Here is a 57671-nt window from a genome sequence, read left to right as displayed (position 1 = left end):
TGCTTTGTTTTATAGAAAAGGAATATAGTACATATATAGATAATAAACTTTCAATCCCTAGGCAATTATTAATATGGTTCGCAGAGGATAATAAAAATTTGATTACAGAATTAACAAAAAAAGTTGATACGTTAAAACTCCCATATCATCTTGATATTATTCTAACCAAAACATTAGAAGAACCTCTTTATCTATATCAAAAAGAAACTACATATGAAGAGAAAGAGTATTTTATAAAATTTTTAAATATGGTGTCCGAGCTTATAGAGAATATAAAGATCACTACTCATCAATACTGTATTTTCTTAATTAGTATGGAAATTTACCCTTCACTGTCATTTTCATTTATAACCAATTTTATTAATGATACTATTAATACTTCACAAAATAATCAGGATAAAATTGATATACTATCTAATTACCAAAAGGAATTAGAAACAATCCCCAGAATTACAAGTTTCAGCTCTTATGCAAATGGCGAACCTATGTTAAAAGAGCAATTAAAAGAATGGATCCAAAATAAAGTGGAATCAATACCGGAAAAATAAAGCAAATGTATATTAACTTATAGAAATATATAGTACTTTAGTTATTATAAACATTTTAGGCAAGACGGCCACTACAAGCCGTGCAAAATATAAACCGCTGTGCTGACCGACGCTACAATTGGATGTATGGTTACTTAATGAATAATGCTTAATTTCAAAAAAGATGAGAAACTCATCGAATTAAAAGAAGTATGTAAAAAACTAAAATTTAAAGATCTACGCACGGTCATCAAATGGTGCAAAAAAATGAATATCCCGATTATTCTTCGAGGAAAACAAAAATTAACATATAGATTTCTTGTTGACGTAGAATTAGATAAAGGGATTGTAAAGTTTTTAAAATCTGAATATCCAGAATCTTGGACAAAAATGTATCAGCTTTATCTTGACAATGACACCCTTGGGTTTGCTTTAGCATCTATGGAAAATAGTGCTTAAAAAATTATTTCGATACTAAATAAATAATTAGATCTTAATTAAATCTTGGATAACTAAAAACAGATGATGTTTATTAAAAGTTTAAAATCTTTTCTAAAGCATCATCTGTATCTTTATGTATAAAATTACCTTGATACCCAATAGTTGTGCTTAAATGTGTATGCCGATACAATTTTTGTAACATTTGTGGTGACACTTTATCCCCTGCTATATTACCAAAACTATGACGAGCAATATGATTGGTTAATTTTTTATCAATTTCGGCTAATTCTGCTATATCTGTAAGGTTATTATTAAACTTTTTTGTGGCAGTTTTTACTTTAGCATAAACATCTCTTGCGTTTTTAGGGTCTGCTTTTTTAAGTTCAGGAAAAATATAATCGATTGATTTATCTCTATCCTTTTTATAGTAGCTTAAAATATCAATTACTTTTTCTGGTAATTTAATCGAAACAACTTTATTATTCTTTCCCATTTTATAATACAATCTATCTTGTTTTATATCAGTCCATTTCATTTTCAAAATATCAGCAATGCGTATCCCTGCAAGGTAAAATGAAAAAAGAAATATATTTCTTGTATGAGCAATTGTTGTTCCTTCCTTTAACTCTAAGTCTTCTATTCTTCTCAACTCTAATTCATCTAACCCTATTTTCATAGTTTCTGGAAGTTTTATTCTAATTTTATCAGTCCCGAACGGATAAAATTTCCTATCAACTATTCCCATTTTTATCGCTCGATTATAAAGTAATCGAATCAATATTAAAATATTCATTATCGACCTTTCGCTTACTTTTCCTTTGGCTTGAAGGTAGTATTTAAATTTATTCAATAAGGTTTCATCGATATCACTAAAAGCCAAGTTTTTGTTACCTACAAACTCAAGGAAATTATTAATTTTACTATTGTCAGAAATAGCTCTGTTATGCTTTTTAACTATTCTTAAATTCGTAACATGCTCTTCTGCCAACTGAAAAAAAGTTTCGCCTACTTTAGCCCCTTTTATTTCATCAATAACCTGTCTTGCAGTATATGTTTTTTTAGAAGATTCATATTCCAATATAAGATCTTCTATAGCATCATACTTCTTCCTAATAAGCCTGTTCAACTGACTATATTTTGGATTTTTAGTAGTTACCTTTCTTGCCTGATTGTCCCATTCATTTAAACTACTAAGAGTAGCCAGATATAAATAATTCTGTTTACGATCTTTCGTAACTCTAATTGCTATTCTATATAGCTTACCTCCAGAGCCATCACTTTTAGGATGTAACAGTACTTTAATTGTTGCCATAATGTGATTATTGAGTTCAAATATAATGAATAAACCCATTCAAAAGGTCATACATAGGTCATACATTTCATGTTTTTTGTTAATTTTAAACATTACCAATGAACACATAATTTCTTTATTTACAGCATGTATAGAGGTATTAAGAATTATTATAAGTCATTAGAGATCACAAAATAATAGACTTAGGATCTAGTGCCGCGAGGTGTGAGAGTTCGAGTCTCTCCGCCCGCACAGTAAAACAAAAGCTTCTCTTAACCGAGAAGCTTTTTTTGTTTGGGCATATTTCCAAAAAAAGGCCAAATTGAACATTGATGCTCAACATGACCTTACAATAATTAATCTATTACTAATCTATTTTTGGTCTGATGTGGCTTCTGCTTCTTTCTCCTGATCTTCTTTCATCATTTTTTGATCTTCCTCGGTAATATGTTTATGCTCGGTAGATATTTGTTGATGTTCCTTCTCCATATTTTCATGCTCAGCTTTCATTGATTCATGTTCTGAAGTCATTTGTTCTAATGTAATCTCTCCAGAGGCATGTTTTGTTTCTAATTCGGCATGTTTTTCTATCAATGATTTATGAGCTTCAATAAGTTCACCATGTTTAGCTAATAAAGCTGTGTGATTCTTTTCAGTTATCATGTGAAGAGAATCATTTTCTATGGTTTTATGACCATCTACCATTTGTTGATGATCATCTTTCATGGCATTGTGCTCTTTGGCCATAGTTTCATGAGAAGTTTCCATTTCTTTATGGTTTTCTATCATGGCTTTATGTTCTGGGGCTTCAGCTGGATTTTGTTTACAAGAAACAAAGAAAAATGCTACTGCAATTACTGTTAACTTACAAAGTGTTTTCATGATTTTGTGGTTAATGTGTTTATTATTCAAATTTATCTATTAAAACTGTTTTTTTGATAAAATATTCTCTTTAATATTCATGGATGTTGAGTAATTTATACAAATACTCTGATCTAATATAATTATTGAGGACAAACATTTAAGGATTTCTAAAAAAATGCCAATCCTTTCAATTTTTCTGAAAAGTACCTCTAATGCTTAAAAAATTACTATTTTCGATAAAAGTATAGGGGTTTGAATAACTATCTTATGGAATCCAAAAAAACAAGAAATACCGAAAAGCAAAATCTCGTAAGGAATATTTTATCCAAAACAGAACACACTATGTCTGCCGAGGATATTATTCATGCTATGCCTATCAAAGTAAATAAAACTACTATTTACAGGATTTTAGATCGATTTGCAGAAAAAGGTGAAGTTCACTTTATTACGGGTAAAAATGGCAAGGCGTATTATGCGCTTTGCGATAATTGCGGTGTTTCTCATAAAATTCATAATCATATTCATTTTGAATGTCAGGAATGTAAAGAAGTGACTTGTCAACCAAACACCCTACACATTCCAAATCTAGAAGGGTTTACTATACAGGAAACTCAATTTTTAGTCATCGGTATTTGCAATAAATGTAAAAAATAGGAGAAACCACCTGTTCTCCAACAAGTGGTTTCGTAACTACACGTTCCCAACGTAAGTAAAATGATTATGTCTTTTATCTTACTGCTATGGGATAATTTTCTCCTCTATTACTTACAGAACCCGATGTTCTAGGTCCGCTTCCTCTGGCATGCATAATTCCTGCTACATGAGGAGAGGCCATCGAAGTACCACTTAATGTCGCATATCCTCCATTCAAATATGTACTTGTTACACTACTACCCGTTGCAATAACATCAATTGGATTCATATTATAGTTAGAAAAAGATGAAAACCCACGATTACATGTCATTGAAGCCACAGTGTATATATTACTTCCATTAACACAAGCAGGCTGATAACTAGCCGCATTAGCACTACTATTACCGGCAGCGATAGCGACCAAAGTACCTGCATTTCCTAGCGCTAATAGTGCATTTCTATATGATGAATTACTTGAACAACCAGAACCAAAGAATCCTCCAAGACTTAGGTTAGCCACATCTCCTGGTAAATCATACTGTCCTACATGATTTATTCCTGATAATATGGTAGACGTACTACTACCACCACTACATCCAAAAACTCTTACTGGTACAACGCTTGCACCTGCAGAAACACCTACAACACCAACACTGTTGTTAATAGCAGCAGCTGTTCCGGCAACATGAGTTCCATGTCCATTACAATCATTAGGCGACCCTCCTACAAAAGATCTTGCATATGTAGAGTTAGTAACCACATTAAGATCTGGATGGTCCAAATCAATACCACTATCGATTACCCAAATCCATTGATCTTTACCAGCACCGTTAGCTACCCCTCCTGCTCGTGAGATACCACATGGCGTTTGTTGGGCCATTTTTTGTGATGCATCACCTGGAATAATTTCTTCAATTTTGAATTTTGGCAGCTCTACTACTCTATCATACTCAATACCAGCTACATTAGGATCTTTTGATAATTTTTGAAATTCATCATCCCCCAATTTAATGGTCATCCCAGAAATCTTTGTGGTGTAATAGTCCAGAACTTTAGATTGATCTAAATCATTATCCAATAAAATAGAATTCATCTTCTTGATAGAAACTTCAGAAACATCCCTAACCGATTTGGCTTTTGTCTCCCTACTAGAAAATGATGTCTTTTCAAGGACTTTTGAAGCTGGTTGAATTTTTGAATTTTTGAAAACAACAATGTATTGGCCTGGAATAATTTTTCCTTCAGTACTTGTTGGTTCTACGACTGATTCTACCACACCATCAGAAACATTTTCGTCCTGACATGAAGTAATTACTAATGCAGTGAGTAAAGCACTCAACGCAAGTTTGCTAAAATTTTTCATTTGAGTTAAATTTGTGTTAGTTCCCAAAAGTATAAATTCAAAAAAAAAATACACTGTGGTAAAACCGTAGGCTAAACTGCTGATTGACAAAAATTAAGAGGGAATTTTGAGTTAAAAAATAATCTATTGCAACAATGTTGCTTTAGAAAAACCAATGCTTAGAAAAGTATTTAATAAGAAAAATCTTTCAGGTCAGATTTGTAGGAAAATGGCACTTTACATGTTTTAAATATTTAACATATATTAACTTTAATTAACTTTTTATTAACTTTTTATTAACTAAATAGCACAGATTAACACCTTGTTCTTGTTTGACAAACCCTGAATTTATGTTAAACAAATAAATCATTTTACTTAAAGTTTTACAAAAAAAACATTCTTATAAATATCTTAAGATTAAAGTTTGGAACTAATTCCTATATTTATCAAATGAGGATTAATGTTCTAAAAAATATAATTTCTCTCTTTTTTGTTTCAGCCTTTCTGTTTCTTAGAATTGTTGATTTCCATACGTATTCTCATTTTTCTGACGACGAAGATCAATTACATTGTGAGTTATGTGAAATTATTACCACATCTCATAAACTTACGCCTTTTACAGGTAATACATTTGTTGAAGTAGAACAAAAATTTACAATATACTTTCCAGAACATAAAACTACTTTTGTTTACGAAACATCACAATATAGTGTTACACTACCTGAAAGTATTTACAATAAACCTCCTCCTATAGTAAAATCATAGTATTGTTATACTTTATTAGGGACATCAATTAATAATTGTACACTTCATTTTATTCTAATTTTTAAGTTTGAAACGTATTCAAATCATTAGATTCTGATTTAAGTCAGAGTGATAGGTCTATATTTAATTAGCATTCTTCCTAGTAGTTTTTGAGTTATAAAAATACTTCCTATTTCACCGGATCATATTTTGCAAGACTTCTTAATGATCAATAATTTAACAGATTAGCATTCTATAACTAGTGCTTTTCTTCTTATACAAATATAAATTCAGTCAAAATGATTACCACAAATAACCTTACAAAAAAATACAACGATCAAACAGCTCTTGATCAGTTAAACCTTCAGGTAGGCAAAGGAGAAATTTATTGTTTACTTGGAGCCAATGGTGCTGGTAAAACTACAACTATCAATCTTCTATTGGGGTTTATTGAACCTACTTCTGGGGATGCTTTGATTAATGACCTTAATGTGTCTGAAAATTCCAAAGAAACTAAAAAATTCCTTGCATACATCCCAGAAAATCTAATGTTGTATCCAAGTCTCTCCGCAATAGAAAACTTAGATTACTTTTCGGGAATTGCGGGTAAAAAGCTTTCTAAAGAAAGCTTAATCTCCTTTTTGATAGAAGCAGGGTTACAAGAAGATGCCTTTGAAAAACGAGTATCAGCTTTTTCAAAAGGAATGCGACAAAAGGTAGGTATTGCCATTGCTCTTGCTAAAGATGCTAAGGTTTTATTATTAGACGAACCCACTTCTGGTCTTGATCCAAAAGCCAGTAACGAATTTGGACAGCTCCTTCGAAAGCTTTCACAAAAAGGAGTAGCAACATTAATGGCAACACATGACCTATTTAGAGCAAAAGAAGTAGCCACACATATTGGCATTATGAAAGATGGTCAATTAAAAGACGAATTCATTGCGAATGATATTTCTTTACTTGATTTAGAACAAACCTATTTGAGTACCATGAACTATAAAGAAGTAGTGCTATGATCAGAAAAACATTTATTAAAGAAAGTAAAGAGCTTTTTCGTGATGGACGTGTACGTATAGCAATGATTATCGTGGTATTATTAATGGGTGTATCCATATGGATTAGTGCACGACAATATCAAAACACAAATGACCAATATGAAGCAGCCAAAACAGCAGAACGTACTATTTGGGATAATCAGGGTAAAAAAAACCCTCATTCTGCTGCACATTATGGCACCTATGCTTTTAAGCCCAAATACCCCTTATCTCTGGTGGATCAGGGAGTAGACAAATATGCTGGTACTTCTATTTTTTTAGAAGCACACAAACGCAACGAAGCACAGTTTAGCGCAGCAGCCGACCAAACAGGCTTAGCAAGATTTGGAGATTTAACTCCAGATTTTATGTTGTTATTTATGATACCACTGCTTATTATTCTTTTGGGGTACAACAGCTTTACAAAAGAAAACGAAATGGGAACACTTACCTTATTGAAAAGCCAGGGAATTTCTTCTTGGAAATGGATTTTAGGTAAATGGACAGCACTTTTTCTTCCCATTTTGATCTTGATTACTGCACTATTTATAGTAGCAGGTTTAATCCTATCGAATCTAAAGGATTTTGGTGTTTTTGATTGGAATTCTTTGCTATGGATGTACCTGATTTATTCTTCGTATTACATTATTTTTATTAACCTCGTATTATTCATTTCAGCCAAAACAAAAAAATCTGGAATTTCTCTAGTAATATCTCTATCCCTATGGATTTTATCATGTTTGGCTATTCCTAAAGTCGCCAGTAATATTGCAGAAGATACATACCCATATCCTACCCGACAAGAATTTGTTGCTAACGTTCTTAAAGATAAAAAGCAAGGTCTAGATGGTCATAATCCCTGGAGTAAAGAAGCCAAACTATTAAAAGAAGCCGTATTAGCAGAACATGGAGTTGATAGCCTGCATCAACTCCCTTTTAATTTTGATGCGTATCGAATGCAAAAAGGTGAGGAACATGAAGCTGAAATATATTTTAAACATTATAATCATCTTAAAGATCAGTTTGCAAAACAATCTAATGTTTATAAAGGATTAGCTGCATTTTCTCCTTATTTACCTACCCGATTTATGAGTATGGCTATTGCTCATACAGATTATGCTACTCATTGGAATTTTGCCGATGCTGCAGAAAACTATAGTATAGCGACCCAAAAATTTCTGAATGATGACTTTGCCAAGAATTCAACTTACGGTAACTGGGGATATCGAGCTGATGCTAATTTTTGGAAACGGTTACCTGCTTTTGAATATTCACCACCTAAATTAGGCACAGTACTCTCTGGAAACATCACCAATCTAGGTGTTTTAGGGTGCTGGCTTATAGGTTCTTTTCTCTTACTATTATTCATCAAAAAAATTTAAACAATGTTCTCATACAATTTTAGATACGAACTAAAACTACTTTTACGAAGTAAATGGATACAATTATTAAGCATTATTTTATTGCTATTGTTTGGATTTTCGATTTATAACGGAAAAGGAAAAGTAACAAAACGAAAAACAGATATTGTTGCTGCCAAAGATGAAGTGAAAGAAAATGATGAAATGATGCTTAAATTATTGGATTCTGTAGAAAAAGGAATGCAAGTAAGTGCTTCAAGATGGACTATCCCTACTAGTCCCATGGTAGTTGGTAATTACCACCCTCGTGTTGTTGCTATGGAGCCCCAATCTATGGCATTTATAGCAACAGGACAGGCAGATCTTTTTACACATTATGTAAAACCAAAAGTTACTGGGGATGATTTTGCATTAAACTTTACTGAGATGACCAGCCCAGTTCAATTGTTGTTTGGTAGTTTTGATTTAGCCTTTGTCATCGTATACTTATTACCCTTACTCATTATTGCCTTTTCATACAATGTGCTTTCATCAGAAAAAGAAAGTGGTTCGATACGATTACTTGCATCTCAACCTATTCGAATTCAAAATTGGGTATTACAAAAGCTGTCACTACGCTTTTTTTGGTTATCCGTACTTGTGATATTGTCTCTATTAGTTACATTTTTAATTTTCAATATAGAATGGTTTTCAATGTTTCAATCATTCTCCATGTTAATCGGGCTTATATTAACGTATATGCTTTTCTGGTTTGCCCTGGCCTTTCTGGTTAACCTTTGGGTAGGAAGCTCTGCTAAGAACGCCATTTCACTGTTGGGATTATGGGTACTCTTTGTTTTACTGGTCCCGTCTATGCTAAATCAATTAAGTACTACCTTATATCCGATGCCTTCGCGTACCTTAATGATAAATGAAATGAGGGGATTAAAAGCCGAGGTTGCTAAAAAACAAGATAAAATTCTGGATAATTTCCTAAGAGATCATCCCGAATATGCAATAAATGACACAACACAAACCCGTGGGTTTTATCATCGTTATATGGCTTCTCAACGGCTGGTCAAAGAAGAACTAAAACCAGTACTTACGGCTTATGAAAACCAACTAAAAAAACAACAGGCATGGGTAGAAAGATTAAAATGGGTATCACCAGCAATTACAATTCAAGAATCATTAAACAAAATGGCAGGAACCTCTACTGGGGATTATGAACATTTTCGAAAACAAGTAGTTACTTTTTCTGAATCCTGGAGGAGTTTTTTAATTCCTTTTCTGTACAATAATCAAAATTTTACACCAGCAGATTATCCTAAGCTTCCTCAATTTACTTTTCAACCGAAACCAAAAACAAAACAAGCTATGGTTCCAGTTCTTCTTTTAATTATAACAACATTACTTTTCGGCATTGGATTTATTACTTCCAAAAAAGCAAAAGAAAAAAGTATGTTAACTACATCTTGATATGCGGTATTATTTAATGACTCTCGTACTCATGTTGCAATCAGTACTCATAGCCCAACAACGAGGAACAGATAATTTTCCTCCTCCCGAAATACCTGTAGAAATTAAAGCCTCCAGAACTTCGGGAAAAATAATTATTGATGGTAAATTAAATGAAACGGAATGGCAAAATACTGAAGCAGTCACAGATTTTTTTAGAGTAGAACCAGCACAAGGAGGAGTAATCAAAAACCCTACAACAGTTCGCGTACTTTATGACAACAAATACCTTTACTTTGGAGTGTTTGCTAAAGATTCTCTTGGAAAGAAAAATATACGAATGCAGGATTTGCGACGTGACTTTAATAGTGGAGAAAATGATGTATTTGGTATCCAAATTGATGCTCAAAATACTAAACAATATGCCGCGTCATTTCAAACCACTCCTTACGGAAATCAGTTAGACCTTCAGAGTTTTAATGATAATAATACCGATCGGGATTGGAATGCCCTTTGGAGTGTACGAACACAACGAACAGATGAAGGATACTATGCTGAGTTTGCCATCCCATTCAAATCTATACGCTATGATAAACCAGTTGAGGGCGTTCCTATTGAATGGGGAATTACTTTTTATAGACTAGCTCGGAAAGATTTTGAAAAGACAGTATTTCCTGCTATTCCTCAATCCTTCTCGCAAAACAGGATGGTTTATGCAGCCAAACTTACAGGATTAGAAGTTCCTCCTCCTTCAGCTAATATTCGCATTGAACCTTATGCTTTGTACCAATATGACGAAAGTAAAACTGGTAATACAATTACAAATAAATTGAATGAACCCAAAATTGGAGGCGATGTAAAATGGGCGATCAATCCAAATGCTGTATTAGATCTTACCATTAATACTGATTTTGCACAGGCAGATGTTGATAGAGCCGTAAATAATTTGGAGCGTTTCAACATATTCTTCCCCGAAAGGCGGCAATTCTTTCTAGAAAATTCTGGTATCTGGGCCGGAGGAGGTAATTCTGAGTTACGTCCTTTCTTTAGTAGAACCATTGGGCTGGAAAACACGTTTAATGCTGCTCCTGCTCCTCTAGATGCCGGAGCACGTTATACAGACAGAAATGAGAACCGAACCATCGCAGCTCTTGCAGTTCGTCAACGGGATACTGACAATAGTCCCGCTAGTACATTTGGAGTAGCGAGATACACCCAAAATTATGGTAAAGAAAATAATGTGGGAGCTATGGTCACATACCGATTAGATGATTCTTCTGAAGATTTAGGTGTTTCTTCGCAAAATAACACAACCATTTCTGTTGATGGGTTTATTCGTCCTAAAAGCGAGATTACACTTTCCTATTTGCTGTCGACCTCATTGGATAGCGAAACCGGAGACACGGGTTATGCTGGAAGAATATTTGCCGGATCCAGGACAAATAAATACTATCTTGGATATGTTAACACCTTTGTAAGCGACACATATACTCCCAGTATGGGGTTTGTCTTTCAGAAAGACGTAATGTACCATAGTCCGGGAGGATATGCAATTTTACGTCCTAAAGGGTTACCTTTTGTGAGAAGATGGGATCCTGGAGCCTTTTTCAATTATTATCACGATTTTGAAGATTTTGGTAACTTTCAACAAGCAAGCATTTACATATTCCCTATTTATACATGGTTTAAGGATAATAGTTTTGTTGAAGCTTCTTTTACTCCTACCTGGCAAAATATCAATTTCAATTTTGCTCCCTTAGGCCTTGAAATCGAAGAAGGAGAATACCATTATACTCGATTTTTAGTTCGATACAATACTGATCAATCTAAAAAGTTATCAGGGTCTATTCGATATGATTTCGGAAATTTCTATAACGGCACACGTACTACTGTCCTCGCTGGATTGCGTTACGCGCCGTCGCCACATATCTCTTTGTCTGCAGATTATGAGCACAACAATATTAATGGAGTAGGGATTTTACAGGGGGATTTAGACACAGATTTATATACCGCAAGCCTCAGACTTGCATTAAATCCCAGAGTCCAACTATCTACCTTTTACCAATACAATAGTTTTGATGAACAAGGTAGATGGAATATACGTTTTAGCTGGGAATATATGCCTTTATCATTTATCTATCTCGTATTTAATGATACTCAAACTGATGTCTTTGACCCCATACAACGAAATACACAATTTATAAGTAAAATCACTTTTTTAAAACAATTTTAATATGTTAAATCGTATCACTTTATTTGTTTTATGTTATGTACTGCTCATTTCTTGTCAGAAACCAATACAGCAACCTAAAGAACCTTCTGTTATTGACAGAAAAAAGATTGATGCTGTTTTTCGTAAAGATGTGTCTAAAGTGCTATTAGATCATTTATATGTTGTTGTAGATAGTATTACCTATGCTAAATTAACAAAGGATAATGAATGGAAAGATACATATGCAACCATGGATTTAGGACTTCCTGATTTTGCTCCGGTAACCAATTACTCCTCTACTTGCTATTTGCGTGGACACCAACATTACATTGAAATCTTAGGTCCAAAAAATAAATACAATGAACCAATAGGAAAAAGTGGTATTGGTTTCTCTCTAAAAAATGATGATGAACATTTTCATCTGGGTGTAGAGCCTAAATTTAAAGTAACAAAAGACTCATTTCTTTATGCTGCCGAAACTGTAGAAATGCCTTTGGGCGAACACAAACATACTTGGTTCAAGGCTTTCTACACACCAAGCCCAGGAACCGCCTTGCATACTTGGTATGGTTTTTATAATCCAGCTTTTTTAGAAAGTCTTTATGGAAAGCAATATACGTCATATTCACGCGAAGCCTTTCTTAAATCTACCTATGCAGATCAAAAACTTTTTAATGGAATTAAAGAAATTTATCTCAACTGTATTCCAAATGATTATCGCCGTATCGTTCAAGAGTTAAGATATTTGGGGTGTAAATTTTTAGAACAAAACGATAACGTACTCACTATTGCTGGTGGTGATGTAAAAATTAATATTGGATATTCGAACAATATCGAATATAGCAGAATTACTAAAATAGTTTGTCGACTAAACAACATGAACGACGGCATCACGCAATTAGGTAACCTTACTATTAGTAATAAAGGTACCAAATCCATCTGGAACTTCGATGAATTATATAAAAACAACCCATAGAAGAATTTAACATTATTTAAAAAACTAAAACAAAATGAACAAACACACACACCATCTGGTTATTACAACACTCTTAATGTTTTTTACAATTACAGCGTGCAAACAGGAAAAAAAAGCTCCAAACGAAGAAGATAGCTTAAATAACAACACAAAAAAAGAAGTAGAAACTGTTAGACCTAAAATTACACTAGAAAAATTAGAAGACTCTCCCACCTATGTTAATGCATCACTTGTTTTGGATACCCCAGAGAATATAGAAGTAGTTAAATCAGGAGAAATGGAATTTTCTTTTAAAGTAGAAAACTACGAATTAGGGGCTCAGACTAAAGGTCCAAATGCTCAAAAGCTGGCAAATTCAGGAAAAGGACAACATATACATTTCATTTTGGATAACCAGCCCTATTCTGCTCACTATGAACCAAGTTTCAAGAAAGAAGTTCCTGAAGGGGTACATCACTTGGTTGCTTTTTTGAGCCGTTCATTTCATGAATCGGTAAAAAATGATAATTCGGTTATTGTGCGTAAACTCATAGTAGGAGATGATCCCAAAGATACTTTTGGATTAGACATGAAAGCACCTACACTTATTTACAGTAGGCCAAAAGGAGAATATGTTGGAAAAGACACAGAGCAAATTTTATTAGACTTTTTTGTACTTAATACAACGCTTTCAGAAAACGGTCATAAAGTTCGTGCCACTATTAATGGCGAAGAATTTATGATTACAGAATGGGCTCCACAGGTTATCAAAGGACTTCCAATGGGGGAAATTACAATTCAATTGGAATTACTGGATAAAACCGGTGCATTAATCCCTGGCCCTTTCAATAAAGTTACTCGCACTGTTATATTAAAAGAATAAATATATAAAATTAACAGAAAAAACCTGTTATCAAATGCTGAGATAGCAGGTTTTACTTAGGTAGGTATTTAATGTATCAATTTACCTATTGCTTCTTTCAAGATATAATTGCAGTGATCCACATCATCAGCATTAAGTTCTAGGATTCCGGTAACCTCTACTATTTGATCTGTTTTAAAAGCTGATTTTTGTTTAAAAATAACTTCTACAATGGTTTCGGGGCCAGCACCTCCACAGAAAAAACAAGAAGACATAGGATTTCTAGAGACTATGTAAAATTCTTCTTCATGAGAAAAATCCAAGAAATAACCTTTGATGGTAATTTTGGAACCTTCATAAGATTTTATAATAGGTCCAAATGTAGGTTTCAAAAAATAATCATCATAGTGCACGTTATAAACATCATGAAAACTAACATCTGTTAAATTATTCCAAGATAATTTGTGCTGAGCAAAGAGATGAAATGGAATACTTATAAAAAAAAGTAATAAAAGGATTTTACGCATCAGTAAGAATTTTAGAAACGTTTAATTTATATAATGATGATGAGGCCATAATTGAGGCCAAAAAAGTGGTTAAAATCACTAGAGCCAGCAATAGTAACTCTTCTTGATTAGGAAAGTCAAACACCAAAAGATGTCCATATGTGTCTTCTATAAAAACTGAAAATACCCAAATACTTATTCTTCCTAAAAACCATCCTAAAACAAATCCTACAAAGGATAAAAAAAATGCCTCTATGAAAACTAATTTTATCAACTGAAAAGTATTGACACCATAGGTTCGTAACAAAGCCAACTCCTGTTTTCTTTCACTTACCGTTTTTATTAAATTAATAAATATACTAAGCCCTGCTACGAATAAGATAGCAATAGAGATGTTATTAACTACCTTGAAGCCAATCCCTAAAAACCTCATTAATCGCTCTACTTCTAATTTGGGGAGCGCTGCCTGCATTGCTGTTTTTTCATTAATAAATCTAGACATTTGTAAAGCTCCTATGGGATTTCTAAATTTCACTAACAAAGAGGTTATTTCTCTTTGTTCTTCATGCTCCTCTTCAGGATGATTGTGATCTTCGGTATGTTCATGTACTTCCCAAATACTTTCCAGATTTGTAACGATAAGGTGATCAATAATTGTACCTGTTGGCTTTAATATTCCGGTAACAATAAAAGGTTTCTTTGTATGAGTTTCTAATGTGTTTTCGGCCAAACCATGTGCACTTGTAAAAGTATTACCAATTTGTAGATTGATTTTTTTTGCTACATTATCTCCAATAACTACCTCTAATGGTTTTTCATACAGTTTCCCTTCTCGAAGTTCTGCATTATATCTAATCAAATACTGTTTTGAAGTACCTAAAATTCTATAACCCCTATAATTATCCCCATAAGACACCGGTATCATTTCTTTAACCATGCGATTTTTACTCATCTTTAAAGCTTCTTCTAATGGTATATTACCAGTAGGTGTATCAATATGTAAAACAGAAGATAAAACAAGTTGTAGCGGGCTTCCTTTAGCACCTATAACCATATCAAATGGTTTAATATTATTTTCTAAGTGTTGGTTAAGTTGATTTCTTACTTGTAATACAAAAGTAGCTAACGAAATACTTAGTATTAAAAGCAGAACACTTAAAGTTGTATTCAAAGGTTTAGAAATCAAATTTTTATAGGCCAGATGTAACAATGTTATAAAATTATATGATTATCAAAATGTGTTTTAACTCTTTGATCATGAGTTATAATTACTAAACTACTTTTACAGGTTTGGGCCTCTTTTTTAAGTAGAGAAATGACGTTTTCACAATTCGCATCATCCAGATTAGATGTAGGCTCATCGGCCAATATAACTTTAGGTTTGTGTATAACTCCCAAAGCAATTGAAAGTCGTTGTTGTTGTCCTTCACTTAACTGATAAACTCTTTTGTTTTCGAGATTAGACAGCCCCAATTGCATAATTAATTCTTCTCTTCGATATCGATTACTTTTGTTCTTAGGAAATCGTTGGCGTAGAATCAAATTCTCTGATAAAGTTAAAGACCTAATAAAATAAGCTCGTTGAAAAATCAATCCAATTTTTTGCCCTCTAAAATAATCTAATTGCTTTCTTGTAAGTTTATTTAAATATGTATCGCCAATAAAAATATCTCCTTCTTTTGGAGGCAAAAGGCCTGCCAGAAGATGTAACAATGTTGTTTTACCAACACCTGAAGGCCCCAAAATCAATATATCTTCTGTAGGAGGCAAATCGATATCTGGAAAACAAAAGGTGTTATTTTGTGTATCCTGATAGGTAAACTGAAGAGAATCGGTTCGTATCATAATATTATTTCGCCAAAAATAAATAAATATTACTAACGCAACAAAGTTGCATTTATAAAATAATGTTATATTTGCCTCACTTAAACAAATTCATTTTTTTGTGAAAATATTACATATACATAGTAACTCGGATACTTTAGGAATCTTAGCCAGTGGCTTATGTTTATTACATTGCTTATTTACTCCTTTTTTATTCCTTGCGCATACAGGATCTGTTCTATTTCAAGAAGGATATTCTTTTTGGTGGAAATCACTGGATATTATCTTTTTGGGACTTTCCTTTATAGCAATTCGTCAATCCACCAAAACCACTACAAACCTAAAAATAAAATATGCTTTTTGGTCAACTTGGCTGTTGTTGTTTATTATTATACTAAATGAAAAGCTATCCATATTTCCTTTACCGGAAGAAGTCATTTATGTAGTATCTCTATCATTGGTGGGGTTACATTTTTATAATAAAAAATACTGCAGCTGTGAAGGTGAAAAATGCTGTACAAATTAATTTATAATGAGCACAAAAAGTCAAAATGAAATAGAATTAATTGGAGATGCTCATATTTCCAATTCGACAGAAACACCTTTACGGGCTGATGCTTTTGAAAAATCTGATCATGACAAAATCAAAAGTATTCAACATCATTTTTCAGAGATCATGAAAGAATTGGGGCTTGACTTAACAGATGACAGCCTTTCTGGAACACCCTATAGAGTTGCTAAAATGTATGTAAAAGAACTCTTTTATGGTTTAAACCCAAAAAATCGTCCCAAAATTTCCACTTTTGAAAACAAATATAAATATCAAAAAATAGTAGTTGAACAAAACATAACGATCGATTCATCCTGCGAACATCATTTTCTTCCCATAATTGGTAATGCCCATGTAGGGTACATCCCTAAGAAAAAAGTGATCGGACTGTCAAAAATTAATAGACTAGTAGATTATTATTCACATCGTCCTCAGGTACAAGAAAGACTTTGTTTACAGATTCTAGAGGATTTACAGCAAACTTTGGATACCAAAGACGTTATTGTTATAGTGAATGCCAAACATTTATGCGTTTCTTCCAGAGGAATTAAGGACAAAAGTAGTTATACTACTACAATGGAGTTCGGAGGTGAATTTATAGAAACTGAACTCAGAAATGAGTTTTTGAGGATCATTAAAGAGAGAAGAAACTCCTTTGAATAATACAAGTTTTACTTCTTACCATGTATTTAACTTTTTGTACAAACTAGAATTTCCTAAAATTCAACGATATGTCTAAATAACAACTTAAAATTTTGTTAAATCAAAAAATCTTTTTTTTATATTTCTGAAATTGCGGTCATGCGCCGACAGGTAATTACAAATATTATTACTTTGCTGTTCACAGCAACTTTCCTTGTTCCAAGGGTTGCCAACTTGCACGCATTAAGCCATCTATCAGATGATGACGAACCTATTTCTTGTGAGCTTTGTGATATTATATCCAATTCTCATCAATTTGACTTGATTACTAATGATACTTATTGCTTCGAAGATACCCAAATAAATATTCCAAGCTCATTTGTGATCTTTACTCAATATAATACTCCAAAGGAGAAAATTGCCTCTCCTATTTCTATTTACAATAAACCCCCTCCTGTTTTCTCAGGAATATTCTTACTATCCTAAAAAGCATTGTGCTATGTGAATTTATACTCACTATAGTCATTTTATTTAATATCAATTTGTCATCAGAGCTTGCATCATTGTTAGGTCATCGGGAAAAAATTGTATACAAAGGTATTTGTAGTTCAAAATAGTGTACTACTTTGTATTTAAGGTATTTCTTCAAAAACAGTCAGTTATCGGTTCTAACCGAATTTAAACACATTAGTCGTCAATCTTATTTTACATTATAAAAATGCTTAAAGCAATAAATCTTACCAAAACATACGGTAAGCACCAAGCGCTAAGTCAACTAAATTTATCTGTTGACAAAGGTGAAATATTTTGTTTACTCGGTCAAAATGGTGCGGGTAAAACAACAACAATCAATCTGTTTTTAGGTCTTATTGAACCTACAAGTGGTGAAGCATTGGTCAATGGTGTTACCGTAAAATCAAATAATAACGAAACCACCAAAATGATTGCATATATCCCAGAGGTCGTGCAACTTTATGGAAATCTTTCTGGAATAGAAAACCTTAATTTCTTCAGCAGATTAGCGGGATTTAAATATACGAATACTGACTTGTCTAATTTTCTATCAAAAGCTGGACTTCAAGAGGTGGCACATCAAAATAAATTGTCTTCCTACTCAAAAGGAATGCGACAAAAAGTTGGCATTGCCATAGCACTTTCAAAAAATGCAGATTATATTTTTATGGATGAACCTATCTCAGGTCTAGATCCCATTGCTACACTCGAATTCACCAAAATTTGTAAAGAATTAAGCAATGAAGGTAAAGCTATTTTTATGGCTACTCATGACATCTTTAATGCAGTAAATGTGGGAACCAAAATTGGTATTATGAAAGAAGGACAATTAGTTCATACTTCAAACACCGATACTATCAATGCAACTCAATTACAAGATTTATACTTAAAAACTATCTAAACGTAAAACAAATCAATTCACATAATGAAACTTTTTAAATCACTATCCATCCTTTTACTTGTATTATGTAGTTGTGCCACATTTGCACAAGTACAAGTAACAGGAACTATCATCGATACTGGAAATACACCAATAATTGGAGCTACAATTTTATTAAAAAACGCAGAAAATACTTTTGGAAAATTAACTGATAAATCAGGGAAATTTGAAATAGATGCTCCTTCGGGAAATTATGATATCGAAGTACGTTATTTAGGATTACAGTCCTATAAAAATACAATTGAAATTAGTGATGGTTCAACATTTGATGTAGGGACTATTCAATTAGAAGAAGGTACAGAACAACTACAAAGTGTAGAAGTCGTTGGTCGTGCACGAACAGATTACAACAGTGATTATTCGTTTTCTTCGACAAAGGTTGCTATAAAAAACAGAGAATTACCTCAGGCAGTATCAACCATTACTAAAGAATTAATTAACGATCGACAAGCCTTTCAGATAGCAGATGCTATAAAAAATTCTAGTAGTGTAACGCATACAGGGTTCTATAATCATTTTAATATTAGAGGTATCATTCAGGCAGAAGACGGCCAGCTTATTAATGGTATGAGAACTCGTCAATATTATTTTTTACAACCTATTACATCACATATAGAAAGAGCAGAAGTTATTAAAGGACCTTCTTCTGTAACTTTTTCTAGTGTTGATCCTGGTGGATCAGTTAATTTGGTAACTAAAAAACCTTTAAAGGAAAAAAGAAATGAAGTAAGTGCCACAGTAGGAAGTTTTGGAACACTAAGAGCAACCGCAGATTTTACAGGCCCCTTAAATGATTCTGGAACTTTATTATATCGTTTTAACACTGCAGTTCAAGAAGCAAGGTCTTTTAGAGATTTAGTACAGAACAATCAATTTCTGATAACACCGTCTATCACGTTTTTACCAAATAGTACCACAGCACTAAACGTAGAAATGATATATAGCAGTGGTGTTGGAAACTTGGATCGGGGTCAACCGCTTTTTGGCCCTATTAATGGTCAATTTGATCTAAAAAGTACAGATATCTCAACAAATGTTGGAGCCGCTAACGACTTTTATTCTTCAAAAGAGTTTATGGTGATCAGTAATTTTAGTAAAGAAATTACTGATCATATTGGATTTAATGCTTCCTATATGAAGCAAACCTGGGAAGAAGACCTTGCAGAGCATCGTGTTGCCGGTTCTGCCGCTGTAGATATTGATGGAAATGCGATTCCTACACTTGCCGAATTACGTTACGTAGAACGACAACAGTTTTGGATTACAGATAATTACACCGCATATATTAATTTTGATATTGAAAATGATTCGTTTACCAATAAACTATTAGTAGGATATGATGGTAGCAGATGGGAACGAACTATAGGTGGAGCATCGAATGGTGCTCGTAGATATAGAAGATTGAATGGTACTGCAACTTCTTTTGACCCTGCTGAAGCAGCTCAATTTGAAACTATTGACATCAATGGTGTAACTGCACCTAGACCCAATGTTGACCATTTTAATCTCGCGGATCCTAATAATACAGCCAGAGAAACTTCAGGCTATATCACTTCAGAATTTGCTATCCCAGCAAATCTTACCACTTCAAGCGGTATTTATATCCAGAACCAATTTAAGATCGGTAAGTTTTCTGCATTACTAAATCTTCGATATGATTGGTATGAAGATATTTTTGATTACAAATCAAATAATGAAGAGTCTAATAAGAACGAGGCTTTTATACCTAGAATAGGGCTAACATATGAAGCTACTGAAAATATTAGTGTTTATGGTTCCTATGTAGAAGGATTTCAGCCACAGTCTAACACCGTTACGCTTTCACCTGCTACCGAAGATTTTTTCTGGGCGGGTTCTCCTGCTAGTTTTGATCCTTTAGAAAGTGACAACATAGAATTTGGTGCTAAGGGAGAATTTTTAGGCGGAAAAGTAATAGTTAATGCTGCTGTATATCAAATAACTCAAAAAAATCTATTACAACAAGATCCTAATGATGAATCCGTATTGACAGAACGAGGAGAACAACGTAGTCGAGGTTTTGAGTGGGATCTTACTGGATATGTATTACCTAACTTTCAAGTAAGTGCTTCCTATGCCTTTATTGATGCAGAAATCATAGAAGATGATGATCCAGCTTTAATTGGTGAACGCATTGGAGGAGCACCTGAACATAGCGCTAATTTTTGGGGACGATATGATTTTACGCATGGAGCTTTAAAAAATATCGGAGTAGGTTTTGGTACAGAATATCGTGGAGATCGTTTGTCATGGTATGGAGATCGTATAGAATTACCATCATACACGATATTTGATGCAGCAGTATACTATCGCCCTTCTGGAATCGATATGCAAATTGCTTTAAAGCTTAATAATCTATTGGATGAAACCTATTGGAATGGTGCATTAAACGCCACCAGGCTTTTCCCTGGCGCTCCGAGAAACGTATTGTTAACCACAACGTATAAATTCTAAAAGATGAAGTGGGCAAACGTTCGGTTATTCGCATCAAACTTTTGGCACAATGCGACTACGCCAAAAACTTTTTATCTCTTATATTCAATTTTTATACTGCTAACAGCTTTTGCAGCTGTTAGCGGTATTCAAAATCATATCACTCAAAATGATATTCGACAAGATCACCAAATTAAAGCCCGACAAAGCTGGGAAGCCAACCCTGATAAACATCCTCACCGAATGGCTCATTTTGGTACTTTTGCATTTCGAGTAAACCCATCTTTGGGTATTTTTGATTACGGATTAGAAAGTTTTACAGGAAGTACTGTGTTTCTGGAAGCTCACAGGCAAAACAGTGTTAACTTTTCTGAAGCAACATTTTCTACGGGTACGTTGCGATTTGGGGAATTGAGTTTAGCTCTACTATTACAATTAGTGCTGCCATTAATCCTATTTTTCATAGGATTTTCAAGTATTGCTGCCGACAAACAAAATGGAACCTTAAAAATAGTACTATCTCAAGGAGGAAACTGGAAAGAAATTCTGTTTGGAAAATCAATTGGACTTTTCGGAATTTCAACTCTATTTTTTATTCCCGCTATATTAGTGGTAGTTATTACGCTTTTGGTATTAGAAAATCAAATGACAAATAGCCTTCAGTGGTTTCGAGTTTCACTAATAGGCTTGGGGTATTTAGCATTCCTGTTTGTCATTTCTACCTTTACCATCGTAGTATCTGCTAGTAGTAGTAGCCCAAAAGATGCTTTATTACGGTTATTAGGCATTTGGTTGTTACTGGTCGTGCTTTTGCCTAAATCTGCTCAAGCTATGGGAAATTACTGGTTTCCAACACCTACAAAATTAGCTTTTCAATCGGCAATAGAGAAAGAAGAAATCCAAAAAGGGGACAGCCATAATCCTAATGACCCTCACTACAACAAGCTACGGGATTCGGTATTAGCCGTACATAATGTAAGTAAGGTTACCGATTTACCTTTTAATTATTCTGGTTTTGTGATGCGGGAAGGTGAAAAAATCACTTCTACTTTATACAAAAAACATCATGCAAATTTGGTAAGCACGTATACTAATCAAAATAACATTACTAGATTTTCATCTTTTATCAATCCATTTACAGCTATCAAACAATTATCAATGACGATAGCAGGAACAGATTTTTCGTCTTATATAGATTTCCAAAATCAGGCAGATGACTATCGTTATCAGTTATCTCAAACGATGAATGAACTTCAAATGGAATATATCAGTCCAAAGAAAGAAAGTGGTTCTGAAGGAAAAACTCATGTAGTGGATCATGAGCATTGGGAAGAATTCTCAGATTTCCACCATAAGCCTATAGAATTTGGTGCTTCATTTAAAGAAGCCATTCCGGCAATAATTTCGATACTATTATGGACAATAATTGCTTTCGCGTTATTGCTATTCACCTCAAAAAGAGCTAAAGCGATATGATAAAATACAGGTTATTTTTGCAACAATGCATTCGGTCAAAAGAAGTCTGGATTAGTTTATTGCTAATTACATTATTGGGTATCTTATCTATAATCATTGGGAGCAAACACCTCTCACGACAACAAGAAGCAATTACTGAAGTAAAAATGTATCAAGAGCAACATTTTGATCGACAAGTGTCTCTTCATAATGAGGATTTAGGATTGTTATTATATTATTTGAAGTTTGCCCATATCAATACTTTAAATCCATTGGCAGGAATATCTATTGGTCAAGGAGATATCAATCCTACAGTTAAACGAATTACAATCAAAACCTTTGAAGCGCAAAAGTTTGATACCGATTTGGTCAATCCTATGAATTTACAATCTGGCAATCTTGATCTTTCTTTTGTAATTATCTATTTATTCCCTCTATTGGTTATTGTTTTAACCTTTAATGTTATTTCTGAAGAGACAGAAACCGGTACCTGGCGCCTGATGTCGATTCAAACGAAATCCAAACTAGGATTTATTGTTTCCAAACTTTTGATCAGATTAGGGTTATTATTTGTGGCATTGATATTCCTTTTTTGCCTTGCAAAATTTATACTCAATATACCTATAAATAGCGGTTTTCTTTCTATACTGGGATTATCTATGCTATATATCATATTTTGGTTTACACTCACTTTTTTTGTTATTGTTTTTAAGAAGTCTTCTGGTTTTAATGCACTGTTACTGCTATCGATTTGGCTGGTTTTAATTGTTCTATTACCTGCTGGAATCAATGCTTATATATCTTCAAAATATCCCGTACCTGAAGCTTTAAGTACTGCAATAGCACAACGAGATGGGTATCATACTAAATGGGATACTGATAAGTTGGCTACAATTGAAAAGTTTTATCAGCATTATCCACAATTTAAAAAATACGGATATCCTACAGATGGATTTAATTGGTTATGGTATTATGCAATGCAACAAATGGGAGATGATGACTCAAAGACTCAGCAGAATGCCTTAAGTGAAAAGATCGAGTTACGGGAGCGCACTAGTAAGCAAATTGCATCAGTAATCCCTAATATGTATATCCAATTGGCCTTTAATCTATCAGCAGGCACCAGTATGAGTCAACATATAGAATACCTTAATGAAACCGAGGCGTTTCATGAGAGGTTAAGGCTTTTTTTCTATCCAAAAATATTTGAAGAGCAGCATGCGGATACTATTGATTGGAATCAATTTACTCCTGAATATTATAACACAAAAGCTAATTTAAAACCCGTACAGGATATGTTACCCTTATTATTAGCATCAGTGTTTATGATGTTAATTTCAATACCAATGGTACGGCGTTTATAATGAAAAAACTTTTAAAAACTTAAGGAATTATAGCAATATTCATAATGGTTTCATCTTTATTGATGGGTGGAGTACCTATCATATAAAGTATCATACTGTTTTGCGATGCTTTAATATCCTCTAATTTGTTACCAAAAAAAATCGTAATGTAACCAACCGGCTCTCTCTTTTCAATTAAATTACCAGCCTTTTTTTCAGTATAGAAGAGTCTGGTTGAGTTACTTTTATCATAAATCATTTATCAATTATTATGGGTTTTGTTTTCGTTAAATCGGATTGTTTGTTTGAGTTAATCATTTTTAAGTTCATAAACAATGAGAACATTCCATTTACAATTCGATCAATTTCAGTTTTGGTAGGAATACCCAATCGTCCACATTCGATATCCACAGATGGAATCTTGCGATGGAAGGCTTCTTATGAACAATATAAACTAGGTTTTTTTAGTTGTTCCTCAGAAACATTAAAAATAATCGAATAATCAAATCCCATTGCCAATACCATTTCACATCCTTTTTGTGAAACTTTAGGAAGTGCATCACCAGCATGCATATCTACAAAAGGTAATTTTGATAAAAAAGGTTGTCTTTGTAATCAAGCAACCTTTTTTACTATCTATTATTCTTTAAAAAAGTCGATTTTATTTAAAAATTAAACTTTCCGTTGTTGTTTTTTCTTTCTGCTTCTGGTAATATGGTTTCAACGATATCCCAATGTTCAACAATTTTTCCATCTTCTACACGAAAAAGATCATAATATGAAGTTGGAATACCTCCAAGTTTACCTTCACTGACGGAAAGTACAAAATTACCTTCTCCCAATACTTTATGAATAGTCGAATACTCCATAGCAATTCCTTCTTTCGCCATTCCCTCTAATGCTTGACCTAGTCCTGATAATCCATCAGCGATAACAGAATTATGTTGTATATAATTCTCTGCACCTTCATTAATAAAGTTCCCTATTTTATCCATTTCGCCTTTCATTAAAATCGCTGAAATAAAATCTTTCACCAAAGCTTTATTGGTTTCTGTTTTATTTAAACTTTCAGGTTTTGTGGGACCATCAGTTTGAGTATGTCCACTTGGATTTGCAGGAGTTACTGCAGTCAAATTATCCCAATGCTCTACAATCAGACCTTCTTCAAATCTAAATATATCGAAACCGATTTTTGGTCCAAAAAAGTCATAAATCGTATGGATAAATACATATTCTTCATCTTGGTATGCTCGTACTACATTAGCTTTAAAACCTCCTTCGGGAGCATTCTTCATTATGGCTCCAAAACCTGATAAACCATCACCCACAGCCAAATTATGTTGGATATATTTATTTGGATTGATGTACCCTATTGCTGTTTGGTCTCCTGTATTAAAGCTGTTTAATAATGCTACTGCTTTTTCTTTATTAGATAATTCCATCTTTTCTTCTTGTTTTATTGGTTTTACTTCTTTTTTTGCATTGCAAGCCACCGTAGCAAGCATAAGCAACACTATGATTGAGTATTTCATACTTTTTAAGTTTTGATTATAGCACAAAATTAGCGTGAGAATATGAAGTATCGTGGGTTAATGTTGACGTAAAATAGGTTAATATCGAACCTACATTTCTAATCATGCAGTTTTTTAAACATATTTGGGGTTAATCCCGTATGTTTCTTGAAGTATTTGACAAAGTTACTGGATTCTTCAAATCCCATAGAAAAAGCCAATTGAGTACTTTTTATAGATGAATTTATCAGGCTCCTTTTTGCTTTTAGGATAATAAATTCATCTATAAACTTTTTGGCAGTAATATTTATAATCTCTTTGCAAATGGTATTCAAATGTTTGTAAGAAATGTGCAATTCGGAAGCGTAGAAATCGGCATTTCTACTTTTATAAAAATTATTTTCTAAGAGTGATTTGAATTTTAAAAAAGTGTTGAGTTTACCAGAGTCTTTAAGATAGAATGTCTGATATTGCTGTAGTTGTTCTAATTTTGAGAAGAGAATGTTATATAAATAATTGATAATATTCTTTTTATTGTACTGACTATCATCCTCATCATAAAACTCCTTATATAATAATTGAATATAATTGTTTACACTTGAGCTTTCAGGAATTTTAATTTTTGGAGAAAATAAATGCGAAGTAAATAATCTAATTACAGCATCACTCGGAAGGTGATTTAATCTCTCATTAAAATACTCTTCGGTAAAAAGTATGATAAAACCTTTCACATTTTTCTTGAAATTGAATGCGTTAACTTGTCCTTTAACCAAATAGACAATAGTATTCTCTTGTACTTCATGCCAAGTAAAATCTACCAAATGCTGCATTGTTCCACTAGTATAAAAAGCTAACATATAAAATTCTAGCTGGTGTGCTTTTTCTGGATTATGATCCAAATTATCCTTTCTTTCAATTAAGTCTTCAAATAAAAATATCTCTATCCCCTTTATTTCTGGATATTGAGTCTTAAATGAAATATTTGGGATTTCTTTGGACATATACTGATGGTTTGGATGGTAAACATATATGCTATAGCTGCACTGTAATAATATCTTTGGTTAAACATTAAATTTATTAAACTATACGTTTCAGATCACCTCCTGATTTTTATTTTTTTCATGCTTCATCATTATAGTATCATTAATATCATTTCCACATAACATTTTTTCTTCTTCAGGAAGAATTTGCATGTTATCCCATAAACCTGTTTGCAATGTATGTGCATATTCTTTTGGCAGACCTCTGGATAACATTAGTTCATTAGCCGTTTGATTATCATACTCTAAGGTATGATATCGGAAAGAAAAACCATTAAGGTCATCCATAACTGCATACCAAACCCTTGTTTTTCCTTCATTTGCCGGCATACCAATTACCCCAGGATTTAACCAAAGTAATTCTTTATGAATATCATAAAATGGCAATCCACAATGCCCGGCCACTATAATATCACTTTTAACGACATCAAAAGATTGTTGTTTTATTTCCCAAGGAGATGATCTGAATATAAATTCTGAAATATGATCATAGCTCCCATGAACTAAAGTTACCTTTTTACCTGAAAAAACGAACGAGATATGGTTTGGTAATCCTTTCATCCAATCAATAGAATCTTTTGACAATTCTTTTTGAGCAAAAGGATACCACTCTTTAGAGAAGTTATCACACCTGGAACCTACACTAAAATCACAGCCACAATCCAGCGCTCCTGATCGTAATTGTTCTTCTACATTACCAATAATAGATTGTGCTCCCCAACTTATAAAACGATCTACTGTCTCTTCTGGTTGTGCACAATATCCAACTATATCACCGGTACAGAAACAATTTTTGGGAGAGATTCCTTCCTTTTCTGCTATAGTAATCAAACTTTCTAAAGCTTGTAAATTGCTATATACTCCTCCAAACAGTAATACCTTACCTCTTATTTCTCCCAGATTTATCGTTTTTTTATCCATGTTGGTATAAAATATAAAATGAAACAAACTATCAATCCCCAAATATTTACCCATAATAAATCTGCATATTTCCCAGTAGTAAATATGAATTGCTGTGGAAATATATCAAAAACTAATAGTACTCCAAATACTAATCCGCTACCCACAGATAAGAAAAAACTGATTTTAGGGACTTCTTTTTTCCAGCACAAAAATATAGGTGTTAATCCAATCACCATCGTACCACTAATTGTAGTAGCTGATAAAATTTCTGCATTAAGAAATACTGGTATTGTCCCTATAATAGCAACAATGACCATCATCCAACGTCCAAAAGATACTTCCTTTCCTAATTTTAAATCAATAGCTATGAGTTTTGCCGACGATGAAAAAGTAGAATCTAATGTAGAAGCAGCAGATGTAATCATAATAAAATTTACTATCAGGAGTATGAACACTCCAAAAGTCTTACTTACTGCTACGGCAGCTTGTCCTTCAATTCCTTGTTGTTTTGCAAAAACACCTACAACACTAAACAAAATAATACATAATCCACCCAGCACAGTAGCCCATAAAAAACTCTTTAGTGTTGTTTTTGGAGCACTTATAAATCCTCTATCGGTCAATACAGGATCATGAAACGGATAACTAAATGATTGTATGATTGCTGCAAGTAATAAATTTCCCCCTAAAGCCATTGTCCATTCTCCGGATAATGCAACATCCTTAATAGAGAAATCTTTTACCTCGAATATATTCCATAATATAATACATAACAGTATAGAAAATAACCCCATCTGTATCACATCTGTAAAAATACTACTACTCAAGCCTCCTTTTAATGCATAAGCAAGTGTTAATACCGTAAAAACAATGATAGCTAAGTAATAAGATGAGCTTCCTACAGTTCCAAAATAGGATCCTATCACCATTGTATTGGACCACACCTCATTAAACAACCGAAAACCAATTAATACAGAAAAAAGCAATACAGACCCTTGCCCGAAGCGTGATCCTAAAAAGTGATGTATACTTTTAAACCCTCCTTTGGTTCGTAATTGATATATAATGACTCCAGCAATTGCAAATGAGAGATAATACCCTGCGTATGCTACTCCACCAACAATTCCAAAACTCAACCCCAAATTGGCGGCATTCGTAATACTTTTGGCAAAGATCCAGGAAATAACCAGACTTCCTGTTAGCATCCATAATGTAGGTCGCTGCTTTTCGTTCTTACTAGCCTGATAAAACTGTTCCCTTGTTTTTGCTAATGGAGACCACCAGAAAAACAAAAGACTAGAAAGTACAATTAAACTCCATTGCCAAATTTCGATTTCTTTCATCAAACAATCCTTATTTTACTATTGATCCCACCATACCGGAAAATTGATACTATTGTTATCGGTTCTCTCTGCTGCTCTATTATAATTAGTAGTATTAAGCGTAGCTTCTTCTGCCGGATATGGCATTCTTATAGGAATTACTCCATTATTTAAACTAGCAGAAACGTTTTTAAGAACAGGAAAACCCGTTCTGCGATACTCTATCCATCCCTCATAACCATTAATTGTATTGGCTATCCATTTCTGGGTAATAATTTGTTCTAATGCACTGGTACTATTATATGCTGCTGTGGTTGCTAAATAATTTGATGGTAATTCGGTATTCCAATACTCAAAAGCTTGTGCTACTCCTTCTTCATATAATGTCTGTGCATTTTCTGTAATAATTCCTTTTAATGTAGCTTCAGCTAATAAAAAACTAGTTTCCCAGGCTGTCATATAATTGGCATTAAGATCACCTGTGTTTTCTCTAAATACAGTTCCCGCAAGTGAGTAATCAGATAAAGAAATTGTTGTCTGAGAAGCATCAATACCGTTAACCAATCCATTATATGCTATACCGGTTGCATTACCAAATGACCTGAATAATACATTTACACGAGGATCATTTAATCCAGTCAGGACATCTTCTATAGTCTCTGACATCACAAAATTATTAAAATCTCCAGCTCTCAATCTGGCCATTCTAAAATTATTCGGCTCTCCATCGGTAAACTCGAAAATGGCATTTTCTGTATTGGTTTTTATATAATTACCTTCAGTTACGATATCCTGCAGCGTTGTCGCTATATTTTCTTGTGAAGATATTCGTATCAATGCTTTAATTCTTAAAGAATTGGCAAACTTAATCCAATTATCCAAATTTCCATTATATAGAATATCACCTTCCAAAGTAATTACTCCAGAATACATATTGATTGCCTCTATACCTTTTTCCAGATTATCCAAAATTCCTCCTTCAGCCAGATAAATATCTTCTTGCGTATCATAAATTGGTCTTACCACTCCGACATCTCCTGTAAAAGCCTCACTATAAGGTACATCTCCAAAAAGATCTGTTAACGCCATTGTCATGTATGCTTTAAAAATTAAAGCAGGTCCTTCATATACAGCAAAAGTCTCTGATGTTCTCGATTTTCTTATAATGAGTTCATTATCCCGAAGGTTTTTATAAAAAATCGACCAGGGATTCCCTCCCAATTGTGGAGAATTGAGTGCATGACGATCAAATAAATTAAAATCCAATGCTGTTAAATGCTGTCCTAGTAAATTACCTGCAACAAAACCTTCATAAGACATCTGTTCTCCATAATCATAGATTACTTGTCTAAGCAATAAGCTAGGTTGTACATCAACAGGCGCATTAGGATTCGTATTTATATCTTCAAAATCTGAAGTACAGCCAATAAAAAATATGCTGCTCAAAATAATATATATGTATTTTTTCATTCTTTTATTTTTAACAATTCACTACCGTCGTACGATTAGAAATTAACACCTAATTTGAGTCCAAAACTTCTTGATGTAGCATATGATAAATCTTCCACACCGCTAACTAGTCCTTGCCCTTGTACTGCTAACTGTTCTGGATCAAAATGAGGAATATCACTAATCGCAAATAGGTTTTTGCCAACCAGTGAAACCTTAAAATCCGCACTTCCTTTTAAGAAGTTTATCTTATTTTCATCAAGACTAAATGAATATCCGATCTCAAACTGGCGCATTTTTAAATAGGAGGCATCATATACATTATTCTCTTCATGATTACGGTCATAAAACTGGCGATAAAAGCTCTCTGGTGTTACTGCGGTTGTATTTGGCACATATACAGGGTTCTCTGCTGTTCCTGTGTTTACAACTCCTTGAGCAATAATTCCTTCTTCGGGTCTAAAAGCAGTTTCTTCTAATTGGCCTCCAACAGCAGCTAGTGATAAAGTTCTGGAAACAAGCTCTCCTCCTTGACGCCAATCCAATACAAAATCAACATCCCAATTTTTATATGAAAAATGATTCGTCAACCCTACTACAAAATCTGGGTTATAATTCCCAAGTTTTTTTAGCGTGGGATCTGCGATAAAACGCCCTTCAGAAGTCAATACAAAATCCCCATTTTCATTACGAAGATATCCGGTACCATAAAAATCCCCTATACGCCCTCCTTCTTCTACCTGAAACCATACCGTCTGATCAGGGTTATCATATACTCTGGAGTATGCCAAAGTAATTCTGCCATCTTGCTGCGGTAAAGATTCTATAGTCGATACATTTTTGCTAAAATTGACAGTTGTGTTCCATTGCAAATTTTCACTCTTAACGGGTATCGCATCTAATACAATTTCTAAGCCTTTAGATCGCACTTCTCCTCCATTAACTACTTGTTGACTAAATCCCGAAGAAATCGGAATAGGCAAAGAAAGAATTTGATCTTTGGTTAAGGAATTATAGTACGTAACATCTAAGTTCAACCGATCTTTAAAAAAACGAAGATCTGTTCCAAATTCAAAAGAAGTAGTTTTCTCTGGTTTTAGATCTGGGTTTGGAATAAAATCCTGGTTACTAAACGTAGGTTGTGAATTAACAGCTGTCTGAGATACAAATGCTCCAGAAGTTTGATATGGATTGGTATCATTACCTACCTGAGCAGCACTAAACCTTAGTTTGGCAAACGAAATCATTTTTGGTAGTTTAACCACATTACTCAAAATAAAACTTGTAGAAACTGAAGGGTAGAAAAATGAAGTATTATCTGCAGAAAATGGTGTTGCCAGAGCGCTGGACCAATCATTTCTTCCTGTAATATCCAAATACAAATAATCTTTATATCCTATTTTTAACAACCCATACAAGCTATTGATACGTTTCTCGGATTCGAAACCAAAACTTTCTATAGGTGATGCCGCGTTATTAAAACTAAAAATCCCTGGTTGTGCCAATTGTGTAGTCTGCGTCTGGGTTGTTTTGGCTTTTTGATCTAAACGATTTCCTCCTACAGATACATCAATATCAAAGTCTTTTATTTTTTTAGTGTAATTAAACAGGAAATCTGTGTTGATTTCTCTATAAAAAACATCATGTTCTGCATAGGCTCCATTTCTAAAACGATTGGTGCTAAAATTTCTTAGAAACTGTCTATCTTCTTTGGAATAGTCCATTCCTGTACGAATGGTTATATTAAAATTTTTAGTCAATTGCTGTCTTACAGCGATATTCCCAAAAACACGATCCCTATTGAAGCTGTTACGATTTTCAGATAAAATAAAATAAGGGTTATCAAAGAAGGTATAATTAAAAGAGTATTGTTGTACTCCTTCTAAGCCTGGTTGCCAATATTGTTGTAAATTATCTATATTTAAAGACCTTGGACCCCATGCTACCAATGAATAATTCACGTTTTCTGACCCATACCCATTAGATGGCCTATTATCACTACTTGTGTTTACATAATTAATACTAGTCGTTACTTTTGTTTTATCAGTTGGTGAAAAACCTAAGCGAGCTGCAACCGTTTTTCTATCTAAATTAACTCCCGGAATAATAGATTCACTTCTTAAATCTGTAAAAGACAATCGATAATTTCCTTTATCAAAACCTGAAGAAATCGATACATTATTTATCGTTGTTACTCCTGTCTCATAAAAATCCTTCAAATTATCTGGATTAGACACAAAAGGCGTTGCTGTAATTGGTATCCCGTTATATAATGAGGTATCACCCCCGCGAACTATAGTACCATCTGCCAAAGTAACCGGGCTATCAAACTGTGGAATCAACGTTCCCTGATTTAATCTTGGTCCCCAACTATAAGTGATGTTATCATTAATTCCACCCCCTAATCCATCAACAAATTCGAATTGCCCCGAATTACCTTGCCCATATTCATTCTGAAATTGAGGTAATTGAAAAGCAGTATCTATAAATATACTAGAGTTAATACTAATTCCTAAACCCTTACTTTTAGAACCATCTTTGGTATTAATAATAATAACTCCATTAGAGGCTCTGGTACCATATAACGCTGCAGCACTTGGCCCCTTGAGTACCGATACTGAAGCAATATCATCTGGATTTACTTCCATCGCTCCATTACCAAAATCAACTTCTTGAAAACCAGCTGCCGCTTCATTAGTGAAATTAAAGACTGTATTATTATTAATAGGTGTACCATCAACAATAAATAAGGGGTTATTATTGGTAAACGATTGCTCTCCCCTAATTATAATTTTAGAAGAAGAACCTACTCCTGTTGCTCCTCCAGGAGTAATGGTAACTCCTGCTATTTTACCTGCCAAATTATCCAAAAAATTAACTGATTTTACCTCAGCTATAGCAGAAGGTCCAATACTCTGTATCGCATAGCCTAATTCCTTTGCTTCTCTTTCCCTGTTAAGAGCTGTTACAACTACTTCTTCCAAACCTGTAGAACCTTCTTCTAGAATCAAATTAATCGTAGATTGATTTCCAACAAAAACTTCTTTAGTTTTAAATCCTAAAGATGAAAATATAAGGATAACATTCTGGTCATTAATCTCGATAGTATAGTTACCATCAATATCAGAAGTTGTTCCCTGATTAGTATTTTTAATTACAATATTTACAAATGGTAAAGATGTACCATCGATAGAAGAGGTCACTGTACCTGTAACCGAATTTTGGGCATAACTACATGATATCAAACATAGTGTAAGCCCTAATAAAAAGTGTTTCATCAAGCTTAATAATAATATAAATAGTGAAAAATTTAATTTAGGATTTACTAAATCAAACTTGGCGAACCTTTATTAAAATGTAACGTAGTTACGACTTTGGAAATAAAGACATCCTGAAATCGAATTTCCTGAAAAGAAGTTTTAAAAATTGTCAGCAGAATATTCTTAAATATTGATGACAAATTTCTTATATCTCTTAAAAATTGTTTTAAATCCTTTAGATTATCAATGTCCTTAAGGTATTTCAAGAAGTGAACCGTTAATCCAAGCTTTAAAATCTTATTGATAAATGTTTTAGCTAGTGTATTCGTTTGCCAAGGTAATTCTAGAAATTGTAGCTTATTAAAAGATTTTCTATGAAGCCCCATTAAATAGACCCCTCCATCCATAGATGGACCAATAACAGCATCATTATGGGATAGTTTTTTACTAGCCTCAATAATATGAGAAACTTTTAAATTAGGACTGTCATTACCGAGTGTAATGATTTTTTCATATCCTTTATTAAAAAGATCTTCAATTGCATTTGCAAAACGTTCTGCAAAATTATTACCCAACTGATCTTTTTCTGAATAAAGAAAGAAAGGTAAATTGGTTTTACGAACTTTCTTAAGTGTTTGAGAATTAAAATAATTAAATAAACCTTTCCCTTTAGGAATGCATTTATGTTTTAATTCTTCTTCTGAAGAATTAGCAAATATGAGAACCGCTATTTGCTCATGTTGGTCTATCAATTCATTATAAAAATTAGATGAGTAAACTATTTAGTCGTATTAAAAAAAGTGCATTACAAAAAATAATCTTTTTGTAATTTATTTTTTATTAAAAACTCAATATCAACACATTAAAATCCAAATTAGTTAAAAAATTTAATACGATAATAAAACATCCCTTTCTCAAACTTGTGTTATTTGATGTAATTCGCTTACTATAAGATTAATAATTGATTATCTCAATACTTCCCGGGGTTTTTTAACACATTTCTTTCTTACAAAAGAATTCTAAAAACCCCATCTCGGTCCCCTAAATTAGATTAAGTTCTAATGACAAAGTAATTCTTAATCACATTCTTGTAATTATAGACTGATATCAACGACTACTTTTTATAAAGCATTGAATTTTAAATTTTAAAGCATGCGGGAATAAGATTATTTTAAACCTCTTTTTTTAAAAAAAAGAATAAATAATATACGGGAAACCGTAAAAATATAAAACCTTCTTACTATATTGTGCCTGTAGGAATATAAAAAACATTAGTTCTGTAAGAATTTACACACGTACTTAACGATAAATCATTCAAAAGCACTGAAGTGCTTTTGAATGATTTGTTATTATAAAAATACCATTATAATGGTTGGTTTTATTAGATCAATCGTTATTCAGACCCTGCTTTTGTTGGCTCGCCAAAGTTTTACAATTGCGGGGTTGTTATTTTTATAATAGTCAGTTTTTCTATTCAATTTCGAGAGTTCTGTAAAGCTATTATTAATCCCTAGCAATTTATTACGGATTTCCATAACATTTGTGTATTTAACACAATTTTGATGCAAATCAGCAGGAGTTAACAATTAGGGAGAGAATGAATTTGCATGACCTTATACTTTCTCTATGTATGTGATCACGATTATTTTTAACTAAAAAATGAATTTCTATACTATTTTATTCGATCAAACTCTTGCAGGGAATGCAACGTATAATAATCTACGTCTATTTGAGATATGAATATTTGGTAAAAAAAGATTCCGGATCAAGTCCGGAATACCACAAGAAAGTACTTTTATCTAATTACAATAGACCTTGATGTCTAGAAGAAAGGAAAGAAGGTATAATGTATTTGATTTATTTCTAAATTTCAATTTATAACAATCCTAAATCTTTAGTCATTGCAACCAGGTGAATCGCATTTTTAGCTTTAAAATTGAATTTTAATTTATTAAGTCTTTTTTCTATAGAACTAATACTGCTTGGAGAAATATGATTCTTTTTAAAATAATCTCCTATTTCGTCCTGGGTTAACCCATCAGATAAATGTTTAAGTAATAAAATATCATAGTCCATGAGTTCAAAAACATTGTTTTTACTCATAGAACTTTCTAATTGTGGAGATAAGTATGCATTCCCATTATATACCTCGGTAACCGATTGCACCAATTCATTTAATCCATACCTCCCTTTACATACATATCCATTAATCGCCTGATCAGCAAAAAACGATTTGATCTTACCAGGTCTGTCTTCCATAGAATATATGATAACCCGTATATCGGGTTGTATAGCACGTACCGCCTCTACAAGCTCAATACCTGATTTTAATTTACGTTCTCTATGACTCTCTTTAAAAGAAAGGTCAGTGATCAACAAATCAAAAGGTTTGCCGTCACTTATAGCTCTTCTCACCTTTAGGTGTGCATCATCACAATATTGTGCCTGATCTATTTCATTAATGCCAGTTCTTTCATGAAGAATCTGTGCTATACCGTGATTAATACTACCAAGGTCTTCTGTTACTAAAACTTTCTTGAACATAAGTGTTATTATTATAATTAATTTGGGAAACTAATCCTGGCTCTAAAGCCTTTTCCTTTTTCTGAATCAAAGATAAACGATCCTCCGATGGTTTTTATACGGTTTTCCGCATTTCGGAGTCCGTTACTATGTATTATTTCATTTTCTGACACTCCAATTCCGTTGTCAGCATATGTAATTCCTACGTTTTTCAGTGTTTTCTTAAATGTCACCGCAACCAGCCCTGCTTCACTATGTTTTTTCATATTGATCATTAATTCCTGCAAAGTTCGATGCACAATGATCTTTTTTTCGGGGTCTACCGATTCCCAATTGACATCCTCGATGTCTTTTATAATGATTTTGGTCTCATTAGAACTATACCCACTCAACATATTGGTGAGCTCTGCAGCATAGTTTTCTCCCGTCGTAAAGCTATTATGTTCTCTAGAGATATCCCGGGTCGTATTATAGATCTCTTCTAATTTATCTAATACATCAGGACTATTTTGTTCATTTTGTATCTGCACCATTACATTATATACATCATTGGCCAGCTCGTCATGTAATTTTTTAGAGATACGGGTTTCTGCATCATATACTTCTCGTATTTTCTCTCGTTTATACCGTTGTTGTAATAAATAAAACACAAAACCACCTGATAATGCAAGAATAACCGTACCTAAAAGATACATAATTTTCTGAGAACGTTGTCTGGCCGTTTCAGATTCTTGTTGCGCTTTTTGTGCATCTAAAACCAGAATTTTATTCGCAAGTTTATCGTTTTCATAACGCGTAACTGCATAAATTTCTCTGTTATTTTGATTAGCTTCTTCTAGTTCCTTATGGATCCGACTATACACCTTCGCTTCTTCATTGGTATTTTCTTTAAATTTAAATACAAAATCAAGAGCCTCAAGAATTGAAGTTAAAGTACGATGCCCTTTAGCATTTTGATAAGCCCCTTCAGCATACTCTGATGCTTTAATTTTATCATTCTTAAAATAATACTTAGTTAAATGAATATTACTTGCAATCAATCCTTGAATATCATTAATTTCTTCGCGTATCTTTTTCGCATTAAGGAGTAATTGTTCTGAATTTTCATTTTTTTCGTCTTCCAACCATTGTATATAGCCAAGATTGTCAATAACTCTAGCATACTCCCAACGATCATTTTGTACTACAGGATCTGATACTAATTCTTTTAAAATAGTCAGCGCTTTTTGATATTTTCCTTGCTTTGCTAGTATGTTAGCTTTGGTATTTCTAAAAACCAAAATATTTTTAATGCCAATTCTTTTTGCAGACAGACTATCTTTACCAAGAGATAATGCTAAGTCATTATATCGAAACGCTTCTTCATATTTTTTCTGTTCTATATGAGCTACTGAAATAATATGATATAACCCTCCTAAATTTCTTAAATCAGTAGTTTTTTCTAAATAGACAACCCCATCAACCGCCGTTGTTTTACTTCCAGAATAATCTCCTAAAGAAGCCTGAATATTGGCCATCTGTAATAAACTTCTACCCATGTTAATACTGTCTTTAGAAATTTTAGAGATTTTAAATCCTTCATTATAGTATTTGAAAGATTCTGCTAATTCACTATTTTTCTTATTATAGAACCCTAGTTTAGTCAATGCATTTGTAATAAAAAAAGTGTCTTTATTTTGTCTCGCTAAATCATATAATTCGTGGGAATATATAATAGCGCTGTCAAACTGTTTACTTTTACTAAGTAGCCATGTCTTCTGCCTCAACCCTTTATAAACCAAAGAATCTTGTTGAGATAATTTTGCTCCTTTTAAGAAAGAACTAACATGATACAATCGTTGTGATAGAGATAAAGAGTCTACATTACTCAATGTATAGTGTTGAGTAATATTATCTAATTGTTTTTGAGATAGCGAAGTCTGTTCTTTTGATTGACCATAAGTTAATGAGATGGTACACAAGATAAGTACCCTCATTATAGTATGAAGAAGAAAATCGACGCGCCAAAGTTTCATACCTCTAAGGTACTAAATTAAATCCGGTGTATATAGCCTAAAATAACTACATACACCGGATTTAATAACTTTTAAGACTTTCTCTATTATTGGCCGCCTCCTGCGTCCTCAGAATCAACTTGTCCATTCTCTCCGTTGGTAGCAACTAGCTCAGCAGAGATATCTTCATCATTGGCTACACTATCGGCAGTACAAGAGGTTAAATTAGCAGTTATAAAAAGTGCAATAAGTAGGTAAGTAATCGTTTTCATAATTTTTGGGTTTTATTTTCGATTTAAAAAAAGTGGTTGCCGTCCGGATATTTATCCAGATACTTGTTTTGGGTTGTCAGCAACCGTTAATACTTGGGTATTTGTTAATTTTTTAACATAAAAAGAGCCTGCGCAGTGGTGTTTTTCCTCTTTTCATGTAAGTTTTTACCATAGAATTACGGGTTACCGTAAAAACTAAAGCCGTACATTTACTATGTTAGCAATATGAAACCGGAGTCATTTTGTTGATGTGAATTTATAAAGAACCCAAATCTGGATTCACATCCCATTCCAAGGATTCCAAAGATTCCTTGGAATACCAGAAGATTCCTTTAAAAACCTATTTATATCTATGAGAATGAAAACAAGTATGTCCTACAAGAATGAAATTCTTGACCAGTACAACAGGGAAAAAGGTGGAGACATGAGTAGTTATCTTTTAAAGCCTACTCGAAAACAAATTAAAGAAGCGTGTATATGGTTGCTCGACAAAAGAAAAGGAAAGTATGACGAGCAGATCTTAAATCGTTTTTTTAAATTTAAAGATGGAGAAGATAAGCTTCAAGCCATCGAGAATATGAAGGGTGACAAGTTTAAGCCCATTGTAAATTTTTTAATAGGAGAAACAAAGTCCACCACTCCTGCCAACATGGAGTTGATTAGCTGGCTTATTGATTTTGAACAAAGGCCACTATCGGTTTACCTACGACCTAATGCCAAAAGTTCGTCTAAAGATGAAATCAAATTACCTGAAGTAAGTAAACCAAAAATTAATCCTGTATACCGGGATAAAGAAATCGATCTGATTAATATCGTACCTGAAACCAAGGTGATCGAAAAAACAGATAAAAGTATTACCATTATTTCTCAAATCAATCCTACTTTAAAGATTACAACCATTGTGTCTTTATAATTTGAAAAATATGATAAAATCAAAAACAGGGCTGCATAAAAAATATCTTAAGGAATACACTGTTATATCAAAACGTATTGGAATACTCGACATAACAGCTAAGAACATTTTTTAGACAGCTTTTGCATTTGATCTTTTATTTTGTTCATTAAAAAACCTCCCAGAAATACTATTACGTTTAGTATACCCTTGGGAGGTTTTTTGAATATAGTATCTTTCTCAACTTATTTTTATACCACCCATTCATTGTTAATGTATAATTTAAAAAATATTAGAATTTCGTAGTACCTTTACCTATAGAAAAAATTACCAATGATTACTGTAGAGAAAGCCCTTCAATTAGCCCAAAAAAATATTCAAAAAACAACTATAACTTCTGATATTCTCATATCAAAATCACTTGGATATGTCCTTGCAGAAGATATTCTTTCTCCGATTCATATGCCCCCATTTCGACAATCTGCAATGGACGGATATGCATTAGGCTCTATAGACGAAAAAACCTTTACGCTTATAGGTGAAGTTAAGGCTGGAGATGATACCGATCCAAAACTAGAACAAGGAGAAGCGATTAGAATTTTTACAGGAGCTCCAGTACCTTCGCAAGCTCAAGCAGTGATTATGCAAGAAAAAGTAACTGTTCAAAATAATCAGGTTATACTAAGCGAACATGTCGTTTCTAATGCGAATATTCGTCCTTTTGGCGAACAAATCAAAAAAGATGACATCGCACTAGCAAAAGGAACCTTAATGACGGCTGCGGCTATTGGATATTTAGCTAGTTTAGGAATTACTCATATTCCTGTGTACCAAAAACCTTCGATCGCAATTATTGCAACAGGAAATGAATTAATACCTCCGGGACAAGAACTAAAATACGGTCAAATCTATGAGAGTAATTCAATTATGTTATCCAGCGCACTCAACAAAGCTGGATTTACAGATATATCATATTATAAAATAGAAGATGAATATGATCTTACGCTTTCTATTTTAGAGACTGTTATTGACCAATATGATGTGGTATTGATTTCTGGAGGAATATCGGTAGGGGATTATGATTTTGTTGGCAAAGCATTACAAGCCCTGGATGTCGAAGAGATATTTTATAAAGTAAAGCAAAAACCAGGGAAACCACTTTACTTTGCTAAAAAACAAAACACAACTATCTTTGCATTACCAGGTAATCCAGCCTCTTCTCTAAGTTGTTTTTATATTTATGTACTTCCTTCTTTATTAAAAATCGCAGGGTATGAAAACCATAACTTAACCCGAAATACTGCTATTTCTGCTAGTCATTATCAAAAAAAAGGGCAACGAGCAGAATTTCTAAAGGCCCTAATAGATGGTAATAAAGTAACCATTCTAGATGGGCAAGCATCTTCTATGCTTAGATCGTTTGCATTAGCCAATGCAATAGTATACCTTCCTGAAGAAGTAACCGAAGTAAACATTGGAGATACTGTTACCGTGATAAATCTGCCATAAAAACACACTCTTCACTAGAGAATTATAAAAAAACAGATCGAAAAATCATTATTTGCTAAAATTCTGATAAAGAAAAATCTATCCAGAAAAATCGTTGTATCTTTGAAAACCAAACGCTAGTAAACATGAATTATGGATTACAAAATAAAGAGTAGGATTTGGATCGAATCAGAGAACGGTGTTTTTCTTGGTGAAGGAAGAGTAAAATTATTAAAAGCTATCAATCAAACAGGTTCTTTGAGTAAGGCAGCAAGTAGTTTGGAAATGTCTTATAAGAAAGCCTGGAATTTATTGGATAGTATGAATAAGGCTACCAAGGAGCCTTTAGTTATTACTTCTACAGGTGGAAAAGGCGGTGGTGGTGCTCATTTAACTCCATACGGAGAAAAGATGATTCAAACATTTGATACCATTAATCAAAAATGTTGGGAGTTTCTTGATCAACAATCAAAAGAAATAACACTATAATTTAAAAAAAGGAGAACTTTTTCTAGAAATTAGATTTATGCATTAAGGTATTGGTATTGATGAATAAAGAAAAAGACATAACGGGAATTATTCTAGCGGGCGGAAAAAGCTCGAGAATGGGACGTGAAAAAGGCCTGATTCTTTTACAAAACAAACCTTTTATACAACATATTATCGATGCAGTACAACCATTAGTAACTGAGCTCATCATTGTAAGTAGTAACCCTGATTATGATACATTCAATATAAAAAGAATTGAAGATATCGTACCTGAATCAGGACCAATAGCAGGAATTCATGCAGGATTACTGCATTCAAAAACAAAGAATAATCTTGTTATAAGTTGTGATGTCCCATTAATTAATACTGGGGTTTTACAACAACTTTTAGAATATAGAACCGAGAACTATGATATTGTTCAGTTCGAAAGCAAAGGAAAAACAATTCCCTTAATTGCTTTATATAAAAAACAATGTGCAGAAAAATGTTTTGAATTATTAAAAAACGGAGAGCGACGTTTACGTAAACTGGTTTTAGCAATGCGTACAAAAACAATCACGGTTTCTGAAAAAGAAGAAGCATTGGTTATAAATTTAAATACTATTGAAGATTTAAAAACAATTACAGATGCAATTGACTATTAAATATTTTGGTATGCTGGCAGAGGCCACTTCTATTAATGAAGAAGAGGTCCAAACTGAAGTATGTTCGGTATCTCAATTAGTAGAGAAACTAAAACATCAACATCCCAAATTAAGCGATAAGAATTTTAAAATAGCTGTAGATCAAAAATTAGTAGATCAAAATTATATGATCGACTCTAAGGCAGAAATAGCTTTATTACCTCCTTTTGCAGGAGGATGATAGAATAAAAACTATTAACATAATACAAATGAATTTCAACCCCAGATATCATAGACAAGTCATCTTACCAGAGATAGGCACTTCTGGTCAGGAAAAACTTAACGCTGCCAAAGTATTAGTTATTGGCGCTGGAGGTTTAGGCTGTCCGGTTCTACAATACCTTACTGCAGCAGGAATCGGCACCATAGGCATTATCGATTTCGATACGGTAGACATCTCTAATTTACATCGCCAGATTTTGTATGGAAATAGTTCTTTAGGAATGAATAAATCATTAGCTGCAAAACATCGTCTTGAAGATCTCAATCCAGATATTACCATCAACGCATATCCAGAAAAACTAACTACAAAAAATGCAGTTTCTCTTTTTTCTGAATATGATATTATTGTAGATGGCACTGATAATTTTTCTACTCGATATCTAGTAAATGATGCCTGTCTAATTGCTAAAAAGCCTCTGGTATACGGAGCTATTTTTAAGTTTGAAGGGCAAGTTTCTGTGTTTAATTATCAAGAGGGACCTACGTATCGCTGTTTATTTCCAGAACCTCCAAAGGCAGGAAGTGTACCTTCTTGTTCAGAAATAGGTGTTTTAGGAGTACTACCCGGTATCATAGGAAGCATGCAAGCAAATGAAACATTAAAAATTATTCTACATTTAGGCAATATCCTTAACGGGATATTATTTACCTATGATTGTTTGACAGCACAATCTTCTTCTTTTAGTATTCCCAGAGTTGAGTCTGAAGTCTCTAAGGTAATTGCCAATGCTAAAAACTTTGAAACTACAGATTATGATGTATTCTGCGGAATATCAAAAATATCAGAGATAGACGCTAGAGATGCTTTTGAGATGAATAATATACTATTCATTGATGTACGCGAACCCCATGAACAACCAAAAATAGACAATTTAAACCCTGATTATGTTCCATTAGGTCAGCTTCAACAATACATCAATAAAATAGATAAAGAGCAAGAAATCATTGTGTTTTGTCAATCAGGTATTCGAAGTAAAAAAGCAGTAGAAATTCTTCTGGAACACGATTTTAAAAATGTTTCTCATGTTAAAGGAGGAGCAATGGCACTTTATGAATTTCAAACCATAAAAGAAGTATAGAAATTAAATATATGGAAAAAAAGAAACCAAAAAATGTATTTGTTCAAGGAGCAATTTCATCTGAATTCATAGGCAATTCTATTGCCAAGCATCAGACCAAAACCAGTATTGGAGCGCACAATATCTTTTTGGGTCAAGTACGGGCAGACGAAATCGATGGAAATCGCATTGTCGCAATTGATTATACCGCATATGAAGATATGGCAAATCAAAAATTCCATGATATACGAGAAGCTACATTTGAAAAATTTGATCTCACTTGCATGCATATTTATCATAGTTTGGGAAAAGTAAATGCAGGAGAGATTTGTCTATTTGTTTTTGTCTCTTCTCCTCGAAGAAAAATTGTTTTTGAAGCTCTGGAATATGTCGTTGAAGCCATTAAAGCAGATGTCCCCGTTTTTGGAAAAGAACTATTTGAAGACCAAACACATCAATGGAAACAAAACAGTTAAAACTGTTTTGCAAACCTCAAAAAGTAAGTTTCAAACTTCAAAAAATACAAATGACAACATCAAAATATGATTTAGAAGATAGAGCTTTCAACTTTGCGGCGGATGTGAGACTTTTTTGCAAAAATTTGACTAAATCTCTAATCAATATGGATGACATTAAACAGGTAATTCGTTCTTCTGGTTCTGTTGGAGCAAATTATATTGAAGCCAACGAACCGTTGGGTGCAAAAGATTTTAAAATGCGTCTGAAAATCGCCAGAAAAGAAGCAAAAGAAAGCAGATATTGGTTAAAATTAATAAAAATCTCTTCAGAAATTGAAGAAGTAAACAAAATAGAAGAACTTATTCAGGAGGCGACCGAATTAAACAAAATTTTATCTAGTATTATTAATAAAGCTAAAGATTAAATTTTGGCTCTTGTTTTTTGAATTTTTTTATTTATACAATATGGTAGACATCACACATAAAACATCAACATTAAGAATTGCAACTGCTCAAGCTATTGTTAAGGTTAGTAAACCAGAAACTATAGAAGCTATAGAAAAAGGCACTGTACCCAAAGGAGATGTATTTGCTATGAGTAAAGCTGCCGGTTTACTGGGTGTAAAAAAAACACCCGAGTTACTTCCTGATTGCCATCCACTACCAATAGAATATACTGGTATCGAGTATACCATAAACGAACTGGAAATTACAGTTCTGGTTACTATAAAAACCATCTATAAAACAGGGGTTGAGGTCGAAGCCATGCATGGGGCAAGTGTTGTAGCCCTAAACATGTATGATATGCTAAAACCTATTGATAAAGGCGTAGAAATTCATCATATCAAACTCCTTAATAAAAAAGGAGGAAAATCTGATTATAAAGATAAGTTTAGGAGAGACCTTAAAGCAGCCGTAATTGTATGTTCAGATTCTATTTCTGAAGGAAAAAAAGAAGATAGAGCTGGTAAAGCTATTATAACCAAATTAGAGGCTTGTGAAGTGGATATCATGGATTATATTATCATTCCTGATGAAGCCGAAGTGATACAAGAAAAAGCAAAGTTATATCAGAAACAAGGAGCTGATCTTATCATTTATACCGGCGGTACGGGATTATCCCAACGTGATGTCACTCCAGAGGCTTTAAAACCGTTGTTAAATCGAACTATCCCAGGTATTGAAGAAGCTATTCGTAAATATGGACAAGATCGTATGCCTTATGCCATGCTTTCAAGAAGCGTAGCCGGAACTATTAAAAATACATTAGTACTGGCGCTTCCTGGATCTACCAAAGGAGCCAAAGAATCTATGGATTCTATTTTTCCTGAAGTATTACATGTATTTAGAATTTTAAAAGGAGCTAGACATGACTAAGTCAGACGCTGGACATCGCAAACCTGTAGCCACTGATATTCTTACCGATACCTTTGGTAGAAAACATGATTATTTACGTATTTCGCTTACAGAAAGATGTAATCTAAGATGTACCTATTGTATGCCTGCAGAAGGAATCCAGTTATCTCCCAAGGCACACATCATGACCTATGAAGAAATCTACACTATCGCCAAAGAATTTGTAGATCTGGGAGTTACAAAAATTCGCTTAACAGGTGGAGAACCTTTGGTACGTAAAGATGCTGCTCTAATCATGGAAAAACTTTCTTCACTGCCCGTACAACTTACTTTGACAACCAATGGCGTTATTGTAGATAAGTTTATTGATCACTTCAAAAAATGTGGGATTACAACACTTAATGTTAGTCTTGATTCTTTAGATGCTAATAAAAACTCAGAAATCACTCGCAGATCTTATTTTGAAAAAGTATATCAAAATATTATTCTTCTAGTTAAGGAAGGATTTAATGTGAAGGTAAATTGTGTTTTGATGAAAGGCTTTAACGATAATGAAGTTATCGATTTTATCAATCTTAGTAAAGATTTACCCATACAAATTCGTTTTATAGAATTTATGCCTTTTGATGGTAATAAGTGGAATATGGATAAGCTAGTTTCGTTACAGAAAATTCTTAATCAAGTGTATTCAAATTTTGAAAAAGATGACATTATAAAATGTAAAGATGCGCCAAATGACACTACAAAAAGTTATCAAATAAAAGGATATCAAGGTACTTTTGCTGTTATAAGCTCTGTAACCAATCCTTTTTGTGATGGTTGTAACAGAATACGACTCACTGCCAATGGTCAAATAAAAAATTGCCTGTTTTCTTCTAAAGAATCAGATCTATTAACACCATTAAGAGAGGGAAAACCTATCTCTCCTATTGTTCAAAAAGCAATACAAACTAAATTAAAAGTCCGTAACGGGATGGATACCTTAGATAAGTTTAACAAACCTGATTCTCATAATAACCGAAGTATGATTGCAATTGGAGGATAGCACAACGTTATTCTTTCTAATTCCCTAAATATCAACATTAATATTACTATTTTCTATATCCTTCTGTAAGTATCCCTTTACATTGTACGACAATATAAAAAAGGGAAAACATGAAAAAAAGTATAAGTATATTCGTTTTTGTAGTAGGAATGGTTTTTTATGGGAACGCTCAAGATTTAAATAATGTACCAACTCAACACATCAATCAGTTAACTGATGGATGGCATAAATTCACCTCTCAAGGAGCTGCTTTTGATGTAGAAGTTGCATTTGGAAAATTAGTTAAAGGTAATATTCTATGGTTTGACTCTACTAAATATTCTGGTAGTTTTTATAACAATAAGATTTCAGGAAAAGGCACCTACACCTGGTCTAACGGCGATTACTATGAAGGAAGTTTTAAGAATAATCAACGCCATGGGAAAGGAACTATGCATTGGTCAAATGGTTCAAAATATAGTGGTAAGTGGAAGAAAAATCAAAAAAATGGAAAAGGAAAATTATACGACAATAACGGAGCAGTAGTAAAGGAAGGTGTGTGGGAGCAAGATCTTTATGTCGATACCAGCGAATAATAATACATTCATTTTACCATACAGACCGAGTTGACGTTTCCCTTGAAATCGTATTCTTTTACAGGGTTATCAGGGTCTTCCATCCATTTGCCATCAACAATAAATTTATAATGATGTTTGCCTCCAGACAGCATCAGAGTATCTGCCCAACCATTCTTGGTTCTAGTCATTTTATATTCTCCTTCTGACCAATTATTAAATGAACCCGCAATAATAACTTGTTGAGCATCCAGGAAACCATTAAGAATAAATTTTGCAGGTGCTTTTATGTCTATTAAGGAGTTGTATCCACTAAATTCGTTAATCGTTTTTCTAGGATTATCGGGATCTTCTATCCAATCTCCATCAACAATAAATTTATATTGATACTCTCCAGGTCTTATTTTTAATGTTAAAGTCCAGCAGTCCTCGTTCTTAGTCATCCTAAATAGATCTTCATTCCATTTATTAAAACTACCACTTAAAATTACTTTTCTTGCAGTATCATATCCATTAAGTGTGAATGTTATATTTCCATTTTTATCAGGGTATGCGGTATAAAATTTTAGATTATAAGATCGCAACCTATATCCATTTTTATAAGCTCTAACCGCATTACCATCTCTTTTTGAAGGCTCTGCCCAATAGGCATTGTTGATTACAAATTTAAATTCCCAAGAAAACTCATCAGTAAAATCACTTAATTTTTTTCTGAGTTCATATTTATTTTCATCAACTTTGGTCATCTTCCATTTATGCTTTGACCAATTGTTAAATTTTCCTGAGACCACAACATTTTGTATATCCAAATCTTCAAAATCAAGTATACTTCCATGATGATCAGTGGTTGCTTTTTCATAATCTCTTTTATCAAAAGAAAATATCAATTCTTCTCCTTCTATGCGATATCCTTTAAAGGGTTCGGTCTGAGCATAGGAATACTTGCTTACAAGTGCAAGGATTAAAAAAATGCTATATAGTATATTCCTTTTCAATTTCGTACTAATGGATACTTTACAAAGTACAGTTTTTCTTTTTGATAATTAATAATAGTTCTTTTTTGTTGAAAGAATTCATACCCTAAAACTCCATCCAGTTCGGTTCCAAAAGCTTCTTTCATTGCATTTAAATTAGTCAATATCGTATTCATTGGTCCAAAATAAACGGTTTCGCTTAGTTTTACGCGAAATAATTTCCCTGCCATCACTTCAATCTTATGATCACTGGCTCCTAATAAAACCAATCGCTTCTTTGGATAAAAATTTTTAAGTGCTTTTCTTCCAATTTTTTTATTGATTTGGTTAAATTCTGCAGCAGTATCCAATCCAAATTTAACATTTTGATCACCAATATAACCATTTAACACAATAGTATGTTTTCTTAATTTAAAATCAATACTATCCACAATTTTCTCGGCATATACATGTTGATCCAATTTAGTTCCAAATTCATCAACCTTTGTTAGCGTAATTTGATTTAGATGCATATCTACAAATACTTCATAATCTTTTAGAATACTAAATCCTATAATTCCTAACAGGTTCATTTTTTTAGTTTTCTCAATATGAGATAAATCAACAATATCAGATGTTTTATTTTTTAAATTAAAATTTTGAAGAATAAATTCTTTTACATTTTGCTCGAACGTATCGTCCATCACTGAAATAACTCCAGAAGTTTGCTTTTTTCTTGAAAGATGTTGATACTGAACAGGAAAATGAACTTTGTTAAGCATCAGGGTTTCTGAACCAGTATCAATAATAAAATTTCCTTTTTTTTGAAGTAATTCTGCTTCTACAACAATAAGTCGATCAATAAGTTTAAAAGGGATTCTAGCTGTATATTCATTTAGAATCTCAGCTTTTGGGAAGGTAATTTTATTCTTCCCCAGAAAAAACTCAGGCACATTCTCTCCGGCAAAAATACCAGTGATACTAATCAAATAGAATATAGTACCTAATAGAATCTTTCTCATATATATAAGACCAATAGGGATGACATTCGTTACACCTTTTCTCTATTTAAAACCAAGTTTAATATAAAATTAAGAACGTATGCTTTAGGTTCTATTATGACCAATATCATAGTTACTCTATGGTGTCTCATCTATTTTTATACTGATAAATGATATACTTATGAAAAATATACTGCTTCCTACCGATTTTTCTGAAAATGCAAAAAATGCAATTTATTATGCTATGGAACTCTTTAAAAATGAACTCTGTACATTTTATATTCTCAACGTGCAAAAAGCGTCCAATTATACCACTGATGATCTTATGGTTGCCCCAGCTAATACCTCAGTTCATCAATCTGTGATTAGCGATGTAAAAAATAAACTTAATCTCATGATAGAGCAATTAAAGGAGCAATATCCTCATGAGAACTATACCTTTCACACCATTACCGATTATGATATTTTTATTGATGCTATAAAACAGGCAATTAAATCTAAAGAGATAGATATTATTGTCATGGGAACCAATGGTGCTACAGGCGCTTCAGAAGTTGTTTTTGGAAGCAATACTCTTAATGTAATTCGCAAAATAGATTGTCCTTTAATTGCAATTCCGCAAGGATATACTTTTAAAAAACCTAAAACTATACTATATGCTATAGATGAAAGTGACCACTTTAAAACTGAAGGTATAGAACCATTGATGGATATGATATTAAAATATAAATCTTCCATACGAATCCTTAAGATTAAAGAAGATGAAACAGTTACAGTTGCTGATTTTGATGATAAAAAACACATGAAGGAATATTTTAAAGACCTTAATCATACGTTTCATTCTATTATCAATGTCCCAACCGCTTTGGCTATTACAAGTTTTGTACAGATTATGAATGTAGACATGACAGCGATGTTTATTCAAAAAGAAACTTTTTTAGAACGTTTTTTTAAGGGTTCAGAAACTTCTAAAATAAGTTATGGAACCCGAGTTCCTTTGATGGTTATGCATCATTGATATATTCTCTTATCTGCTATTTATGTTCTTTTATTATACTTGTTTATTTTTTTTAAATATTTTAGAGGAAATAGTCAAATTCGCATAATAGATGTTATTATACTTTATCATCTCGCTCTATATCCTAATCGGAATTTTTATCATTGTTAGGTTACTTCTTAACGGGATGCGTCCTACCAAAACATTGGCTTGGTTACTTGCAATCTTTACCATTCCTGTCGGAGGAATGTTCTTATACCTGATGTTAGGTCGAAATCGAAGAAAAAACAAGTTATTTGAACTTAGGCATACTCCAAAAATAACTTCATACATCAAAAAAGCTTTAGATCAATATTCTCCAATAACTGAAGAAGAATACGAAGAACATCACAAGATGATTTCTTTAATTACTAAAAATTCCTATTTTTCTCCATGTACAGGAAATGACTTAAAGCTTCTTAAAAATGGAAGAGCTACTTTTCAGGCAATATTCAATGCATTAGAAAAAGCTGAGCATTTTATCCACCTGGAGTATTATATTTTTGAAGAAGGTGAATTGACCAATGGTCTTTTTGAACTTTTTAGAAAAAAAATAAAAAACGGAGTAAAAGTTCGTATTCTTTATGATGGGATAGGAAGTAGATCTCTGAGCAAAAAATATATTAATAAGCTTAAGCATATAGGAGTAGAAATTCATAAATTCTTGCCTATCCGCTTTGGTAAATTTTTATCCTCGATAAACTATAGGAATCATCGTAAAATCATAGTTATTGATGATGAAATTGCCTTTACAGGAGGGATAAATGTATCTGACAAATATGTTAATGGAGATCCTGATCTTGGAGCCTGGTACGATATGCATTTACAATTAAAAGGACCTATCGTACATAATCTCCAGGCCATATTTGCTATGGACTGGTATTTGGTGAGTGGGGATGATGAAATATTAGATATTTCATATTTCCATCCTCATAAAAAAACAGACGGCTCTACTGCTCAAATCGTACATAGTGGACCAGATTCTGATTTTTCTGCCACACAACAGATGTATTTTTCTATAATCAATGAGGCCAAAGAATATGTTTATATCACCAACCCTTATATCATTCCTGGAGAATCTATTTTGGATGCATTAAAAGTAGCTTCTCTAAGCAGGGTCGATGTAAGATTATTACTTTCAGACAAATCTGATAATATAATTGTTAAGTGGTGTATCAGATCTTATTTTGAAAGATTATTACAAGCTGGAGTAAAGATTTATTTATTCCCAAAAGGTTTTTTACATAGTAAAACTGTTGTTGCCGATAATACGATATCATCTGTGGGTACAACCAATCTGGATGTTCGAAGTTTTGAACAAAATTATGAAGTTAACGCAGTAATCTACGATGATTCCTTTGCAGTAGCTCTCAAAAATGATTTTTTAAATGATTGTAGTAAAAGTATTCGACTTAACTATGATACCTTTGTATTAAGACCTTGGCATGAAAAACTTAAAGAAGGAGTTGCTAAGATCTTTAGTCCTATTTTATAATTGTATATAATTTCTATAATGAAAACATCTAAGAATATAGGATTGGTACTATCTGGCGGAGGGTTTAAGGGTGTTGCCCATATTGGTGCAATTCAGGCAATACAAGAAGCCGGAATCAAACCTAATTACATCTCAGGAACCAGTGCTGGAGCAATAGTAGGCTCATTATATGCCGGAGGATATTCTCCTCAGGAAATTAGAAATTTCTTTCAAAAAACATCCATATTTAATTTTAACAGGTTCACCCGTAAAAAAGCAGGGTTCTTAGATTCTGAAAAATTTCATGATGATCTTGAGAATTTTTTTCCCGAGAATTCTTTTGAAGCTTTACCTAAAAAACTTTTTGTTACCGCCACAAATTTAATAGAAGGAACAGTAGAAGTATTTGATAAAGGAGAATTAATCAAACCTATATTGGCCTCTGCCGCTTTCCCCGGAGTTTTTACTCCCATAATGATCCAAGATCAACTTTATGCCGATGGTGGTATTCTTGATAATTTCCCGGTATCACCACTTATGAAACATTGTGATATGATTATTGGTGTAGATGTATCTCCTATTAAAAAACCCAAGATTTCAGATTTTAAACACTCCTATAATGTAATGCAACGTGCCTACTACCTTAGGGCAATGCCAAATGCCGAAATCAAATTTAAACACTGTGATATTATAATTCAACCAAAGCAATTAGTCAATCACGGAATCTTTAACAGCAGCAGTATGGATAAAGTATATGCTCTGGGATATGAAGAAGCTCAATTACAATTAGAATTATTTCTAAAGAACAGAAAAAATGATTCAGGAAATTAAAAATAATTATGGTCATCTTTTTGAAGAAGAGCTTCTACAGGAAATCAACAATGTAGCTACTTTTAAAGAAGTACCAGAAGGTTTTGAGCTTATTCGACCGGGAAGCTATATAACCGCTATGCCTTTAATTCTTAATGGAGCTATTAAAATTCTTAGAGGAGATACTGATGGCGATGAGTTATTATTGTACTTCTTAGAACGTGGAGACACATGTGCTATGACCTTATCTTGTTGTTTAGGACATCATAAAAGCGAAATTAAAGCTGTTGCTGAGACCAATGCTAGATTGGTTATGATTCCAGTAGAAAAAATGGAAGAATGGACTGCAAAATACAAATCCTGGAGAGCTTTTGTATTTGAAAGTTATCATAAAAGATTAATAGAAGCCATTGAGACTATTGATAGTATTGCTTTCCTTAAAATGGATGATAGACTACTTAAATATCTTAAAGACAAAACAAAAATCAACCAAACCAATATCATTAATAATACTCATCAGCAAATTGCATATGATTTACATACATCAAGAGTTGTAATTTCAAGATTACTTAAAAAGCTTGAGCAAAACGGTATCGTAAAACTGAATAGAAATACGATTGAAATAGTACACTTCTGAACCTATGTAACAATTGTTACCGTATTGCAATAATAATTCCCTTATTTTTGACCAATAAATAATAAAGAACTAGTTTTTCCTTATAAAATTGAGGAAAGCTCAAAATAGAACACATGAAAATAGAACAAATATATACAGGATGTCTTGCACAAGGAGCTTATTACATCGAAAGTAATGGTGAAGTAGCTATAATAGATCCTTTAAGAGAAGTACAACCTTATATAGAAAAAGCTCAGGAAGATAATGCAAAAATTAAATACATCTTCGAGACACATTTTCATGCTGATTTTGTAAGTGGTCATGTTACTTTGGCAAAAGAGACTGGTGCAAAAATTATATACGGTCCTAACGCAAATACTTCTTTTGAAGCCATTATTGCTAAAGATGGACAAGAGTTTAAACTTGGAGATATCACTATTATAGCACTACATACTCCTGGGCATACTATGGAGAGTACCACATATCTTCTTAGAGATATAAACGGGAAAGATCATGCTATTTTTAGCGGAGACACATTATTTCTTGGTGATGTTGGACGTCCTGATCTTGCGCAAAAAGCGGCTCATTTAACACAAGAAGAATTAGCAGAGACCCTTTATGATAGTTTAAGAACTAAAATTATGCCTCTAGCTGATGATGTCATCGTTTATCCTGCTCATGGTGCTGGTTCTGCATGTGGTAAAAACATGATGAAAGAGACTGTGGATACTCTTGGTAATCAAAAGAAAATGAATTACGCACTTCGATCCGATATGACCAAAGAGGAATTTGTAAAAGAAGTTACAGATGGATTGTTGCCTCCTCCTTTATATTTTCCGCTAAATGTAAAAATGAACAAAGAAGGGTATACTGATATCGGAGACGTTCTAGAACGAGGAACAAAACCGTTATCCCCAAAAGAGTTTGAAAATTTAGCTAATGAAACCGGAGCTATTGTTCTTGATGTAAGACATCAAAACGAATATGTAAAAGGGCATATCCCCAGGTCTATATTTATAGGAATAGATGGTGGATTTGCTCCATGGGTTGGTGCTTTAATAGCCGATGTACAACAACCTATTTTATTGGTAACACCAGAAGGTAGAGTAGAAGAAACAATTACTCGATTATCAAGAGTAGGTTTTGATCATACTCTTGGGTATCTAGAAGGTGGTTTTGAAGCTTGGAAAGCATCTGGAGCCACATACGATACCATAACATCTATTTCTGCTTCTGAATTTAAAAACAGAATGGAGAATCAGGAACTTCCTGTCTTTGATGTACGTAAAGAAAGTGAATTTGTCGCAGAACATATAGATAATGCGCATAATTCTCCTTTAGATTTTATCAACGATTATTTAGCTCATTTCCCAGAAAACCAACCCTTTTATGTACATTGTGCAGGAGGATATCGTTCTGTAATTGCTGCATCAATAATAAAAAGTAGAGGTATACACAATTTAATTGATGTTGCAGGAGGATTTAAAGATATCAAAGAAGTTGGTATAAAAACTACAGAGTATGTGTGTCCTTCGACTTTGAAATAAATTAAAAATTCATGCAATGTAACATTTGTTACTGATAACTCCTTTGAGTTTTAATTTCTTTACCTCAAAATATTGCTTATGAATTGGATTTATCAACCTTGGCCTTGGTATATATCAGGACCATTAATTGCATTAGTATTGTTCCTATTACTAATGGTTGGAAAAGGATTTGGGATGTCCTCAAATCTAAGGACCATGTGTACCCTATGTGGTGCAGGAAAAACAACTGATTTTTTTAAGTTTGATTGGAAAACTCAACGATGGAATCTTTTGGTCGCTTTGGGAACAATCATTGGAGGGTTTATTGCTGCCAATTTTTTATCTAATGATACAGCTGTATTAATGAATCCTGAAGTCATAACTGATCTTCAATCTAAAGGATTCATAGATGCTGGTAATGCTTATATGCCAGATTTTCTATTTTCTAACGAAATACTAACTGATCCAAAAGGAATTTTACTGCTTATAATTGGTGGTATATTAGTAGGTTTTGGAGCCAGGTATGCAGGAGGGTGCACCTCTGGACATGCTATCTCGGGGTTAAGCAATTTACAACTGCCCTCACTAATTGCGGTCATTGGCTTTTTTATTGGTGGATTGGTTATGATACATATTATTTTTCCTTTAATATTTTAAACATATGCGTTCAATTATATATTTATGTATCGGTATTTTCTTCGGAATTGTTTTATTCAAATCCGAAGCTGCTTCTTGGTTTAGAATTTATGAAATGTTTCAATTTGGATCTTTTCATATGTATGGCATCATTGGTTCTGCAGTTGGTTTAGGTATAGTAGTCACCCAATTTATAAAAAGATATAAGGTCAAATCCTTTTATGGAGATAACATTACTATCTTACCAAAAGACAAAAGTTTTAAGAGATACATGTATGGCGGAATAATTTTTGGGTTAGGGTGGGCTCTAGCCGGTGCATGTCCTGGTCCTATGTTTGTGCTTTTAGGAGCTGGTTATTTACCAATTTTCATTGTAATTATCTCAGCCATTTTAGGTACTTTTTTATATGGAGTGTTAAAAGCAAAACTACCCCACTAACTCCAATGTCAGTTCATTTTTACCAGGTTCATTGCGCTCCCAACAATTGATATTATAAAAAGTGGTTTCTGCAATATTAGTCAATGCTTCTTTTGTAAGAAATGCTTGATGGGGAGTAAGTAATACATTGGGATGATCAATAAGACGTTTTAATATGGGATCATCGAGTTTATCCTTAGAATGATCATAGAAAAAAACACCTCTTTCATGCTCATAAACATCTGCTCCATACCCCCCAATCCTTTTTGAGTCTAGTGCCTCCAATATATCTTGAGTGTACACCACTGCACCTCTTGCAACATTAACAAGCAACACCTCTCTTTTCATATGATTAATATAATTTACATCAATAAGATAGTGTGTCTCGGTAGTAAGCGGCATACTTAAAAATATTACGTCAGATTGTTTGCATAGGTCTTCTAACTCCACATATGTTACTTGGTATTTTTCCTTTAATTCTTGATTTTCATAAATATCATTGGCAATGATCTTACAATTAAATCCATGCATTATTTTAGCAATTACCGTTCCTATTCTACCTGTTCCTACAATACCAATTGTTTTTTTATTAAGATCAAATCCCACCAAGTTACTTACCGAGAAATTATAGTTTTTTACTTGATCATTAGCCTGTATCAATTTACGATTAAGACTTAACAATAATGCAACCGCATGTTCTGCTATTGCCTCTGGGGAATATCCGGCAGCATTAGCAACCTTTATTCCTAATTTCTTAGCCACGATAAGGTTTACATTATCAAATCCTGTAGAGCGCAGTGCAACATGTTTAACTCCGAAATCTTTTAATCTTTCTAATACTCTAGAGGATCCATTATCATCAGAAGAAATTGCTATGGCATCAAAACCAATAGCCAACCTAGCTGTTTCACAAGAAAGCTGCTCTGGTATGTATTTTATTTGATGTGTTTCATTGTTTGCTTTTTCCAGAAAGGGAATTTCAAAATCTTTAGCACTATATATCAATACCTTCATCTGTCATTTCTTCAATAATTAATAATTGTTGCCCTTTTAACGCCCATACCAGTACTTTAACATAATCGCTTACGGCTTTCTTAATATTTTCTGGCTCTGTAATATCTATTGATCCCTTCCAAATTAATTCTCTTTCTTTATCTGGGCAAATACAGTACAGGGATGATTCTGCATGAAAAATTTGATATGCAGAATAATAATCTTCATCATAATAAATATCTTGATTTTCATAATAATCGTCTCTAAAACTATCAAATGTCTTATCAAGATTTCTATATGCTTTTACCACCGTGACTTTATCTTCAACTCCAAGTACTTTGGAAAGTAAAATAGCGTCAAAACCTTTTTCAATAAGCTGAGACTCAAGGCTCATCACTTCTGTTTCGGTCTTGGGAGAATTGGTGAAAGATTTTTCAAAATAATCTAAACTCTTTACTGCTTTAACCCCGTTTTTTTTCAGTTCTCCTGCAAGTTTCTTCTCGAATACTTTTCTTGCATTTTCATCTGGAGTAATACCTATTACCAGCACCTTTTGCGCTTCAAACGTATCGATATCAGGATTTTTCCAGTTTTCAACCAGTTCACTTGATGTACAAGCACTAAATAATCCGGTAATTATTAAAAGAGAAAGATACAGTTTGTTCATGTTTTCTAAATTGGTTTTTACTTTATAAGTTTATCTAATCGTTCTGTTACAATACTTGTATACTCAGGTGTTTTTTCTAGAATAGATTCTCCCGATATAACATCTACTTCTTCGAGAGCAATATTGCTACTCCCTACTGTAGATAGGATGATAAGTTTATCTAATTGATCCGGGTGTTCTTCTATAAATTTTTTAATATTAAGCGGTGGACTGCCATACTCCCAAGAATTAATGATCACTATGGCGTCCCATTTATCAATATTTACAGTAAAAAAAGTATATGCATCGATTACTTTAAAATGAATATCATCTTTTTTATAATGTTTTAAAATCCCTTGTACTAGTGAATCTTTAAATCTACTACCTTGTGATGCTATCAAAACTTTAGTTTGTAGACTAGACTGATTAACTTTTAAAGGAATCACAGTATCCATACTATACTTATATTCATACCATATCCAATATCCAGCAAAAAGAATAAAAATCAGGATGAGTATTTTTCTAACAACTCTCATCAAAAATTAACTTAATAATCGTTTTTGTTTCCCTAGTTTCATTATCATTTTAATCAGGTCAAAAATCTTTCTTTTCAATACTTTGTAATCATTAAGGTAGATATTTACTATTATGGTCAATTCTCTATGATCTTCTTTATATTGCTTTTCTTTTTTGGGTTGATCGATACCGTCCATCAGTATTGTTAATTCATTATGATGGTTGATTATTTTTTTTAGAAGCGGATCGATTTCTTTTCTTTTAGTAGATAATTCATTAACGATATCTCTACTTTTTTCAAAAGTTTTTTCAGAGATTAATTCTATAGTATGGTTTTTAATAAGTTCGTCTAGAAAATGTTGTTCATCCTTAATAAACTTAAGTTCTAAAACCCATTGAATAGAAGTTTCATGCAACTCTTCGGGACTTCGCCATTCTATATATTTTACATTTGGTTGTTTTGGTTTCATGATTGGAGATTCCTATGAAATTGACCCGGGTATTCCTGTTTAAATAGAGCATAGCAAAACAGTTCCCAAAAGCGTGTTTATTTCAGTGTTAAAATTACGATTTTTTTCTTTTTCTTCTCATCGACTCTCC

The 57671-nt window shown here is 33.0% G+C and carries 57 protein-coding genes (1 of these 57 running past the window's edge); 35 read left to right on the top strand and 22 right to left on the bottom strand.

What is annotated here, in order from left to right:
* Positions 1-548: the 3' portion of a hypothetical protein gene (locus tag FOF46_RS13760; protein WP_143916822.1), read on the top strand. Its footprint begins 463 nt before the window's first position; the window shows 548 of its 1011 coding nt (coding positions 464-1011); its start codon lies beyond the left edge, outside the window; its stop codon occupies positions 546-548.
* A 144-nt stretch (positions 549-692) separates the two neighbouring features.
* Positions 693-986 (top strand): hypothetical protein, encoded by a 294-nt coding sequence (locus tag FOF46_RS13755; protein WP_143916821.1) that lies wholly within the window; start codon positions 693-695, stop codon positions 984-986.
* A gap of 73 nt (positions 987-1059) precedes the next feature.
* Here the strand turns inward: FOF46_RS13755 and FOF46_RS13750 are convergent, their stop codons facing one another.
* Both FOF46_RS13750 and FOF46_RS13745 read right to left on the bottom strand, forming a co-directional pair.
* On the bottom strand, positions 1060-2280 hold the full coding sequence (locus tag FOF46_RS13750; RefSeq protein WP_143916820.1) for a site-specific integrase: 1221 nt from the start codon (positions 2278-2280) through the stop codon (positions 1060-1062).
* Between the two features lie 351 nt (positions 2281-2631).
* Complete coding sequence (locus tag FOF46_RS13745; RefSeq protein WP_143916819.1) at positions 2632-3141, bottom strand: hypothetical protein; 510 nt, start codon at positions 3139-3141, stop codon at positions 2632-2634.
* 249 nt (positions 3142-3390) lie between these two features.
* Here FOF46_RS13745 and FOF46_RS13740 point away from each other — a divergent pair, with 249 nt between their 5' ends.
* Positions 3391-3777, top strand: coding sequence for a Fur family transcriptional regulator (locus tag FOF46_RS13740; protein ID WP_109434247.1), 387 nt, complete (start codon positions 3391-3393; stop codon positions 3775-3777).
* Between the two features lie 73 nt (positions 3778-3850).
* Here the strand turns inward: FOF46_RS13740 and FOF46_RS13735 are convergent, their stop codons facing one another.
* Entirely contained in the window at positions 3851-5119 is a 1269-nt protein-coding gene (locus FOF46_RS13735) for a S8 family serine peptidase (protein ID WP_143916818.1), read from the bottom strand.
* A gap of 429 nt (positions 5120-5548) precedes the next feature.
* Here FOF46_RS13735 and FOF46_RS13730 point away from each other — a divergent pair, with 429 nt between their 5' ends.
* The 7 genes from FOF46_RS13730 (at position 5549) to FOF46_RS13700 (ending at position 13724) form a co-directional block, all read left to right on the top strand.
* Positions 5549-5863 carry a hypothetical protein gene (locus tag FOF46_RS13730; RefSeq protein ID WP_143916817.1) on the top strand — a complete coding sequence of 105 codons (315 nt, stop codon included), beginning with the start codon at positions 5549-5551 and terminating at the stop codon, positions 5861-5863.
* Between the two features lie 278 nt (positions 5864-6141).
* On the top strand, positions 6142-6858 hold the full coding sequence (locus FOF46_RS13725) for an ABC transporter ATP-binding protein (RefSeq protein WP_143916816.1): 717 nt from the start codon (positions 6142-6144) through the stop codon (positions 6856-6858).
* Positions 6855-8258, top strand: a complete 1404-nt coding sequence (locus FOF46_RS13720) for an ABC transporter permease (protein ID WP_143916815.1) — start codon at positions 6855-6857, stop codon at positions 8256-8258. Before FOF46_RS13725 ends, FOF46_RS13720 begins: the two co-directional genes overlap by 4 nt.
* A 3-nt stretch (positions 8259-8261) precedes the next feature.
* Positions 8262-9695: a DUF3526 domain-containing protein gene (locus FOF46_RS13715; RefSeq protein ID WP_143916814.1), complete on the top strand. Its 1434-nt coding sequence runs from the start codon at positions 8262-8264 to the stop codon at positions 9693-9695.
* 1 nt (position 9696) lies between these two features.
* On the top strand, positions 9697-11907 hold the full coding sequence (locus FOF46_RS13710) for a DUF5916 domain-containing protein (protein WP_143916813.1): 2211 nt from the start codon (positions 9697-9699) through the stop codon (positions 11905-11907).
* A 1-nt stretch (position 11908) separates the two neighbouring features.
* Positions 11909-12862 (top strand): DUF5829 family protein, encoded by a 954-nt coding sequence (locus FOF46_RS13705; protein WP_143916812.1) that lies wholly within the window; start codon positions 11909-11911, stop codon positions 12860-12862.
* Positions 12863-12896: 34 nt separating this feature from the next.
* Positions 12897-13724 (top strand): hypothetical protein, encoded by an 828-nt coding sequence (locus tag FOF46_RS13700; protein ID WP_143916811.1) that lies wholly within the window; start codon positions 12897-12899, stop codon positions 13722-13724.
* A 68-nt stretch (positions 13725-13792) separates the two neighbouring features.
* On the opposite strand, the gene FOF46_RS13695 is transcribed toward FOF46_RS13700, so the two are convergent.
* From FOF46_RS13695 to FOF46_RS13685, 3 genes are read right to left on the bottom strand one after another with little or no spacing between them, the layout of a single operon-like run.
* Positions 13793-14230 carry a hypothetical protein gene (locus tag FOF46_RS13695; RefSeq protein WP_143916810.1) on the bottom strand — a complete coding sequence of 146 codons (438 nt, stop codon included), beginning with the start codon at positions 14228-14230 and terminating at the stop codon, positions 13793-13795.
* On the bottom strand, positions 14223-15380 hold the full coding sequence (locus FOF46_RS13690) for an ABC transporter permease (RefSeq protein ID WP_143916809.1): 1158 nt from the start codon (positions 15378-15380) through the stop codon (positions 14223-14225). Before FOF46_RS13690 ends, FOF46_RS13695 begins: the two co-directional genes overlap by 8 nt.
* Before the next feature lie 41 nt (positions 15381-15421).
* Positions 15422-16054, bottom strand: coding sequence for an ABC transporter ATP-binding protein (locus tag FOF46_RS13685; RefSeq protein ID WP_143916808.1), 633 nt, complete (start codon positions 16052-16054; stop codon positions 15422-15424).
* A gap of 100 nt (positions 16055-16154) precedes the next feature.
* Between FOF46_RS13685 and FOF46_RS13680 the strand changes: the two genes are divergently transcribed.
* The 7 genes from FOF46_RS13680 (at position 16155) to FOF46_RS13650 (ending at position 23948) form a co-directional block, all read left to right on the top strand.
* Positions 16155-16559 (top strand): MerC domain-containing protein, encoded by a 405-nt coding sequence (locus FOF46_RS13680; protein WP_244299616.1) that lies wholly within the window; start codon positions 16155-16157, stop codon positions 16557-16559.
* 6 nt (positions 16560-16565) lie between these two features.
* Complete coding sequence (gene folE, locus FOF46_RS13675) at positions 16566-17246, top strand: GTP cyclohydrolase I FolE (RefSeq protein WP_109434259.1); 681 nt, start codon at positions 16566-16568, stop codon at positions 17244-17246.
* A 138-nt stretch (positions 17247-17384) separates the two neighbouring features.
* Positions 17385-17711 carry a hypothetical protein gene (locus FOF46_RS13670; protein ID WP_143916807.1) on the top strand — a complete coding sequence of 109 codons (327 nt, stop codon included), beginning with the start codon at positions 17385-17387 and terminating at the stop codon, positions 17709-17711.
* Positions 17712-17943: 232 nt separating this feature from the next.
* Complete coding sequence (locus tag FOF46_RS13665) at positions 17944-18639, top strand: ABC transporter ATP-binding protein (protein WP_109434260.1); 696 nt, start codon at positions 17944-17946, stop codon at positions 18637-18639.
* Between the two features lie 24 nt (positions 18640-18663).
* On the top strand, positions 18664-21150 hold the full coding sequence (locus FOF46_RS13660; protein WP_143916806.1) for a TonB-dependent receptor: 2487 nt from the start codon (positions 18664-18666) through the stop codon (positions 21148-21150).
* Positions 21151-21153: 3 nt separating this feature from the next.
* Positions 21154-22605 carry a DUF3526 domain-containing protein gene (locus FOF46_RS13655; RefSeq protein WP_143916805.1) on the top strand — a complete coding sequence of 484 codons (1452 nt, stop codon included), beginning with the start codon at positions 21154-21156 and terminating at the stop codon, positions 22603-22605.
* A gap of 17 nt (positions 22606-22622) precedes the next feature.
* Positions 22623-23948 carry a DUF3526 domain-containing protein gene (locus tag FOF46_RS13650; RefSeq protein ID WP_208746777.1) on the top strand — a complete coding sequence of 442 codons (1326 nt, stop codon included), beginning with the start codon at positions 22623-22625 and terminating at the stop codon, positions 23946-23948.
* A gap of 644 nt (positions 23949-24592) precedes the next feature.
* Here the strand turns inward: FOF46_RS13650 and FOF46_RS13645 are convergent.
* The 10 genes from FOF46_RS13645 to FOF46_RS31555 all read right to left on the bottom strand — a co-directional run bounded on the left by FOF46_RS13645 (position 24593) and on the right by FOF46_RS31555 (position 38201).
* A complete protein-coding gene (locus tag FOF46_RS13645; RefSeq protein WP_244299615.1) occupies positions 24593-25459 on the bottom strand; it encodes a nuclear transport factor 2 family protein in 867 nt (288 codons plus the stop codon).
* A 98-nt stretch (positions 25460-25557) separates the two neighbouring features.
* Entirely contained in the window at positions 25558-26439 is an 882-nt protein-coding gene (locus FOF46_RS13640) for a helix-turn-helix domain-containing protein (RefSeq protein ID WP_143916803.1), read from the bottom strand.
* A gap of 90 nt (positions 26440-26529) precedes the next feature.
* Complete coding sequence (locus FOF46_RS13635; RefSeq protein WP_143916802.1) at positions 26530-27399, bottom strand: metallophosphoesterase family protein; 870 nt, start codon at positions 27397-27399, stop codon at positions 26530-26532.
* The gene (locus FOF46_RS13630) at positions 27381-28724 is read right to left on the bottom strand and encodes a sodium:solute symporter family transporter (protein ID WP_143916801.1); all 1344 of its coding nucleotides are present in this window, start codon (positions 28722-28724) and stop codon (positions 27381-27383) included. The genes FOF46_RS13635 and FOF46_RS13630 overlap by 19 nt, the downstream gene beginning before the upstream one ends.
* Before the next feature lie 18 nt (positions 28725-28742).
* Complete coding sequence (locus tag FOF46_RS13625) at positions 28743-30173, bottom strand: SusD/RagB family nutrient-binding outer membrane lipoprotein (RefSeq protein ID WP_143916800.1); 1431 nt, start codon at positions 30171-30173, stop codon at positions 28743-28745.
* A gap of 35 nt (positions 30174-30208) precedes the next feature.
* Positions 30209-33430, bottom strand: coding sequence for a SusC/RagA family TonB-linked outer membrane protein (locus tag FOF46_RS13620; RefSeq protein ID WP_143916799.1), 3222 nt, complete (start codon positions 33428-33430; stop codon positions 30209-30211).
* Positions 33431-33477: 47 nt separating this feature from the next.
* Positions 33478-34164, bottom strand: coding sequence for a TIGR04282 family arsenosugar biosynthesis glycosyltransferase (locus tag FOF46_RS13615; protein WP_167571833.1), 687 nt, complete (start codon positions 34162-34164; stop codon positions 33478-33480).
* Positions 34165-35287: 1123 nt separating this feature from the next.
* Complete coding sequence (locus FOF46_RS13610) at positions 35288-35956, bottom strand: response regulator (RefSeq protein WP_109434271.1); 669 nt, start codon at positions 35954-35956, stop codon at positions 35288-35290.
* 17 nt (positions 35957-35973) lie between these two features.
* On the bottom strand, positions 35974-37950 hold the full coding sequence (locus FOF46_RS13605; protein WP_143916797.1) for a tetratricopeptide repeat protein: 1977 nt from the start codon (positions 37948-37950) through the stop codon (positions 35974-35976).
* An 86-nt stretch (positions 37951-38036) separates the two neighbouring features.
* A complete protein-coding gene (locus tag FOF46_RS31555; protein ID WP_167571831.1) occupies positions 38037-38201 on the bottom strand; it encodes a hypothetical protein in 165 nt (54 codons plus the stop codon).
* A 358-nt stretch (positions 38202-38559) separates the two neighbouring features.
* Between FOF46_RS31555 and FOF46_RS13600 the strand changes: the two genes are divergently transcribed.
* From FOF46_RS13600 to FOF46_RS13550, 11 genes are all read left to right on the top strand, one after another.
* The gene (locus FOF46_RS13600) at positions 38560-39114 is read left to right on the top strand and encodes a hypothetical protein (protein ID WP_109434273.1); all 555 of its coding nucleotides are present in this window, start codon (positions 38560-38562) and stop codon (positions 39112-39114) included.
* A gap of 312 nt (positions 39115-39426) precedes the next feature.
* Positions 39427-40602, top strand: a complete 1176-nt coding sequence (locus tag FOF46_RS13595; RefSeq protein ID WP_143916796.1) for a molybdopterin molybdotransferase MoeA — start codon at positions 39427-39429, stop codon at positions 40600-40602.
* 132 nt (positions 40603-40734) lie between these two features.
* Positions 40735-41070 (top strand): winged helix-turn-helix domain-containing protein, encoded by a 336-nt coding sequence (locus tag FOF46_RS13590; RefSeq protein WP_143916795.1) that lies wholly within the window; start codon positions 40735-40737, stop codon positions 41068-41070.
* Between the two features lie 59 nt (positions 41071-41129).
* On the top strand, positions 41130-41714 hold the full coding sequence (gene mobA / locus FOF46_RS13585; protein WP_143916794.1) for a molybdenum cofactor guanylyltransferase: 585 nt from the start codon (positions 41130-41132) through the stop codon (positions 41712-41714).
* Positions 41698-41934: a MoaD/ThiS family protein gene (locus FOF46_RS13580; RefSeq protein WP_109434277.1), complete on the top strand. Its 237-nt coding sequence runs from the start codon at positions 41698-41700 to the stop codon at positions 41932-41934. The genes mobA and FOF46_RS13580 overlap by 17 nt, the downstream gene beginning before the upstream one ends.
* Positions 41935-41962: 28 nt before the next feature.
* Positions 41963-43054, top strand: coding sequence for a HesA/MoeB/ThiF family protein (gene moeB / locus FOF46_RS13575; RefSeq protein ID WP_143916793.1), 1092 nt, complete (start codon positions 41963-41965; stop codon positions 43052-43054).
* 11 nt (positions 43055-43065) lie between these two features.
* The gene (locus FOF46_RS13570) at positions 43066-43509 is read left to right on the top strand and encodes a molybdenum cofactor biosynthesis protein MoaE (RefSeq protein WP_109434278.1); all 444 of its coding nucleotides are present in this window, start codon (positions 43066-43068) and stop codon (positions 43507-43509) included.
* Positions 43491-43916, top strand: a complete 426-nt coding sequence (locus FOF46_RS13565) for a four helix bundle protein (protein WP_244299614.1) — start codon at positions 43491-43493, stop codon at positions 43914-43916. The genes FOF46_RS13570 and FOF46_RS13565 overlap by 19 nt, the downstream gene beginning before the upstream one ends.
* Positions 43917-43956: 40 nt before the next feature.
* Positions 43957-44868 (top strand): bifunctional molybdenum cofactor biosynthesis protein MoaC/MoaB, encoded by a 912-nt coding sequence (moaCB, locus tag FOF46_RS13560; RefSeq protein ID WP_143916792.1) that lies wholly within the window; start codon positions 43957-43959, stop codon positions 44866-44868.
* Positions 44861-45892 (top strand): GTP 3',8-cyclase MoaA, encoded by a 1032-nt coding sequence (gene moaA, locus FOF46_RS13555; RefSeq protein ID WP_143916791.1) that lies wholly within the window; start codon positions 44861-44863, stop codon positions 45890-45892. The genes moaCB and moaA overlap by 8 nt, the downstream gene beginning before the upstream one ends.
* 110 nt (positions 45893-46002) lie before the next feature.
* Positions 46003-46467 carry an MORN repeat-containing protein gene (locus tag FOF46_RS13550; protein ID WP_109434281.1) on the top strand — a complete coding sequence of 155 codons (465 nt, stop codon included), beginning with the start codon at positions 46003-46005 and terminating at the stop codon, positions 46465-46467.
* Positions 46468-46475: 8 nt separating this feature from the next.
* On the opposite strand, the gene FOF46_RS13545 is transcribed toward FOF46_RS13550, so the two are convergent.
* Both FOF46_RS13545 and FOF46_RS13540 read right to left on the bottom strand, forming a co-directional pair.
* Complete coding sequence (locus tag FOF46_RS13545; RefSeq protein WP_143916790.1) at positions 46476-47441, bottom strand: glycogen-binding domain-containing protein; 966 nt, start codon at positions 47439-47441, stop codon at positions 46476-46478.
* Positions 47438-48421: a hypothetical protein gene (locus FOF46_RS13540; RefSeq protein ID WP_143916789.1), complete on the bottom strand. Its 984-nt coding sequence runs from the start codon at positions 48419-48421 to the stop codon at positions 47438-47440. The genes FOF46_RS13545 and FOF46_RS13540 overlap by 4 nt, the downstream gene beginning before the upstream one ends.
* 160 nt (positions 48422-48581) lie before the next feature.
* Here FOF46_RS13540 and FOF46_RS13535 point away from each other — a divergent pair, with 160 nt between their 5' ends.
* The 7 genes from FOF46_RS13535 to FOF46_RS13505 all read left to right on the top strand — a co-directional run bounded on the left by FOF46_RS13535 (position 48582) and on the right by FOF46_RS13505 (position 54937).
* Positions 48582-49418, top strand: coding sequence for a universal stress protein (locus FOF46_RS13535; protein WP_143916788.1), 837 nt, complete (start codon positions 48582-48584; stop codon positions 49416-49418).
* A gap of 91 nt (positions 49419-49509) precedes the next feature.
* Positions 49510-50931, top strand: coding sequence for a cardiolipin synthase (gene cls, locus FOF46_RS13530; RefSeq protein ID WP_143916787.1), 1422 nt, complete (start codon positions 49510-49512; stop codon positions 50929-50931).
* Between the two features lie 18 nt (positions 50932-50949).
* Entirely contained in the window at positions 50950-51741 is a 792-nt protein-coding gene (locus FOF46_RS13525) for a patatin-like phospholipase family protein (protein WP_109434286.1), read from the top strand.
* Entirely contained in the window at positions 51725-52357 is a 633-nt protein-coding gene (locus FOF46_RS13520; RefSeq protein WP_109434287.1) for a Crp/Fnr family transcriptional regulator, read from the top strand. The genes FOF46_RS13525 and FOF46_RS13520 overlap by 17 nt, the downstream gene beginning before the upstream one ends.
* Before the next feature lie 113 nt (positions 52358-52470).
* Positions 52471-53883, top strand: a complete 1413-nt coding sequence (locus FOF46_RS13515; protein WP_109434288.1) for an MBL fold metallo-hydrolase — start codon at positions 52471-52473, stop codon at positions 53881-53883.
* Positions 53884-53961: 78 nt separating this feature from the next.
* Positions 53962-54519: a YeeE/YedE family protein gene (locus tag FOF46_RS13510; protein WP_143916786.1), complete on the top strand. Its 558-nt coding sequence runs from the start codon at positions 53962-53964 to the stop codon at positions 54517-54519.
* A gap of 4 nt (positions 54520-54523) precedes the next feature.
* Positions 54524-54937: a DUF6691 family protein gene (locus tag FOF46_RS13505; protein WP_109434290.1), complete on the top strand. Its 414-nt coding sequence runs from the start codon at positions 54524-54526 to the stop codon at positions 54935-54937.
* On the opposite strand, the gene FOF46_RS13500 is transcribed toward FOF46_RS13505, so the two are convergent.
* From FOF46_RS13500 to FOF46_RS13485, 4 genes are read right to left on the bottom strand one after another with little or no spacing between them, the layout of a single operon-like run.
* A complete protein-coding gene (locus FOF46_RS13500) occupies positions 54926-55930 on the bottom strand; it encodes a 2-hydroxyacid dehydrogenase (RefSeq protein WP_109434291.1) in 1005 nt (334 codons plus the stop codon). The genes FOF46_RS13505 and FOF46_RS13500 overlap by 12 nt on opposite strands.
* Complete coding sequence (locus tag FOF46_RS13495; RefSeq protein WP_109434292.1) at positions 55911-56576, bottom strand: hypothetical protein; 666 nt, start codon at positions 56574-56576, stop codon at positions 55911-55913. The genes FOF46_RS13500 and FOF46_RS13495 overlap by 20 nt, the downstream gene beginning before the upstream one ends.
* Before the next feature lie 17 nt (positions 56577-56593).
* Entirely contained in the window at positions 56594-57091 is a 498-nt protein-coding gene (locus FOF46_RS13490; protein WP_143916785.1) for a hypothetical protein, read from the bottom strand.
* Positions 57092-57097: 6 nt separating this feature from the next.
* Entirely contained in the window at positions 57098-57541 is a 444-nt protein-coding gene (locus FOF46_RS13485; protein WP_109434294.1) for a hypothetical protein, read from the bottom strand.
* Positions 57542-57671: the final 130 nt, after the last annotated feature.

The organism is Aquimarina algiphila (assembly GCF_007489275.1).
Lineage (GTDB): Bacteria > Bacteroidota > Bacteroidia > Flavobacteriales > Flavobacteriaceae > Aquimarina > Aquimarina algiphila.
Note: the sequence above shows the minus strand (reverse complement) of the source record. Positions and strands in the feature narration are given on the sequence as shown.

Bases quoted from the DNA above. Each gene is read 5' to 3' on its own strand.
- FOF46_RS13605 (WP_143916797.1), bottom strand. From the start codon at position 37,950: ATGAAACTTTGGCGCGTCGATTTTCTTCTTCATACTATAATGAGGGTA.
- moaA (WP_143916791.1), top strand. From the start codon at position 44,861: ATGACTAAGTCAGACGCTGGACATCGCAAACCTGTAGCCACTGATATT.
- FOF46_RS13510 (WP_143916786.1), top strand. From the start codon at position 53,962: ATGAATTGGATTTATCAACCTTGGCCTTGGTATATATCAGGACCATTA.
- FOF46_RS13625 (WP_143916800.1), bottom strand. From the start codon at position 30,173: ATGAAAAAATACATATATATTATTTTGAGCAGCATATTTTTTATTGGC.
- FOF46_RS13490 (WP_143916785.1), bottom strand. From the start codon at position 57,091: ATGAGAGTTGTTAGAAAAATACTCATCCTGATTTTTATTCTTTTTGCT.
- FOF46_RS13595 (WP_143916796.1), top strand. From the start codon at position 39,427: ATGATTACTGTAGAGAAAGCCCTTCAATTAGCCCAAAAAAATATTCAA.
- FOF46_RS13525 (WP_109434286.1), top strand. From the start codon at position 50,950: ATGAAAACATCTAAGAATATAGGATTGGTACTATCTGGCGGAGGGTTT.
- FOF46_RS13580 (WP_109434277.1), top strand. From the start codon at position 41,698: ATGCAATTGACTATTAAATATTTTGGTATGCTGGCAGAGGCCACTTCT.
- FOF46_RS31555 (WP_167571831.1), bottom strand. From the start codon at position 38,201: ATGAAAACGATTACTTACCTACTTATTGCACTTTTTATAACTGCTAAT.
- FOF46_RS13645 (WP_244299615.1), bottom strand. From the start codon at position 25,459: ATGAAATACTCAATCATAGTGTTGCTTATGCTTGCTACGGTGGCTTGC.
- FOF46_RS13600 (WP_109434273.1), top strand. From the start codon at position 38,560: ATGAAAACAAGTATGTCCTACAAGAATGAAATTCTTGACCAGTACAAC.
- FOF46_RS13710 (WP_143916813.1), top strand. From the start codon at position 9,697: ATGCGGTATTATTTAATGACTCTCGTACTCATGTTGCAATCAGTACTC.
- FOF46_RS13735 (WP_143916818.1), bottom strand. From the start codon at position 5,119: ATGAAAAATTTTAGCAAACTTGCGTTGAGTGCTTTACTCACTGCATTA.
- FOF46_RS13535 (WP_143916788.1), top strand. From the start codon at position 48,582: ATGAAAAATATACTGCTTCCTACCGATTTTTCTGAAAATGCAAAAAAT.
- FOF46_RS13630 (WP_143916801.1), bottom strand. From the start codon at position 28,724: ATGAAAGAAATCGAAATTTGGCAATGGAGTTTAATTGTACTTTCTAGT.
- FOF46_RS13495 (WP_109434292.1), bottom strand. From the start codon at position 56,576: ATGAACAAACTGTATCTTTCTCTTTTAATAATTACCGGATTATTTAGT.
- FOF46_RS13665 (WP_109434260.1), top strand. From the start codon at position 17,944: ATGCTTAAAGCAATAAATCTTACCAAAACATACGGTAAGCACCAAGCG.
- FOF46_RS13685 (WP_143916808.1), bottom strand. From the start codon at position 16,054: ATGATACGAACCGATTCTCTTCAGTTTACCTATCAGGATACACAAAAT.
- mobA (WP_143916794.1), top strand. From the start codon at position 41,130: ATGAATAAAGAAAAAGACATAACGGGAATTATTCTAGCGGGCGGAAAA.
- FOF46_RS13695 (WP_143916810.1), bottom strand. From the start codon at position 14,230: ATGCGTAAAATCCTTTTATTACTTTTTTTTATAAGTATTCCATTTCAT.
- FOF46_RS13640 (WP_143916803.1), bottom strand. From the start codon at position 26,439: ATGTCCAAAGAAATCCCAAATATTTCATTTAAGACTCAATATCCAGAA.
- FOF46_RS13620 (WP_143916799.1), bottom strand. From the start codon at position 33,430: ATGAAACACTTTTTATTAGGGCTTACACTATGTTTGATATCATGTAGT.
- FOF46_RS13660 (WP_143916806.1), top strand. From the start codon at position 18,664: ATGAAACTTTTTAAATCACTATCCATCCTTTTACTTGTATTATGTAGT.
- folE (WP_109434259.1), top strand. From the start codon at position 16,566: ATGAGCACAAAAAGTCAAAATGAAATAGAATTAATTGGAGATGCTCAT.
- FOF46_RS13520 (WP_109434287.1), top strand. From the start codon at position 51,725: ATGATTCAGGAAATTAAAAATAATTATGGTCATCTTTTTGAAGAAGAG.
- FOF46_RS13570 (WP_109434278.1), top strand. From the start codon at position 43,066: ATGGAAAAAAAGAAACCAAAAAATGTATTTGTTCAAGGAGCAATTTCA.
- FOF46_RS13755 (WP_143916821.1), top strand. From the start codon at position 693: ATGCTTAATTTCAAAAAAGATGAGAAACTCATCGAATTAAAAGAAGTA.
- FOF46_RS13540 (WP_143916789.1), bottom strand. From the start codon at position 48,421: ATGAGAAAGATTCTATTAGGTACTATATTCTATTTGATTAGTATCACT.
- FOF46_RS13740 (WP_109434247.1), top strand. From the start codon at position 3,391: ATGGAATCCAAAAAAACAAGAAATACCGAAAAGCAAAATCTCGTAAGG.
- moeB (WP_143916793.1), top strand. From the start codon at position 41,963: ATGAATTTCAACCCCAGATATCATAGACAAGTCATCTTACCAGAGATA.
- FOF46_RS13515 (WP_109434288.1), top strand. From the start codon at position 52,471: ATGAAAATAGAACAAATATATACAGGATGTCTTGCACAAGGAGCTTAT.
- cls (WP_143916787.1), top strand. From the start codon at position 49,510: ATGTTATTATACTTTATCATCTCGCTCTATATCCTAATCGGAATTTTT.
- FOF46_RS13655 (WP_143916805.1), top strand. From the start codon at position 21,154: ATGAAGTGGGCAAACGTTCGGTTATTCGCATCAAACTTTTGGCACAAT.
- FOF46_RS13715 (WP_143916814.1), top strand. From the start codon at position 8,262: ATGTTCTCATACAATTTTAGATACGAACTAAAACTACTTTTACGAAGT.
- FOF46_RS13565 (WP_244299614.1), top strand. From the start codon at position 43,491: ATGGAAACAAAACAGTTAAAACTGTTTTGCAAACCTCAAAAAGTAAGT.
- FOF46_RS13700 (WP_143916811.1), top strand. From the start codon at position 12,897: ATGAACAAACACACACACCATCTGGTTATTACAACACTCTTAATGTTT.
- FOF46_RS13720 (WP_143916815.1), top strand. From the start codon at position 6,855: ATGATCAGAAAAACATTTATTAAAGAAAGTAAAGAGCTTTTTCGTGAT.
- FOF46_RS13500 (WP_109434291.1), bottom strand. From the start codon at position 55,930: ATGAAGGTATTGATATATAGTGCTAAAGATTTTGAAATTCCCTTTCTG.
- FOF46_RS13750 (WP_143916820.1), bottom strand. From the start codon at position 2,280: ATGGCAACAATTAAAGTACTGTTACATCCTAAAAGTGATGGCTCTGGA.
- FOF46_RS13505 (WP_109434290.1), top strand. From the start codon at position 54,524: ATGCGTTCAATTATATATTTATGTATCGGTATTTTCTTCGGAATTGTT.
- moaCB (WP_143916792.1), top strand. From the start codon at position 43,957: ATGGTAGACATCACACATAAAACATCAACATTAAGAATTGCAACTGCT.
- FOF46_RS13590 (WP_143916795.1), top strand. From the start codon at position 40,735: ATGGATTACAAAATAAAGAGTAGGATTTGGATCGAATCAGAGAACGGT.
- FOF46_RS13485 (WP_109434294.1), bottom strand. From the start codon at position 57,541: ATGAAACCAAAACAACCAAATGTAAAATATATAGAATGGCGAAGTCCC.
- FOF46_RS13610 (WP_109434271.1), bottom strand. From the start codon at position 35,956: ATGTTCAAGAAAGTTTTAGTAACAGAAGACCTTGGTAGTATTAATCAC.
- FOF46_RS13725 (WP_143916816.1), top strand. From the start codon at position 6,142: ATGATTACCACAAATAACCTTACAAAAAAATACAACGATCAAACAGCT.
- FOF46_RS13550 (WP_109434281.1), top strand. From the start codon at position 46,003: ATGAAAAAAAGTATAAGTATATTCGTTTTTGTAGTAGGAATGGTTTTT.
- FOF46_RS13745 (WP_143916819.1), bottom strand. From the start codon at position 3,141: ATGAAAACACTTTGTAAGTTAACAGTAATTGCAGTAGCATTTTTCTTT.
- FOF46_RS13705 (WP_143916812.1), top strand. From the start codon at position 11,909: ATGTTAAATCGTATCACTTTATTTGTTTTATGTTATGTACTGCTCATT.
- FOF46_RS13635 (WP_143916802.1), bottom strand. From the start codon at position 27,399: ATGGATAAAAAAACGATAAATCTGGGAGAAATAAGAGGTAAGGTATTA.
- FOF46_RS13670 (WP_143916807.1), top strand. From the start codon at position 17,385: ATGCGCCGACAGGTAATTACAAATATTATTACTTTGCTGTTCACAGCA.
- FOF46_RS13730 (WP_143916817.1), top strand. From the start codon at position 5,549: ATGAGGATTAATGTTCTAAAAAATATAATTTCTCTCTTTTTTGTTTCA.